This window comes from Stappia sp. TSB10P1A, assembly GCF_900185725.1.
Lineage (GTDB): Bacteria > Pseudomonadota > Alphaproteobacteria > Rhizobiales > Stappiaceae > Stappia.
Map to the genome: position 1 here is coordinate 112,524 of NZ_FYAU01000026.1, position 55,440 is coordinate 167,963.

Consider the following 55,440-nt stretch of genomic DNA (forward strand, 5'->3'; position numbering starts at 1 on the left):
CACAGCGGGCGGCGCAGTCCTCGCGCCCCGTCCCCTCCAGATCGTCAGGGCCGAGCGGCAGGCAGGCATAGCGCGTGGCGGCGGCGACCTGGGCGGCTGTGGCCGCCGAGCGGCTGCCGGCCAGCGCCAAGCGCGGCCCGGCGCGGACAGCGGGAGCCGCGAGCGCCCCGCCCCCTGCCTCGCCCCCTGCCCCGCCCCCTGCACGTCCCGCCACCGCCTCCGCAACGCCGCTTGCGCCGACCAGCAGCAGCGGCCGGCCGTGGGTCTCCAGCAGCGACAGGGCAAGGCCCAGCATCTCGATATCGGTGTCGTCGACCGCATCGACCAGCACCCGGCGGCCCGTGCCGTCCGCCATCGCCGCGAGACTGGCTGCCGCATCCGGCAGGTCGGGCCGCGCCAGCAGCGCGATGTCCCTGAGCCCTTGCGCGGCGAGATGCCGGCGCAGGTCCGCCTCCCCCATCGGCGTGACCGGATGCCGGCTCATCACCGGATGGCGGTCGATGCGATGCACTGCCCCGTCGGGGCCGGCCGCGAACAGCGTGCCGAACAGGCAGAAGCGCCGCAGGCTTGGCTGGCCGCCGAGGATGACGGTGAGCGCCGGCGACAGTTCCTCCTCCAGCACGGCGACCGCCGCGCCGATGCTGCCGACATGCGGAGCGGAATCGAAGGTGGAACAGACCTTGTAATGCACGAAGCGGGGCTGGCCCGCCCGCACCAGCGACGTCAAGGCGCGCAGGCGCGGCGCGACCTCAGAGGGCGCGCAGGCGCGAAAATCCGTGGCGATGCCGACGGCCGGGAACGCCCCCCGCCCGCGCGGCGTCTGCGGCAGGCAGGCAAGGCCCGGCCGCTCCAGGCACAGGCGCGCGGCGATGCCGGCCTCGGCAAGCGTTGCCAGCGTGTCGGAGGCGCCGGTGAAATCGTCGCCGATGAAGACATAGCCGCTCATCCCCGCCCCCCGAAAAACGCCAGGGCGCCGGCAAGCTCCGGCCGCGAGCTTGCGGCCTCTTCGAGATCCTCGTTCGCCGCCACCGCCTCCCATGCCTGGCGCAGGCTGGCGACGCCGGCCGCCGGACCCGAAGGATGGGCGAGAATGCCGCCGCCGGCCATGAACAGGAAGTCGCTCGACCCGGCGGCGCGCGCGGTGACCGGCAACGTGCCGGCCCACTGGCCGGAGGAAAAAGCCGGCATCACCGCGTCCGAGGTATCCGGCGCGTCGACCGCGAGCGGCTCAAGGCAGCGGCGCGCCGATGCCTCGACTTCCGATGGTGCGTCGGAGAACTTGCCGCCGATGCCGTGCACATGCATGTGGTCGACACCGGCAAGGCGATAGAGCGCCTGATAGGCGTCGAAGCCGATGCCGAGCAGCGGATGGCGGGAGACGGCGCCGAAGCCGTTGCGATGGCCATGCACAACGAGCGGCGTCGAGCGGCGCAGCGACTGCATCGCCGACAGGCCGCACCAGTTGAGGCTGGCCATGACGCAGGACCCGCCCTCGCGCTCCACCAGATCCGCATGGCGGCGCATGGCGTCGAGTTCGTCGGTGATGTTGAAGGCGACCATGACATCGCGGCCGGAGCGCTGGCGATAGGCCCGCACCCGCGCCATCACCGCGCGCACCCGTGCCTCCAGCGGCGCGTGGTCGGGATCGGCGCAGATCTCGTCGTCCTTGATGAAGTCGACGCCGGCCTCGCACAGATCCGCGACGAGGGCGGCGATCTCTTCGGCGCTGAGGCCGACATTCGGCTTGATGATGGTGCCGAACAGCGGCCGGCCAGCGACGCCGAGCGCGGCGCGGGTGCCGGCAACGCCGTGGCGCGGCAGGTCGAAGCGGGCGCGATAGGCCTGCGGCAGGGCGACGTCGACGAGGCGCAGCCCCGTGACCTCGCCGAGATCGTAGAGATTGCCCGCAACCGTCGCGGCAAGGGTCGGCAGGTTGGCGCTGATATTGGCGAGCGGATAGGCGATGCGCACCCGCGCCCGCCGCCAGGGGCCGGGCGTGCCCTGACGCTCCAGCCATGCGCTGGCAAGACTCGGGGCGCTCGCCGGCGCCAGTTCTTCCACGGCGAGAACCTCGGCACCGGCACGGGCGCGCAATTCGTCGCTCTCGCCGGCCACCCTCACGAAGGTGCCGCAGCTCTGCTCGCCGGCCATGATCGCCGCGATCCTGTGCGGATCGAGCGGCGTCTCGACCAGATAGGTCGCCTCGACGCTGCCGGGTTTGAGGGGGATCGCCCGCATGACGCGCCTCAGATCGACGAAAGGTCGGGGAAGGGACGGACCGGATCGCTGCCGTCCCAGCCTTCGGACGCCTTGCGGATCATGTCGAACATCCGCCCCTTCGGCCCCATCACCTCGGACAGCTCGATCACCGTGCCGGGATGGGCCTCGCGGTCGAAATAGGCAAAGCGGCCGTTGGCGCCGACCTTGCCGCTCATCTTGACGCGGAAGCCCTCGGCCTCCATGCGGGCAAGATCGGCATCGTAAGCTTGCGTCCAATAGGCGACATGCTGCAGCCCGCGATGGCCGGCGAGGCGGAAGTCGCGATACATCGACGGGGCGTCGTTGCGGGTCTGGATCAGCTCGACCTGCACCTCGCCGCTGTTGGCGAGCGCGACGGAATTGTGCACCTCGAAGGACTGGCCGTCATAGCGGTAGTCCTCGATCGGCACCTTGGGATTGTAGTACCACGGGCCGACGCCCATGACCCGGTGCCAGTGGTCCATCGCCGCCTCGATGTCGTCGACCACGTAGCCGAGCTGGCGGATTGCGCCGAGAAACCTGCTCATGACAAATCCTATTGCGAGAGAAGACGGGGCAGCCAGGTCGACACCGCCGGCACGGCCGAGACGACCAGCAGCGACAGGACCAGCGGCAGGAAGAAGGGCAGCACGCCGCGGATCACCGAGTGCACCGGCATCTTCGAGACGATGGAGACCATGTAGAGGCTCATGCCGATGGGCGGGGTCAGCAGGCCGATCATCAGGTTGAGCACGAAGACGATGCCGAGCTGCAGCGGATCGACGCCGGCCTGGTGCAGCGCCGGGGCAACGATCGGCGCGATGATCAGGATCGCCGCGATGGATTCCAGGAACATGCCGACGACGAGCAGCAGCACGTTGACCAGCAGCAGCAGCACCAGCGGATTGTCGGAGAGGCCGAGCAGCATCTGCCCGGCCATCGCCGGCACCTGGTCGAGGGTGAGCACCCAGGCGAAGACGGCCGCCGTCGAGACGATGAAGAGGATGCCGGCAGTCGCCTCCACCGTCTCGCGCAGGCTCTCCCACACCGCCCGGACGGTCAGCGTGCGATAGACCAGAAAGCCGATGGCGAGCGCATAGGCGACGGTGACGCCGGCAACCTCCGTCGGGCCGAAATAGCCGCTGAGCAGACCGCCGATCAGGATCACCGGGGCGGCCAGCGCCGGCAGCGAGATCACCGCCTTGCGGGCGACCGCGGAAAGCGACGGGCTGACCGTGTCGCGCGGCAGGTTGAAGATCCGCGCCATGACGGCGACCTGCAGCATCAGGAAGGCGGTGATCAGCAGCGCCGGGACGATGCCGGCGACGAGCAGTTGCACCGCCGAGACATTGGTGACGCTGGCATAGATGATCAGCGGGATGGAGGGCGGGAAGATCGGGCCGATGGTCGCCGCTGCGATGGTGATGCCGGCGGCGAAATCGCGCCGGTAGCCCTGGCCCGACATCTGGTCGATCTGGATCTTGCCGAGCGCGCCGATATCGGCGAGGGCGGCGCCCGAGACGCCGGAGAAGATCAGGCTGACCAGGATCGAGACCTGCGCCACCGCGCCGCGGATGCGCCCGACGACGAGGCGCACCAGATCGAAGATATGGGTGGTGACGCCCATCGCGTTGAGCAGGCTCGCCGCCAGGATGAACAGCGGCACGGCGAGCAGCGGCGTCGAATCGAGCGCATTGATGCCGCGCTGCGCCAGCACATGCAGCGGCAGGTCGAAGCCGACGATGGCGACCGCCGAGGCAAGGCCGAGGGCGACGGCGATCGGCGCGCCGAGCAGCAGCGCGGCGATGAAGACAAGGAGCAGCACGAGGCTCATGGCAGGGCCTGATCGGAACCGGGGGGCGTCTCGCCGCGAAGAAGGGCGACGAGGCGGGCAAGGGTGACCAGCGCCAGCAGCACCATGGCGACGATGGCGGGCGCGTAGAACAGCCAGTTGGGAATGCCGAGGGTCGGGGTGGCGAATTTCCACGCCCGCCCGAGGAAGCGGTAGAGCCCGTAGAGGAAGAACAGCGCGAAGGCGAGGACGCAGAGCTCGACCAGCAGACCGGTCCAGCGCCGGGCCGGCGCCGGCAGCGCCATCGGCACCAGCTCCACCGCCACATGCCGGCCCTGCAGGGCGAGCAGCGGCACGCAGAGGAAGACCAGCGCGACGCCGCAGAAGCGGGCGAGCTCGTCCGCCCAGGGCATGCCGAGATCAAGCAGGTTGCGGCCGAGCACCTGGCCGACGACCAGCACGCTCATCGCCACCAGCAGCAGTACGGCAAGGGTGCGGCAGGCGCCCGCCGCCCCCGCCAGCAGCCTGCCGCCCGGAGGTACCGGACCAGGGAGGACGGGATCAGTCGCGCCGGTCATCGCCGCACCCTTTTCATCCGTGTCCGGGAGATCAGGAGATCGCCCGGATCTTCTCGTAGAGGGCACCGTATTTGGCGCCGAAGCGCTCATTGACGAGCTTGCTGACCGAGGCGCGGAAGGCCTCGACATCGAGCCCGTCCTCGGGGCCGATCACCGTCATGCCGGCCTCGCGCAGCGCCTCAGTGTCCTTCTCCTCGTTGTCCTCGATCGCCTTGGTGGCGCGCTCGCGGATCTCCAGCGAAGCGGCGGCGACCGCCTCCTTCTGGGCCGGCGACAGGGCCTGCCAGGCGTCCTCGTTCATCACGACGACCTCGGCATTCGACATGTGGCCGGTCAGCATCAGATGCGACTGCACGTCGAAGAGCTTGACGTTGAGGATGACGTTGACCGGGTTTTCCTGCCCCGCGACGATGCCGGTGGCAAGCGCCGTCGGCACCTCCGACCAGTCGACCGGAACGGGGGCCGCGCCCATGCCCTCGACGGCGGCCTGGTAGATCGGGAAAGGCACGGCGCGGATCTTCTCGCCGGCAAGGTCCTCCGGCCGGTACACCGCCTTGTTGGCGGTGAGATTGCGGCGGCCGAAATAATGGGCGTAGATCACCCGGACATTGGCCGCCTGGATCAGGCCCTCATTGAGCTCGCGCATCACCGGCGAATTGATGTCCATCACCTTCATCAGGTGGTCGACGTCGCGGTAGAGATAGGGCGTGTCGAGCGCCGCGAAAGGCTCGTAGAGCGAACCGATGCCGCCGGCGGTGTTGTGCGAGAAGGCGATGGTGCCGAGCGACACCGCCTCGGCCAGCTCCTGCAGCTTGCCGAGCTGCGAGGACGGGTAGACCTGCACGGCGATGTCGCCGCCCGAATGCTTGGCCACCGCCTCGGCGAACCAGTCGGCCTGGGCGCCGGCGACGCTGGCCGGCTCGTTGTTGTGGCCGTAGCGCAGGGTCAGCGACTGGGCGCGGGCGAAGCCCGGCGCCAGGGCGAAGGCACCGGCCCCGAGACCGAGCGCCAGGGCGCCGCGCCGGCTGACGGAAAACAACTGTCTGGTCATTGCATCCTCCCATGATGGATTGAGGCGGCCGTCTCCTTCGGCCTCCATGAGGTATTTTGACGGGCAAGGCAGGAAATCTTGCCGGAAACCCGTTCCTCTTGACAAAAGGCTACGAAGCCATGAGCATCACGTCAAACATCAATTATTGAGGTTTTTTGAGGTGCCCTCAGGAGAGATCCAGCTCCCCGCCCAGATCCCCTCCATGGCCGACCTGGCCGCAGCGGCCGGGGTGTCGCTGGCGACCGTCGACCGGGTGCTGAACCGGCGCAAGGGCGTCAAGCAGCGCACCGTCGCCCGGGTGCTCGCGGCGGCGGTGGAGATCGGCTACATGAGCGCGGAGGAGCGCGAGAGGCTGGGCGGCCAGCGCCCGCCGAACGTCGCCTTCCTGCTGCCGATGGGCAGCAACCCCTATCTGCGCCTGCTCGGCGACAAGGTGCGCGGCGTCGCCGACACCCAGACGCGCGATGCCCCGCCGCTGCGCTGCTTCTTCATCGAGAGCTTCGATGCCGGCGCGCTGGCCGCGGCGCTGCGCCACCACGCCCGCTGGGCCGACGGCATCGCCTTCATGGCGATCGACCACCCCTTGGTGCGCGAGGCGGCGGAAGAGGTGAGCGCCGCCGGCACCCGGCTCGTCACCATCGTCTCCGACCTGCCGCACCCGGCGCGCGAGGCCTATGTCGGGCTCGACAACCAGGCGGCCGGCCGCACGGCAGCGCTGCTGCTCGGCCGGTTCTGCGGCGCCCGCGAAGGCAGCGTCGCGCTGGTCGCCGGCAGCCGCACCTACCGCGCCCATGCGGAGCGCGAGATGGGCTTTCTCGGCCTCTTGGAGGAAGCCTATCCGGGCCTTCGGGTCATCGGCATGCGCGAGGGCCATGACGACCGCAACCAGAACTACCACCATGCCCGCTCCTTGATCGACCAGAACCCGGACCTCGTCGGCATCTACAATGTCGGCGGCGCCTCGGACGGCATCGGCCGGGCGCTGGCCGAAAACGGCATGGGCGGGCGGATCGTCTTCATCGGCCACGGCCTGACCGCCGACACCCGCCGCCTCCTGATCGAGGGCACGATGGACGCGGTGATCAACTCCGACCCGGACCAGGTGATCGGCGAGACGCTGGCCCGTTTCGCCCGGCCGGCCGAGGGGGCCGGCCTGCGCCCGCCGCTGAAGATGGACCTGATCTTCCGCGAAAACATTCCGCCGCAATACCAGTAGGCCGGCACGCTCCCCGACCCATGCCGGAACCGAACGCCCGGGCCCGACGTTCCTCTCCTGTACGCCGCCAGTCCGGCCGAGGTGGATCCCCCACCCGGCCGGCGCGTCGCGGTTTTGGCGCGGAAAGGAGCCCGCAGATGGGTATCGAGGTGGGAGGCCTGCTCGGCCTCGTCATTCTGGTTCTGGATGTCTACGCGATCGTCAAGATCGTCGGTTCGGGTGCTTCGACGGGCGCCAAGGTGATCTGGGTCGTGCTGATCCTGCTGCTTCCGGTGCTCGGCTTCCTGCTGTGGCTGCTGGCGGGACCCTCGCGGCCAAGGGCGGCGTGAGACCTGCCTCCGGTTCCTGTCTGGATTCTACCCTTGCGGAATTTTCCGAGGGTGGATGGAACCAAGATCTCGCTCGTGCGTTTACCTGCCCGAAGCCGAAGAAGGAATATCCCCGCATGCTCAACTTCAGCGAGAAGGCCCTGCCAAAAGAGCCACCGCGCCCCAGCGATGGCGACGTGCACACGCGCATCACCAACCAGTTGCAGACCTATTACAACCAGATCCTCACCCAGCCCCTGCCCGACCGGTTCCAGGACCTGCTGCGGCGACTTGCGGACGAAGAGCCGTCCGCGACCGAAGGGGAGCGCGGGGAATGAGCGAGACGAAAGCCGAGCTTCGCGACGAGATGGTGGCCTGCATCCCCAGCCTGCGCGCCTTCGCGGCATCGCTGGTGGGCATGGGCGACCGCGCCGACGATCTGGTCCAGGAAGCCCTGGTGAAGGCCTGGGCCAATCTCGGCCGCTTCGAGCCGGGCACCAACATGAAGGCCTGGCTGTTCACCATCCTGCGCAACACGCTCTACTCGACGCATCGCAAGCGCAAGCGCGAGGTGCAGGACGTCGACGGCCGCTACTCCGCGATGCTGGCCTCCCAGCCGAACCAGACCGGCTATCTCGATCTGGACGACTTCTGCCGCGCCCTCGACCAACTGCCCGACGACCAGCGCGAGGCGCTGATCCTGATCGGCGCCTCCGGCTTCTCCTACGAGGAGGCGGCGGAGATTTGCGGCTGCGCCATCGGCACGGTAAAAAGTCGGGTCAACCGGGCGAGAAGCCGGCTCGCCGACATTCTGGGCGCGGATGCCGCCAGCGATTTCGGACCCGACCGCGCCGTCGCGGCCGTCCTTGCCACCTCTCCGGGTTCGGCGGTGAAGATCAGTGCCATGGAGTAAACTGCCCCCCAACAGCACCCGGCTCGACCGCCGCCTGTTCGCCCATATCGCGGCGGCGCTGATCCCGCTCGCCGCCCTCGCCTTCCTGCTGTCCTATTCCGACCTGCAGCGGCGCTCGGCGGAGGAACACCGGCGCTTTCTCGACTATGCCCGGCTGATCGGCCAGTCCAGCGCCAAGGTGATCGCCCGTGCGGAAGGCTATGCCAGCGCGCTGACCTCCCAGGACCTGCAGGTCCTGGGAGAGTGCCGTCGCGTGTTCTCCGCCATGCGCGAGGATCTGATCGAGGCGACGGAGCTTGCCGTCTTCCGCGCCGGCGCGCCGGTCTGCGCCGTCGGCCTCGCCGGGGACGGCCAGATCGTCGACCATCTGGCGGGTCCGGCCGCCGAGCAAGAGCCCGAGGCGAGGGTGATCACCATCTCGCGCCAGAACGAGGCCAGCCGCACCCGCATCGACATCGGCTTGCGCCCGCAGACCCTGCTGACGGCCCCGATCACCGCGACCGCCGCGACCAATATCGGCTTCGCCCTGGTCGACGGCACGGGCACCGTGCTCGCCTCCCATACCTATCAGGAACAGGACGCGGCGGATTTCCTGCAGGCCGCCGGCGAGACGCCGGCAGGCGGCGAGACCTTCGTCGAAACCGATCGGGGCTGGTATATCGGCTCGACCCCCCTGCCCGGCACCACCTACCGCGTCGTCACCGCCAGCCGGTCGCCGGAGCAGCGGCTGGCGCTGTGGCTCACCGTGCTGCGCGCCCTGCTGCCGCCGCTGGTGCTGCTGGCGGTGGTCTTCATCGTGCTGCGCTACGGCATCCAGCGTTTCCTGCTGCGCTATCTCAGCCATATCTACGCGACGTTCCGCCGATACGGCACCGGCGACACCCATGCCCGCGTCGGCATGCTCTCCGCCGCGCCGCCGGAGATCGACCTTTTGGGCGTCACCTTCGACATGATGGCCGACCGGATCGACCGGCGCACCCACGACACCGAGACGGCGCTCGCCGAACAGCGGCGGCTGAGCCTGGAACTGCACCACCGCATCAAGAACACCCTGCAGATGATCATCAGCCTGGTCAGCATGCAGCAGCGCGACGCCACCGGCCCGCGCGAGAAGGCGGCGCTGCGGGTGACGCTCGAGCGGATCCTCGCCATCTCCGCCGCCTACCGGGTCTCCTATGCCTCGAGCGAGGGAACCGACGTGGAAATGGAAGCCCTGGTCCGCGAGGTGGTGGAAGCGCTGCGAGGCCCGGCAATGCTGCCGCAGGGGCGGGTCCGCATCCGCGCCGGATCGGGCACGGACGGCGCGCTGATCGACCTCGACCGGGCGATTCCGCTGGCCTTCATCCTGGCCGAACTGCTGCCGCCCCGCTTCGATTCGCTGCTGCCCGGCGAAACGATCGCCGTCGAACTGAGCGCCCCCGACAGGATGGCCGTGACGATTTCCGGCGCCAGCCAGATCCACGACACGCTCGACGACAACGGCACCGGCTCGCCCCCCCCGCTGCGCGTGCGGCTGGTGCGCGCCTATCTCCACCAGCTCGGCGCCACCTGCGAGATCGACGGCGCCACCGCCCGGCTGGAGATCCCGCTGCGCTCGGGAACGGGGGCGGCCGTCCTGCCGCCGGAGGCCGCCGCCGCCGCGCCTCCCTGAAAAACCCGCCTCGTCCGAGAGCTCGACGTCCTGAAGACAGGCCTGCCGGCGACGGGTTCGGCGCAGGGGGTTCGGCGCAGCGGGCTTGGCGCAGTGGGCTTGGCACCTGGGCGTGGGAGGCAATCGACCCGAACAAAAAGGCGCCGCGGGGAACGTGCCCCGCGGCGCAGCAGGCGGTCAGGCGAGGGAGGAGAAGGCATGCCGCCCGCATGCAATCCGGTGCCGGTCGGACCGGTGCCGATCAGACCGGCGGCGGCCGGCGGCCGCTGATCAGGCCATAGACCAGAGAGATCACGAAGAGGATCAACGCGACCACGAAGATCAGTTGGGCGATGCCCATGGCTGTGCCGGCGATGCCGCCGAACCCGAACACCGCCGCGATCAACGCGACGACCAGAAAGGTCAGAGCCCATCCAAACATGTTTCATCTCCTTCAGTCACAGCCGGATCGGACGTCGAAAAGCGCCGGAAGCCGGGTAATCGTACCGCAGGCGATGGCAGGTCTTCGTCATTCACCGGGAACGACAAGGATGACCGCAGGCGATACATCGTTCAGTGTCGGGATACGAACGCACCAGCAGCGTTTTTGTTCGGCCGCACCCGTGTTTTTTTAAGATTTGCCTTTTTTCAACGATCGCCCGCCCTCTCTCGTGCGCATGTTTCCTCCTTGCTCACCCACGCCTTGCGCGCGGCCTTAGCTTACGCGCGCCTTACGCGCGCAGCGCGCGCGTGCCGTTTCACGGGGCGGTTTCATGGGTCGGTTTCATGGGTCGGTTTCATGGGGCCGACGCATCGGGGCCGGATCGACTGGGGCCGGATCGTTTTTCGGGAAAGGTCCGGAACCTTTTCCCCGCGCCGGGGTTGATCTGGCGTGACTGATCCGAACCCGCGGCCCTGATCGAAGCGGCAGGCGGGCGACGATCGCGGGACAATCCGAGCATCAGGAGATCAACGACATGATCCGCAAGCTTCTGACCACCACCGCCCTCGCCGCTGCCCTGGTTGCCGGCACCATGACCACCGGTGCCATGGCGCAGGACCAGCCGCTCAACGAGGACACCGGCATGACGCCGGCACCGGCGACCCCGGGCATGGACATGCCGGCGACCGGGTCTGACGCCACGGCCGCTCCCACCACCCCCATGGGCGACCGCAACATCCTGTCCGAGTTCGGCGCCACCAGCGCCGACGAGCTGATCGGCAGCACCGTCTACAGCAACCAGGACGAGGATCTCGGCAGCGTCTCCGACGTGGTGGTGTCCAGCACCGGTGAGGTCGACGCCATCGTGATCGATGTCGGCGGCTTCCTCGGCATCGGCGCCAAGCCGGTGGCCGTCGAGGTTTCCTCGATCGACATCCGCCGGGACGAGAACGGCGATCCGCGCATCTACACCAACTACACCCAGGAGACCCTGGAGGCCCTGCCGGAGTATTCGGCGGACGCCACGGACGGTGTCCGCGACGTCGCCCCGGCCCAGTAAGGCGTCGGCCACGGTTCGACCGAGGACGAAGCGAAAGGGAGGTGCCGGCGCGGCCGGCGCCTCCTTTCCTGTCGCGGCGCCCGCCGCCACCGGACGCTCCCCGAGGCCGGTTCCAGGCATCGGGTTTCAGGTTTCAGGTTTCAGCAAAGGAGAGGCACGATGCCGACCACCGCCACCACCGAAAACGGCAGCGCCGCCGCTGCCGCCGCCAGGGGCGCCCGGGCACAGGACGAGGCCGCCAACATCCAGGACAATATCGAGCGCCTGCGCGGCGACATTTCGGCCCTCGCCCAGTCGATCTCCCGCTACGGCTCCGAGAAGACCAGCGAATACAGCGAGCGTGCCAGCAAGGCCGGCAAGGATCTTGCCGATGCCTCGCAGCAGACGCTCGACAGCCTGACCGAGGAGTTGAACCGGCTGGAGCACTCGCTGGCCACGCATGTCCGCCGCAAGCCGCTGCAATCGCTGGGGATTGCCGCCGGCATCGGCTTTCTGGTCGCCCTGCTGTCGCGGCGCTGAGCGCGATGCTGCGCCTTGCCCCGCTCCTCGCCTCGCTGCTGACGCGCGACCTCGGCGCGGCGCTGCGCCGGCTTCGCCGCTCGGCACTGGTCTGGGCGCTGGCCGGCCTCTTCGCCCTTGCCGCCTATGCGGCGGGGCTGATCGCCGCCGGCCTGGCGCTTGCCACTGTGGTTGCTCCGGCGGCGGCGGCGCTTGCGGTCGGCCTGTCGCAACTGCTGCTCGCCGCGCTGGCGCTCAGTTGGCTCGCCCTCGTCAATGCGCGGGAGCGGCGGCGGCTGAGACACGACGACGGCCACCGGACGCTGGCGACGACGGCGGCGCTCGCCGCCGCCCTGCCCCTCCTCGGCTCGCGCAAGGGGCTGGCGCTGGCGGCGCTCGGCGGTCTGGCGCTGCTGCTCGCCGCAAGACGCGCGGCAGAGGGGCCCGGCCCCGACTGACGGGCACCTGCGACTGGGGGGGGGCCGGCCAAAGGGAGGGCGGCTAAAGGGCGGAGCCGAACGTCTCCGCTCCCTCGTCCTCGGTCAGTGCCATCACCTCGCGCAGCCGCGCCCTGGCGCGGTGGACGCGGCTCTTCAGCGTGCCGGTGGCGCAGCCGCAGATCTCCGCCGCCTCCTCGTAGGAGAAGCCGGAGGCGCCGACGAGAATGATCGCCTCGCGCTGGTCGCCCGGCAGCGCGTCGAGCGCGCGGCGCATCTCATGCATGGCGAGCGAGGCGTGCTGCGGCGGCGCCACCGCAAGCTGCGCGGCCAGCCGCTCGCCGCTGTCCGGAACCTCGCGCGAGGTCTTGCGCAGCCGGCTGTAGAAGCCGTTGCGCAGGATGCGGAACAGCCAGGCGCGCATGTTGGAGCCCGGCACGAAGCCGTCCCGGCCGGCCCAGGCCCCCAGCACCGCGTCCTGGACGAGATCGTCGGCAACATCGCTCCGCCCGCAGAGCGACACGGCGAAGGCGCGCAGGCCCGGCAGTTGCGCCAGCATCTCGCGCCGGAAGTCGGATCCGGATTCGGATCTGGAAGCAGGCGCGGCAGGAGACGCCGGCGCGCCCGGCTTTGCTTCGGGCTTTCCGGCGCCGGGCTTCATCACTCGGGGTTCTCCGAGGCCTTCGTCTCCGCCTCGTCGAGCCGGTCGAGCAGGTCGAGAAAGCGGTCGGGCGTGCCCTCGTCCTGGACGGAATCGTAGAAGTCCCGTAGCCGCTGCATGATCGGGTCGTGGCTCGCCGCCGCCTGTCCCGGCATGCCCGCCGGGATGCGCCCCGCGCCCGTTTTCTTCGCTTCCGTCATCGCGCCCATCCGGTTCAAAGCCCCGCCGCCAGTATAGGCCAAGCGGCGAAGCCAAAAAAAGGGACGCGGCAGGGAACTTTCTCCCGCCGATTGCGTTAGCCTTGCTGTTGAATGTCCGGACGGGCAGACAGGGAGTTCCACATGCCACTTTCCACCCGCATTGCGTCCCATCTCCCCTACTTGCGTCGATACGCAAGAGCGGTGACGGGATCGCAGCAATCGGGCGATGCCTATGTCGCCGCCACTCTGGAGACGCTGATCGCGGATGTCTCCTCCTTCCCGCAGACCAGCAGCGATCGCGTGTCCCTGTACAAGGTCTTCGCCGCGGTCTTCGGCTCCGTCCGGATGGACCTGCCGCCGAGCGACTCGCCCTTCGCCTGGGAGCGGCGGGCCAGCGCCAACCTTGCCGCGCTCCCCTCGTCGGAGCGCCAGGCCTTCCTGCTCACCTCCGTCGAGGGCTTCACGCCCGAGGAGACGGCGCAGATCCTCGACGTCGCCGTCGAGGACGTCGACCTGCTGCTGGCGGAGGCGGCGCGCAACATCTCCCGCCAGATCGCCACCGACATCCTGATCATCGAGGACGAACCGCTGATCGCCATGGATATCGAGCATATCGTGACGGAACTCGGCCACCGGGTCAGCGGCGTCGCCCGCACCCACAAGGAGGCGGTCGAGCTGTTCGCGCGGACAAGGCCGCGGATGATCCTCGCCGATATCCAGCTCGCCGACGGCAGCTCCGGCATCGATGCGGTCAACGACATCCTCAAGAGCGAGCCGATGCCGGCGATCTTCATCACCGCCTTCCCCGAGCGGCTGCTGACCGGCGAGCGGCCCGAGCCGGCCTTCCTGATCACCAAGCCGTTCAACCCCGACATGGTCCGCGCCCTGATCAGCCAGGCGCTGTTCTTCGATCAGACGGTCGAGGCTGCCGCCTGATTGGGCCTGTCGCCCTCCCCCCGCCCCGCGCCGCCTGCCTGCGGCGCGGGGTTTTCCGTGCGGGCGGCTGCCCGCGAGGCCGGAGGTGTTACGGCCGCTCCAGCCAGTCGTCGACCTCGCGCCGGGCGTGTTCCTCGGCCACCCCGTAGCGCTCCTGGATCTTGCCGACGAGCTGCTTCTGGTTGCCGGCGATGACGTCGAGGTCGTCGCCGGTGAGCTGTCCCCAGCGCGCCTGCACCTTGCCCTTGAATTGCTCCCAATTGCCTTCGATCTGGTTCCAGTTCATGAAACTCTCCTGTGTTTGCGCAAGACCGCGAGCCGATCTCGCCTGAGGTGAACCCGCGTTTCGGAAAAAGGTTCCGGGCAAGGCTCATGGGTGAGGCTCAGGGGCGAGGCTCAGGGCGCGGACGGAACCCGATCCCGCACCGCGCGTTACCTGCCCAGCGGTCCGTTGCCGGCGAGCGGCGCGGAGGCCGGGCCTTGCACGAGGACCGGCCCGGCGTGGCGCCGACGCCTGGCACGCGGGATGAACGCGCCTTGTCGGCACCGGACCTGGAAACGCTGCTTGCGAACGCCGCGCGCCTGGCGCTGGTCGTGATCGGCCTGCTCGCCCTGATCGCCGCGCTGGAATACGCCCGGATGATCCTGGCGCCGGTCTTCCTCGCCGTGGTGATCGGGCTGATGTTCGGCCCGCTCTCCGACAGGATCGAGCGGTTCGGCATCCCCACCTGGATCTCGGCGCTCGGCGTCGTCGCCCTGTTCCTGTCGCTGATCGCCATGACCGGAACCGCCTTCGCCGTGCCGCTGTCCGACTGGATGGACAAGCTGCCCGACATCTGGGCCAGGCTGCAGTCGCAGCTCACCACCTGGAAGGGGCTGGTCGCCTCCTTCGGCGGCATGCAGGAGGAGCTGCGCTCGGCGCTCGGCCAGAGCACCGGCATGAAGGTCGACGTCGACAGCACCTCGCCGGTGGAGAGCGCCGTCTATTTCGCCCCCGCCTTCATGGCCCAGGTGATCCTGTTCCTCGCCAGCATGTATTTCTTCATCGCCACCCGGAAGCAGTTTCGCGAAACCGTGCTGTGGCTCTGCCCGACGTCGGCGCTGCGCCAGAGCGCCCGCCGCATCTTCAACGATGTCGAGGCGCGGGTGTCGCGCTACCTCTTGTCGATCACGGCGGTGAACATCGGCCTCGGCATCAGCGTCTCGCTCGCCCTGTGGGCGATCGGCGTGCCCTCGCCGATGCTGTGGGGCCTGCTGGCCGGGGTGCTCAACTATGTCATCTATATCGGCCCGGCGGTGATGGCGCTGCTGCTGACCGGCGTCGGCCTTGCCACCTCCGACACCACCGCCGGCATCCTCGCCCCGCCGCTGGTCTTCCTGACGCTCAACCTGATCGAGGCGCAATTCGCCACGCCCGCCGTGCTCGGCCGCACGATGACGCTGAACCCTTTCGTGGTGCTGCTCGCCATCGCCCTGTGGATCTGGCTGTGGGGGCCGGTCGGCGGCTTCATCGCCGTGCCCTCGCTGCTCATTGTCGAGACGGTGCTGATCAACATCCTGCCGCTGCGCGAGCTGGAGGAGATGCCGCCGGGGACCTCCGCGCCTGGCTAGGGTCAGGACCCTAGAGGCCCAGCCGGTCGCGGATCCGGTAGACCAGCACCGAGGGCGCCAGGAACCAGGGATCGCCGGAATAGAGCGGCCGGGTCTGGAAGGCGAGCCCGTCGAAGGCCGTCGCGCCTTGTGCCAGTCCCGCCGCCTGCTGGCCGATCCGCATGCCGAGATAGCCGGCCATGCCGACGCCCGAGCCGCAATAGCCCATCGCGTAATGCAGCCCCTCGTCATTGCCCACATGCATCAGTTCGTCGAACGTATAGGCGACGAAGCCCATCCAGGAATGGGAGACGCGCACGGACGCCAGTTGCGGAAACAGGCGCACGAGTTCGGCATGCAGCTTCACCGCGCTGCGGCGCGGATCGGTCTCCGACAGCGACACCCGGCCGCCGAACAGGATGCGGCGGCGATCCGGCGAGGGGCGGTAGTAATAGACCAGCTTGCGGCTGTCGGAGAGGATGCGGTTCGTCGGCATCACCTCGTCGATCAGCCCGTCCGGCAGCTCTTCCGTCGCAATGACATAGGAGCCGATGGGAATGACCCGGCGCCGGTGAAAGGGGCTGAGCGGCCCGCTATAGCCGTTGGTCGCCAGCACCACGCGCTGCGCCCGCACCTCGCCGCGCGGCGTCATCAGGCGAAAGCCGCCGCTCGCCCGCTCCAGCCGCTCGACCGGACAGCGGGAGACGATGCGCGCGCCGGCCCGCCGGGCAACGCCGAGAAGCCCGGCGTGATAGCGGCCCGGATCGAGGCTGGCATGACGCGGCAGCACCATGCCGCCGTGATAGGCGCGGGTGCCGAGTTCGGCCGGCAGGTCTTCAGGCGAGACCGCATAGGCGCCGGTGTCGAGCACCGGATGCGGGCTCCGGCAGGCCTCCACCATCGCCTGATAGCGCCGCCGCGTATGGGCGCCGTGGAAGCGGCCGCAGACCGAGAAGGCGCAGTCGATGCCCTCGTCCGCGACAAAGCGGGCGACATGGTCGAGCGAGGCCTGGCCCTCCTTGAGGATGGCGACGGCGCGCTCGCGGCCATGGCGCCGCGTCAGGGTGCCGAAGTCCGGCTTCACCGAGGTCGAGATCTGCCCGCCATTGCGGGTGCTGCAACCCCAGCCCGCCGCCTCCGCATCGAGCACCAGGGTCGAGGCGCCGGCGCGGGCGGTGGCAAGTGCCGCATGCAGCCCGGTATAGCCGGCGCCGATCACCGCGATATCGACCTTTGCCGGCAAGGGCTCGGCCTCAGACGGGTCGGCCGGTGCAAGCGGCGCCCCATCCCACCAATAGGGCTGAGGGCGGAAATCGGGCGTGAAGAGATCGCTCATGCGCTGCCCTCCGCGTGATCCTCAAGGATCATGTCTGCTCCCTTTTCGCCGACCATGATCGCCGGCGCATTGGTGTTGCCGGAGGTGACCGTCGGGAAGATCGAGGCGTCCACCACCCGCAACCCGGCAAGGCCGTGGACGCGCAGGCGCGCGTCGACCACGTCGACCGACGGGTCCGGCCCCATGCGGCAAGTGCTCACCGGATGGAACACGGTGCCCGAGCGGGCGCGGATATCGGCGATGAGATCCTCTTCCGATTGCACATGCGGACCGGGGCGGATCTCCGCCTCGATCACCGAGGCGAAGGCGGGCGTTGCCGCCATCTCGCGCAGGAACCGCGCCCCCTCCAGCATTTCCTGCAAGTCGTGATTGGTCGAAAGGTAGTTGGGGTGGATCGCCGGCGGCGCGAACGGATCGGCCGAGCGCAGTTCCAGATGGCCGCGGCTGGTCGGGCGCGTCGGCTGGATGCCGAGCAGGAAGCCGGGGAACGGGTCCGGGCTCATCAAGGGCCGCTTGCCGGGCGGCGCCTTGGTGTAGCTGACCGGCGAGAAGAAGAGCTGCATGTTCGGCCGGGCAAGCTCCGGCCGGGTGCGGAAGAAGCCGCCGCCCTGGTTGACGCCGAGCGACAGCGGCCCGCGCCGCGCCAGCACGTAGCGCAAGCCGTGCCACAGCTTGCCGTGAAGCGGGCCGAGCTGCTGGTTCAGCGTCGGCACCTTCGAGCGGTAAAGATAGTCGAGGCCGAGATGGTCCTGCAGGTGGCGGCCGACACCGGGCAGGTCGTGCAGCACGGCAACGCCCCGTTCCGCCAGCAGCGCGCCCGGCCCGACGCCGGAGAGCTGCAGCAGATGCGGCGAGTTGACCGCCCCGGCGGCAAGGATCACCTCGCGCCCGGCCCGCGCCACATGAAGCCGGCCCTTGCGCCGATACTCGACGCCGACCGCCCGCCGCCCCTCGAACAGGATACGCGTTGCATGGGCACGGGTCTCGACGCGCAGGTTCGCCCGCCCGCGCGCCGGGTGCAGATAGGCGCGCGCCGCCGACATGCGAAAGCCGCCCTTCGCCGTGTTCTGGTAGAGCCCGACGCCCTCCTGGTCGGCGCCGTTGAAGTCGGGATTGCGCGCAAGGCCCGCCTGCTCGCCGGCCGCGAGATAGGTCTGGCAGAGCGGATGCAGGTCGCGCGCCATGGTCGCGACATGCAGCGGCCCCTCGCCGCCGCGCCAGGCATCGGCACCGGCATCGTTGGTCTCCGCCTTGCGGAAATAGGGCAGCACGTCGTCCCAGCCCCAGCCGGGATTGCCCATCGCCTTCCAGTCCTCGAAGTCCTGGTGCTGGCCGCGGATATAGACCATGGCGTTGATCGAGGAGGAGCCGCCGAGCACCTTGCCGCGCGGCCAGTAGGACGGCCGCCCGCCAAGGCCCGGGTCCGGCTCGGTCATGTACATCCAGTTGATGCGCCTGTCGTAGAAGGCCTTGCCGTAGCCGATCGGCACCCAGATCCAGAAGTTGAGGTCGCTGCCGCCGGCCTCCAGCAGCAGGACGCTGTGGCGCCCTCCGGCGCTCAGACGGTCGGCCAGCACGCAGCCGGCCGAGCCGGCACCCACGATGATGAAATCGACGTCGGACATGACGGCAGGACCCGCCTTCAGGTGGTGGACTTGTCCCTTTGCACGGCGATGGAAACCAGCGCCAGCAGCCCGGACCCGAGCATCAGGACGAAGGAGACCGCGTTCAGCACCGGCGTCGAGCCGACCTTCACCATGCGGTCATACATGGTGACCGTCAGCGGCGCTTCGGAGCCGACGAGGAACAGGGTGGTGTTGAAATTCTCGAAGGAGACGAGGAAGGCGACGATGCCGGCGGCGATCATCGCCGGGCGCAGGAAGGGCAGCGTCACCGTGGCCAGCACCCGCGCCCGGCTGGCGCCGAGATTGAGCGCCGCTTCCTCCATGGCGATGTCGAATTTCCGCAGCCGCGCGATGATCACCAGCGAGGTGATCGTGGTGATGAAGGAGAACTGGCCGAGCACGACAAGGGCGATGCCCGGCCGCAGGATGGAGAGCTCGATGCCGGTCGCCCGCTCGATGGAATTGGCGACCGTGCTCGCCAGCACCAGGATCGAGATGCCGAGGATGACGCCGGGAATGACCAGCGGCAGCACCATGACGATATAGAGCGCGTTCTTGCCCCTGAACGTGCCGCGCACGAACAGGAAGGCGTTGCAGGTGCCGACAAAGACCGAGAGCAGCGACACGAACGAGGCGATGACGAAGGAATAATACAGCCCGCGCAGCAGCCGGCGGTCGTGGAACATGCCGAGCTTCGGCTCGCTGTCGGAGAAGAACCAGTCCAGCGTGAAGCCCTGCCAGGGGAGCGCGGGAAACAGGGAATCGTTGAAGGCGAAGGTGCCGGCGGCGACCAGCGGCGCCGCCAGGAAGACGAAGAAGGCCGCGAGATACAGCCGGTAGCCGATCAGGAACAGGCCGGAGCGGGAGGTGTCGATCATCGTCTCAGCTCCGCGCCACGGTGCTGGCCAGGGTCTGGCCGGAGAGCTTCAACCCGATCCACACGACAAGCGAGGTGAAGGCGAGCAGCAGGAAGCCGAAGGCGGCGCCCGACTCCCAATTGTAGCGGGTGATGAACTGGTCGTAGATCTGCTCGGTGAACCAGCTCGAATTCTTGCCGCCGAGCAGGATCGGCGTCAGGTAGCTGCCGGCCGTCAACATGAAGGTGACGATGCAGCCCGAGACGATGCCCGGCATCGCGTAAGGAATGATGATCCGCCGCAGCACGGTGAAGCCGCTGCCGCCGAGATTGTAACCGGCCTCGATCATCGCATTGTCCATGCCGTCGAGGGTGGAGACCAGCGGCACGATCATGAACAGGATCACCGTATAGACGAGGCCCATCACCACGGTGGCGTCGGTGTAGAGAAACTCCACCGGCCCGCCGGCCAGCCCGCTCCATTGCAGCAGCGTCGAGACGACGCCGGTCTCGCGCAGCAGCAGGATCCAGCCGAAGGCACGGATCAGATCGCTGACCCACAGCGGAATGAGGATGATCAGGAACAGCGCGCCGCGGGTGCGGTGGCCGGCGATCTTGGCGATGTAATAGGCGACCGGAAAGCCGATCAGCAGCGCCAGCACGGTGACCAGCAGCGACATCGAGCCGGTGCGCATCAACGTGTTCCAGTAGATCGGCTCCTGGGCGAAGGCGATGTAGTTGCCCAGCCCGTATTCGTAGACGCGCGGCGCCACCTTCTCGCGCAGCGACAGGACGATCATGCCCATGTGCGGCAGCGCGATCAGCAGCACGATCCACAGGGTGAAGGGCGCGAACAGCAGGATCAGCGACAGGCGCCGGATGTCGCGGCCGCTGCTCATGCCGAGGCCCCGGCCGCGACTTCCGCGGCAAAGCAGCGGGTCTGGGCGCGCGGCCAGGTCAGCCGCACCGCCTCGCCGGGGCGCAGGTCCCCGGCCCCGCCGGTCAAGGTCACGTCCGCCTCGATCAGGCAGTCCCGCGGCCCGCGCACCAGCACCCGGCTGTTGGCGCCGTTGAACAGCAGGCTGTCGACCGCGCCCTCAAGCACATTGTCGCCCTCGGCCGGGACCGCCGATCCCGCCTGCGCCAGCCGCTCGGCATGGACGAATTCGGGCCGCACGAAGAGCTCCACCCGGCCATGGTCGGCGAGCGGCGCGCGGCCCGCCACCGTGCCGACCAGCACCAGCCCGTCGCCGGTCTCCACCTTGACCTCGTCGCCGGAGCGCGACAGCACGCGGGCGGACCAGCGGTTGCTGTCGCCGACGAAGCCGGCGACGAAGGCGGTGTCCGGGTTGTGGTAAAGCGCCTGCGGGGTGCCGATCTGGTCGAAGCGGCCATTGTTCATGATCGCCACATAGTCCGACATCACCAGCGCCTCGGACTGGTCGTGGGTGATGTAGATGAAGGTGGTGTTGAACTGGTGCTGCAGCAGCTTCAGCTCGATCTTCATCGCCTCGCGCAGCTTGAGATCGAGCGCGCCGAGCGGCTCGTCGAGCAGCAGCACGTCCGGGTCGAGCACCATGCAGCGGGCGATGGCGATGCGCTGCTTCTGGCCGCCGGAAAGCTGGTGGATCTCGCGGTTCGCCACGTCCGGCAGGGCGATGCGCTGGAGCACGTCCTTGACCTTGCGGTCGATCTCGGCCTTGCCCACCCGCTGGCAGCGCAGGCCATAGGCGATGTTCTCGTAGACATTCATCATCGGGAACAGCGCCAGGTGCTGGAACACCATCTTGACGTTGCGCCGGTTCGGCGGCGTCTTCAGCACCGACTTGCCCTTGATGCGGATGTCGCCGGCGGACGGTTCCTCGAAGCCGGCGATCATGCGCATCAACGTCGTCTTGCCGCAGCCCGACGGCCCGAGGATCGAGAAGAAGCAGCCCGAGGGGATCTCGAAGCTGACGTCGCGCACCGCGCGCACCGAGCCGTAGGACTTGGAGACGCCGAGACATTCCAGGTCGTTGATGGCGAGGTCATTGACGGCAGGGTCGTTGGTGGCGAGGTCGTGGATGGCTGTCATTGCGCGGGGCTCGCTCGCGGGGGCTCGGGCGGGCCACCCGCGAGGGGGCGGCACCACGGATCATCGGCAGGGTGGATCGGCGGGACCGGCCCGGCAAGGCGTTTCGGCGCGGCCGGCAGGATCCGGCGCGGCGGGCGCGCCGGATCGCGGTCGTCGGCCGGGCCCTCACGTCGGAGGGCGCCCCGTCAGTTGGACGTCGCCGCCTGGATCTTCTCCAGGGTCTTGCCTTCCATGTCCTCGACGCCGGGAGGAATGTTGGCGAAGAACTTGAGGTTGTCGATGTCGGCCGGCGTGAACGCCGCCTTCACCGCCGCCTGCTTGTCCGCCGGCAGCAGCTCCTGCGCCCCCTTGATCGAGGCGAGCGCGCCGGTGCTGGCCGACATCATCGTCACGATCTCCGGCTGCAGCACGAAGTTGATCCACTTGTAGGCGGCCTCGTCCGCCGCGCCCTTGCGCGGGATCGCGAACGTGTCGATCCAGGCGAGCGCGCCGGTCTCCGGCGGCACGAAGACGATGTTCTGGTTCTCGCTGTAGAGCTTGAAGGCGGTCGAGTCCCAGGTCTCCGAGGCGACGATCTCGCCCGACAGCATCATCGCCGAGAGGTCGTCGCCGCCCTTCCAATAGGCCTTGATGTTGTCCTTGCAGGTGATCAGCTTGTCGGCGACCTTGTCGAGCAGTTCCTGGTACTTGCCGAGATCCGCATAGGTCGCGAACGGGTCCTCGCCCATGGCGAAGGCGGTGCCGAGCAGGATGGTGCGGCGCAGCCGCATCGAGGTCCGGCCCTTGTATTGCGGGTCGCACAGGTCGGCCCAGCTCTTCAGGTCCGGCGCCTTGGTCTTGTCGACCATCAGGCCCGAAGTGCCCCACTGATGCGGCACCGCATAGACATTGCCGTCGATGGTGGTGTTGGCCTTGACGCCGTCGAGCAGCTTCGGCTCCATGTTCGACGTGTCGATCTTCGACAGATCAAGCGGCTTGTAGATGTCGTATTCCATCTGCACCGCATAGATGCGGTCATGGCTCGGCTGGGCGAGATCGAAGCCGGCGCCGCCCGTCGCCCGCAGCTTGGCGATCATTTCCTCATTGTTGGAGAAGGTCACCTCGACCTTGATGTCCGGATATTTCTCCTCGAACAGCCGGATCACCTCTTCCGGCGCGTAGGATCCCCAGGTCAGCAGGCGCAGCGTCTCGGCGCTGGCCACCCCCGAGACGAGGGTGGCGACCAGCGCCCCCGCCAGTGTTGCTTTCAAACGCATGTCCAGGACCTCCCGTTGAAACCGCGTGGTGCGGAGGCCGCCTCTGTTTTTCGGCCACCGGCAAAAAGCTTAGAGAGGTATTGGCCTGTGTCATATATCCATTATCGAGTTTTGGAGAGGTCCAATTTGCCGATCCGCCCCCGCCTCATCCGGCGCCCGGAAACCCCGACAGCGCCTCGGCCGCGCGGCGGATCTCCAGCGGCGTGGCGCTGCCGAAACCGAGCACCACCCCGCGCGCGGCGATCGGCGTCAGGCAGTAGCGGCCGATCGGCGCCATGACGACGCCGCGCGCGCCCGCGAAGGCCACCGCCCGCTCCTCGCTGGCGCCCGGCGGCAGCAGGCCGATGGTGTGGAAGCCGCCGGAGGTCGGCTGCACGTCGAGCCGGCCGGCAAACGGCGCGAAGGCTGTGACCAGCGCCGCGTGCCGCTCCTCGTAGACCTGCCGCATCGCCCGGATATGCGTGGCGAACAGCCCCTCCTCCATGAAGTCCGCGATGATCGCCTGCGGCGCCGTCGGCACGCCGCTGAGCCAGGAGACGCTCATCTGCGAGAAGGTCTCGACCAGCCCCTTCGGCGACAGGATGAAGCCGACGCGCAGCGAGGGAAACAGCGACTTGGAGAAGGTGCCGACATAGATCACCCGTTCCTGGGTGTCGATGCTCTTGAGCGGCGGCTGCGGCGGGTTGGAATAAGTGAACTCGCCGTCGTAATCGTCCTCCACGATCAGCGCGTCGCTGTCCTCCGCCGCCTGCAACAGCTCCAGCCGGCGGGCAAGGCTCATCACATGGCCGAGCGGCTGCTGATGCGAGGGCGTGACGAAGGCAAGGCGGAAATGCGGGGCGCGGTCGAGCCCGTCGGCGACCACCAGCCCCTGGTCGTCGATGGCGACCGGCACCAGATCCGCGCCATTGGCGACGAGGGCATTGCGCGCGCCGATGGCGCCGGGATTCTCGAACCACACCCGGTCGCCCGGATTGAGCAGCAGGCTGCTGATCAGCGAGAAGGCCTGCTGCGCGCCGCCAACCACGAAGATCTGCTCCGGATCGCATTTGATGCCGCGCAGCGCGTTGAGATGGGTGGCGATCGCCGCGCGCAGCCGCGGCAGGCCGAACGGGTCGCCATAGCCCATCACCTCCTGCCGCTCGGCGCGCCAGTGGCGGGCCGACAGCCGTGCCCAATGCGCCATCGGAAAGGCGTCGAGCGCCGGCAGCGCCGTGACGAAGGGCAGCATGCGATGCGGCAGGCGGCCGCGCGGGGCGAAATGCCGGGTGGCATGGCGGCTGGCATGGGACAGGCGCGGCTGGGCGACGACGCCGCGCTCGTCGCTGCCCGCCGGCCGGGCGACGCGCTGGCCCTGCAGCGCGGTCGCCACATAGGTGCCCGCCCCCACCCGCGCCTCCAGCAGGCCCTCGGCGATCAGCCGGTCGATGGCATTGCTCACCGTGGTGCGCGACAGGTCGAGTTCGGCGGCCAGCGTGCGGCTCGCCGGCAGCCGCTCCCCCGCCTTGACCCCGCCGGTGAGGATGATGTCGCGCAGCGCCATGTAGAGCTGGACGCTGATCCCGCGCCCGGCCGAGCGGTCGATGCGGATCGAGGAGAGCAGCGCTCCCGCCTGTGTCTTCATGCCCGCGTCCTCTTCCGCGACCCGATCCGCGAGCGCGTGCTCGCCAAATTGGACCGGCCAAATCCTCAAAATGGACCTTATCTCCAAGCCAATCGACAATAAAGTGCGAGGCGCAACAGACCGCCTGCCGGCCGCCCGTTCCCCGAGGACTTCCATGAAGATTGCCAGGATCGAGAGTTTCACCGACCGTTTCGTCTGCTTCGTGCGGGTGACGACGGACAGCGGCGCCAGCGGCTGGGGCCAGGTCGCCCCCTACAATGCCGACATCACCGCGCAGGTGCTGCACCGGCAGGTCGCCCCGCATGCGCTGGGAGCGGATGCGCTCGACATTGCCGGCCTTGTCGACATCATCCCCGAGCGCGAGCACAAGTTTCCCGGCTCCTATGTCTCGCGCGCCATCGGCGGGCTCGACACCGCGCTGTGGGACCTGCGCGGCAAGCTGGAGGGCAAGCCGGTCTGCGCGCTGATCGGCGGCACGCCGGGCCGCATCCGCACCTATGCCTCGTCGATGAAGCGCGACATCACCCCCGCCGACGAGGCCGAGCGGTTCCTGCGGCTGCGCGACCGTTTCGGCTTCGATGCCTTCAAGTTCCGCGTCGGCGCCGAGTGCGGCCGCGACATCGACGAATGGCCGGGCCGCACCGAGGAGATCGTGCCGACGATCCGCAAGGCGCTCGGCGACGGGGCGACGCTGCTGGTCGATGCCAATTCCGGCTTCTCGCCGGCGCGTGCCATCGAGGTCGGCCACATGCTTCAGGACAATGGCGTCGTCCACTACGAGGAGCCCTGCCCCTATTGGAACTACGAGCAGACCCGCCAGGTGCGCGAGGCGCTGGATCTCGATGTCACGGGCGGCGAACAGGACTGCTCGCTGGTCGACTGGCGGCGGATGATCGAGGGCCATGTGGTCGACGTCATCCAGCCGGACATCTGCTATCTCGGCGGGCTGCTGCGCACGCTGAAAGTGGCGGAGATCGCCGCCGTGAACGGCATCCCCTGCACGCCGCATGCGGCGAACCTTTCGCTCGTTACGCTGTTCACCATGCATATGCTGCGGGCGATCCCCAATGCCGGCCCCTATCTGGAATTCTCCATCGAGGGCGAGGACTATTATCCCTGGCAGGAGGGGCTGTTCGTCGCCTCGCCCTATACGATCACCGAGGGCCATGCGGAAGTGACCGACGCGCCCGGCTGGGGCGCGGACATCTCTCCCGAATGGCTGGCGAAAAGCAGCTATCAGGACAGCCGGCTGGAGACATGACGATGACCACAAGCGACCTTCTCGGCGAGGTGAAGCGTACCGGCACCCTGCCCGGCCTGCCGGACGGGCTCTATCTCGACGGCAGCTTTCAGGCCGCGCGCGCAGGCCGGCGGATGGAGAGCTTCGATCCGGGCACCGGCGAGGCCTTCGCCGAGTTCGCAAGGGGCGATGCGGCGGATGTCGAGGCGGCGGTGGCAAGCGCCGCCCACGCCTTCAAGAGCGTGTGGCGCGACACCGCCCCGGCCGCGCGCGGCCGCATCCTGGCGCGCGCCGCGCAGATGATCCTCGCCGAGGGCGAACGGCTCGCCATCGCCGAATGCCTCGACAGCGGCAAGCGGCTCAGCGAGGCCGAGGGCGATGTGCGCGGGGCCGCACGCGCCTTCGAATATTACGCCGGCGCCTGCGACAAGCTGGAGGGGCGCAGCTTCCCGCTCGGGCCCGACTATCTCGGCTATTCGCTGGCCGAGCCGGTCGGCGTCGCCGCCCATATCATCCCCTGGAACTATCCGCTGTCGACGGCCGCGCGCGGGTTCGCCCCCGCCCTTGCCGCCGGTTGCACGGTGGTCGCCAAGCCGGCGGAGCAGACGCCCTTCACCGCGCTGATGCTGGCCGATATCCTGACCCGCGCCGGCCTGCCCGCCGGCGTCTGCAACGTCGTCACCGGCACCGGCGCGGAGGCCGGGGCACCGCTGGTCGCCCACCCGCTGGTCGATCACATCACCTTCACCGGCTCGGTCGCGACCGGAAAGAACGTGATGAAATCGGCCGCCGATCACGTCACCCGGGTGGTGCTTGAACTCGGCGGCAAGTCGCCGGTGATCGTGCTGGACGACTGCGACCGCGAGCAGGCGCTGGACGGGGTGATGGGCGCGATCTTCGAGAATGCCGGGCAGATCTGTTCGGCCGGCTCGCGCCTCGTGATCCAGCGCGGCATCGCCGACGGCTTCCTTGCGGAACTCGTCGCGCGCACGCGCCGGCTGACGCTGGGCCACGGCTTACGCAACCCGGACATGGGGCCGGTCAACTCGGCCGAGCACCTTGCCAAGATCGCCGGTTTCCTCGACCGGGCACGGGCGCGCGGAGCCGAGATCCTGACCGGCGGCGGCACCGCCACCGATCCGCAGACCGGCAAGGGCTGGTTCTTCGAGCCGACCATCGTCGCGGACCGCCCCGCCGCCGACGAACTGGTGCAGGAGGAGATCTTCGGCCCGGTGCTGACCGTGCAACTGGCGGACGATGCCGACCACGCGCTGGAGCTCGCCAACGGCACGCCCTTCGGCCTCGTCGCCGGCATCTACACCCGCGACCACGGCACGGCGCATCGCCTGGCCCGCCGGCTCGACGCGGGCCAGGTCTATATCAACGAGTATTTCGCCGGCGGCATCGAGGTGCCGTTCGGCGGCACCAAGCTCTCCGGCTTCGGCCGCGAGAAGGGGCTGGAGGGCCTCCTCGGCTATTGCCGGACCAAGAGCGTCGCCGCGAGGCTGTGAGCCTTGCAGCTCAGACGCCGAGGAACGGGTAGGGTCCGTCGAAGCGGCCGACCGGGATCCAGTGGCTGAGCAGAACGCCGCCGCGCAGCTCGTGCAGCATCATCGCGCCCGGCTCCACCGTCAGGCTGTTGCCGGCATCGGCGCGCTGGTCCAGCGTCACCGCATGCGAAGTGCCGGGGCAGACCTGGCAGATGCGCCCGTCGACAAGACCGGCGATGGACCGGTGCAGGTGACCGCAGACGATGCGCACCTCACCGCGATAGCCGGCGATCGCGGCCCGCAACTCGCGCGCATTGTGCAGGTTGTTGGCGTCCATCGCGGCGATGCCCGAGGCGATCGGCGGATGGTGCAGGCCGAGCAGTACCGGCTTGTCGCCGAGGCTGGCGAGACGCGCCGACAGGCGGGCGAGGCTCTCCGCCGCCAGCGCCCCATGCGGCCGCCCCTCGACCAGCGTGTCGAGGCAGATCACCGCGAGATCGTCGAACTCGGCCTCCCAGTCGATGGGCCCGCCCGCCGGCATCCAGCCGCTGGCGGCAAGGCTCTCGCGCATCGGCTCGCGGGCATCGTGATTGCCCGGCACCGCGCGCCAGGGCAGGTGCAGCGGCGCCATGATCTCCTGGAAGCGGCGGTACTCCTCACCCGTGCCGTGCTCGGTCACGTCGCCGGTGACGATGACCATGTCGACCGGGCCGATGGCCGGCAGCCAGCGGTTGATGGTGGCGACCGTCTCGGCGAGCGCTGCGGCGGTGTCGACCTTCTCATAGGCGAGCTGGCCTTCCGGAACGATATGGATGTCTGAAATCTGGATGATCTTGGTCATGCGAAAAACAAGGCCCTGAGCTGGGAGTTACGAGCGGTCCTGGGGCAGGACGAGAAGGTCGCCGGCATCGATGCGCAGGCGCACGCTGTCGCCCGGACGCGGCGCCTGCCGGCCCGGATGGGTGGCGAACAGCGTCTCGCCCGTGACGCCGGCAAGGCCGATGCGGTAGTGGCCGCCGGAAAAGGCGACGGTCTCGACCGTGCCCGACAGCGGGCCCGCCTCGTCGAGATGCACGTCCTCGGCGCGCACGAAGACCTCGGCGTCGGAGGTGCCGGCCGCAAGCGGCAGGCGGCCGCCGGGCAGGATCAGGTGGCCGTCGGCGATGGTACCGGGGAGCGGCATCGCATTGCCGATGAAGCGGGCGACGAAGGACGAGACCGGCTCGCGGTAGAGCTCCTCCGGCCGGCCGACCTGCTGCATCACCCCCTGCGACATGACGGCGATGCGGTCGGCGATCGCCAGCGCCTCGGCCTGGTCATGGGTGACGAAGACGGCGGTGATGCGGAACTGCCGCAGCATGGCGGCAAGCTCGTCGCGCAGGCTGTCGCGCAGCGCCGCGTCCAGCGCCGACAGCGGCTCGTCGAGCAGCAGGATGCGCGGGCGCGGCGCCATGGCGCGGGCGAGCGCCACGCGCTGACGCTGGCCGCCGGACAGCGCGGTGACCGCCCGCTCGGCATAGTCGCCGAGCCGGCACAGGGCCAGCACCTCGTCGACGCGCTGCTCGCGCTCGGCCCTCGGCACCTTCCGCACCTTGAGGCCGTAGCCGATATTGGCCCGGACCGACATGTTGGGGAACAGGGCGTAGGACTGGAACACCATGCCGACATTGCGGCGCTCGACGGCAAGACGGGTCACGTCCTCGTCGTCGAAGCGCACTTGCGTGCCGGCGTCCGGCGTCTCCAGCCCGGCGATGATGCGCAGCAGCGTGGTCTTGCCGCAGCCCGAGGGGCCGAGCAGCGACAGGATCTCGCCCTCGCCGACGGTGAGGTCGGTCGGCAGCAGGGCGCGGGTGCCGTCGGGATAGGTCTTGCTGGCGTTGCGGATGGTCAGCGTCATCGGGAAATCCTCTGTGCCCTGTCGGTGGCCCACTGCATCGCCATCAGCAGCGGCACGATCATCACGAAGAAGACCAGCGTGTAGGCCGAGGCGATCTCCAGGCGCATCGAGGCGTAGCTGTCGGCAAGGCCCACGGGCAGCGTCTTCAGATAGGGGGTGTGCAGCATCCAGGTCAGGTTGAACTCGCCGATCGACAGCGTGACCACGGTCAGCGCGCCGGCGAGAATGCCCGGCATGGCATTGGGCACGACGATGGTGCGGAAGCGCGTCACCGTCGAAGCGCCCAGCGTCGCGGCGCTCTCCTCCAGCGATTTCAGGTCCATCGCCATCAGCACGGCCAGCACCGAGCGCACCATGAAGGGCAGCGTGTAGAGCACGTGGCCGACCAGGATGAAGGTCCAGGAGGTGCGGAAGCCGGTCATCGAGCCGTAGAGCTGCAAAAGCGCCAGCGCCAGGGCAAGGCCCGGCACCGCCAGCGGCAGCGAGATGAACTCCTCGAGGATGCGCGACAGGCGGCCGGGGTTCTTGGCCAGCGCATAGGCCGCCGGCACGCCGATCACCAGCGTCACGCCAAGGCAGGCGACCGCAAGGCCCATCGACAGCAGGATACTGTCGGCATAGAGCCGCCAGACCTCGCCGACCCAGCGCAGGGTGAAGCCCGAGGACAGGCCGCGGAAATAGTTGACGGTGAGACCGGCAAGGATCGACTGGATCGCCGGAACGATGAGGAAGGCCGCCGTCAGCAGGGTGACGGCAAGCTGCAGGAGGCGGGGAAGGGTCAGGCGCATCGCATCAGCCCCCCGCCGCGACGGTGGCACCGGCGAAACTGCGCGCCAGCAGCAACAGCACCCAGGTGGCAAGGCCGAGCAGCACGGACAGGGCCGCCGCCATGGCGATGTTCGCCGACAGGGTGAACTCGGTGTAGATCACCATCGGCAGCACGTCGATATCGGTCGCCAGCGTGAAGGCGGTGCCGAAGGCGCCCATGGCGGTGGCGAAGGCGATCGCCCCGGCGGCGACCAGCGAGGGCGCAAGACCCGGCAGGATCACGTCGAAGACGACACGGTAGGGCGAGGCGCCGAGCGTGCGCGCGGCTTCCTCCAGCGCCGGATCGAGCTTCTCCGTCGCCGCCATCACCGTCAGCAGCACGCGCGGGATCGAGAAGTAGAGATAGCCGAGGAACAGGCCGAGCAGCGAATAGGCGAAGACCACATGGCCCGGCAGCAGCGTGTTGAACAGGCCCTGGCGTCCGCCCAGCAGGATGATCAGGAAGCCGACCACCACACCGGGAAAGGCGAGCGGCAGCGTCAGCACCGACAGCAGCGCGCCGCGGCCGGGGAAGCGGTTGCGGGCGAGGAACAGCCCCGCCGTCGTCGAGATGGCGAGCGCCACGACGCTCACCGCCAGCGAGACGAGCACCGTCTGCAGCAGGGTCTGGAGATAGCGCGGCGTCTGCAGGATCTGCAGATAGATGCCCCAGCCCTCGGTCCCCTCGCTCGAGGCCATTACCAGCCGCACCAGGGGCAGGGCGAGAAAGGCGAGCGAGAAGACGGCGAGCGGCAGCAGGCACAGGCCGATGAAGGTCCGGTTGGCCATGGCGATCCTTCGTCATGTTCGTCGGGGGTGGTCCCGCGGGGCGTGGGCATTGTGGCGAAGGCGGGCGCGCGGCGAGGCGCGCCCGCCCCCGGAGGACGGCGGCGTTACTTGACTTCGTTCAGGTAACGCTCGCCGAACATGGCCTGCGCCTTTTCCATCTCGGCATAGTCGACCGCGACGGCCCGCTCGTAATCGGAGGCGGGCAGGAACTTCGCCGCGACCTCGGCCGGCAGCTCGACCGGACGGGCCGGCTGCAGATAGGCGTTGGTCCAGATCGCCTGACCTTCGTCGGAGAGGACGAAGTCGAGCACCTTCTTGCCCGTCTCCTCATGCGGCGCGCCGGCGACCAGGCCCATCACGTAAGGAACGCGGACCGAGCCCTCGCAGGGCAGGACGAACTCGAAATTGCCGTCCTCCTCGTATTTGCCGCGATAGGCGTTGAAGTCGTAGTCGAACAGGATCGGGATCTCGCCGGAGACGACGCGGGCGAAGGAGGTCTGCTTGGGGACCATCGGCGCGTTCTGCGCCAGCTCCTTGAAGAACTCGATCGCCGGATCGAAATTCGTCAGGTCGCCGCCGAAGGCAAGGTTCACGGCCACCGCGCCGGCATAGCCGACAAAGGCCGAGGACGGGTCGAGATAGCCGACCATACCGCGATATTCCGGCTTCTTCAGGTCGGCGAAGCACTGCGGCACCGGCGCGCCGGCCAGCGCGTCGACATTGACGAAAAGGCCGAGCGTGCCGTAGTGGACCGCGAACCAGCGCCCTTCCGGATCCTTCAGCCCGTCGGGGATCTCGTCGAAGCCGGCCGGCTTGTACGGCGTGACGACGCCCTCGTTGCCGGCCTTGATGCCGGTGGTGACGCCGAAATAGGCGACGTCGGCGACCGGGCTCGCCCGCTCCGCCAGCAACTGGCTGAGGGCCTGGCCCGAGTTCTTGTTGTCATGCGGCATCTTGACGCCGAGCTTCTCGTCGATCGCCTTCAGCATCGAGGCCCAGTCGGCCCATTGCGGCGGACAATTGTAGCAGACGGCGTCCTCGGCCTTTGCCGGCAAAATGGCGGCCATTGTCATTGCGGTTGCAACAAGCATATGTTTCACGGTGGTGACTCCTGCGGTTACGTAGCTCGGGTTACTGTCTCGGCGGCGGAGAAGTTGCCGCTTCTCCGCCGTCCATACTCTCCGGCGCCGGCGGCCCCAGACTGCCGCCCCGCCGGAAACTGAAAGTCCTGGCCGGATCCGGCCCCGCCGGCGGCGTCTCGCCGGCAAGCCGCGCCAGGACGGTTCGTGCCGCCCCCTCGCCCATCGCCCGCGGATCGGTCACCACGGTGGCAAGGTTAGGCTCCACCATCAGGCCGGTCGCGATGCCGTCGAAGCCGACGATCGACAGATCCTGCGGGATGCGCCTGCCAAGACCGCGGGCCGCCTGCATGGCCGCGAGCGCCAGATAGTCGTTCGAGGCGAAAATGCCGGTGATGTCGCGGTTGGCGGACAAGAGCGCGCGCAGCAGCTCCAGGAGCTGGCCCTCCTGCTCGGCGATCTCCAAGAGCACCGGCTGCGCCATGCCGAGCGCCGCGCAGGCCTCGGCGAAGCCCTCGAAGCGCTCGCGCGAGCGGTCCGAGCGGCCGAACTCCAGCGCCAGGAAACCGGTATGCCGGTGCCCGAGGGCGGCGAACTCGCCGGCGACCCTCGCCGCCGCCGCCCGGTTGTCGACCGACCAGGCGGGAAAGCCCCGGCAGGCCCGGTTGTAGACCAGCGCGCAGGGCACGCCCCGCGCCCGCACCTGCTCCAGCCCCTCGCTGTCCTCGACATTGCTGACCGTGACGATCAGCCCGTCGACCTGCTTGGCGAGCAGGGTGCGAATCGCCCGGCTCTCCAGCTCGGGATCGTAGTCGGAACAGGCGAGGATGAGCTGATAGCCGGCGCGGTTGGCCTCCGCCTGCGCCGCCTGCACCACATCGGCGAACACCGGATTGGCGAGCGAGGGCACGACGCAGCCGAGGGTGCGGGTGGTGCTGCTCTGCAGCGAGCGCCCGAGATCGCTGAATTCGAAGCCGAGTTCGGCGGCGGCGGCAAGCACCTTCCGGCGCGTCTTCTCGCTGGCCGGCCCCCGACCATTGAGGACGCGGCTGGCCGTCGCGACGCCGCAAGCGGCGCGCTCTGCCACATCCTTGATCGTCGGTGGTCGAATTTTCACCAGTCCCTCCCAAGCCGGCTACGGACAGTAGAATACCGCCGAAATCCGAAAATGGAAACGTTTCCATTTTCATTTACACCGGGTCGATGTCAGTTTGATGAAGGCAGCCCCTGCCCAAGGGAGAGGCAGAGCGGCACGCGGCAAGCGCCCGCGCGGCGATGGCGCCTGCCCGATCAAGGCCTTGGCGGATTTCCGGAGGGCGGATGCCGGAGCCCGCCTAGGATCAGGACCCTGGCCTGCGGCGCCAAAAAAATGGCGCCGTCCGGGGACGGCGCCATCATCCGGGTCTGTCGTCAGTGTCGTCCGGCGAAAGACGCCGAGCCTCAGCGGGTCAGAACCACCCCCTGGCCCGGCACCACGCGCAAGGCAACCTCGGTGCCGGCGGCGCGCCGATCGCCGCCGCGCCGGTGCACCTCGTCGACCAGCAGCGACCGCCCGCCCACCTCGACGAAGTAGCGGATCGTGTCGCCGAGGAACTCGCTGCCGGCAATCGTGCCGGCAAGCTCGCCGCCGCCGTCATCGGCGAATTCCAGTCCGCGCGGCCGCAGCACGAAGCTCGCCTCGCCCTCACCATGCGATCCCTGCAAGGGGATCGCCGAGCGCTCGTCGAGCACGAAGCGGCAGGCGCCGTCCCGCACGATCACCCGGCCGTCGAGGATGTTGGCGGTGCCGAGGAACCGGGCGACGAAGCTGTTGGCCGGCTGGTCATAGACATGGTCCGGCTCGCCGACCTGCTGCACCACGCCGTCCGACAGAACCGCGATCCGGTCGCAGATCGTGTTGGCTTCCTCCTGGTCGTGGGTGACGAAGATCGTGGTGATGCCGAGCCGCCGCTGCAGCGCCAGCAGGTCCTGGCGCATCTGGACGCGCAGGTTGGCGTCGAGATTGGACAGCGGCTCGTCGAGCAGCAGCACCTTCGGCTCGATCACCACGGTGCGGGCCAGCGCCACGCGCTGCTGCTGGCCGCCCGAAAGCTGGGACGGGTAGCGGTCGGCATAGGCGTCGAGCCCGACCAGTTCCAGCGCCTCGCGCACCCGGCGGCGGATCTCCTCCGCCGGGCGCCGCCGCTCCTCCAGCCCATAGGCAACGTTCTGGCGAACGGTCATGTGCGGCCACAGCGCATAGCTCTGGAACACCATGCCGACATCGCGCTTCCACGGCTGCAAGCCGATGACGTTGCGCTCGCCGAGCAGGATCTCGCCGCTGGGCCGTGGCCCGAAGCCGGCGATCGCCCGCAGCAGCGTCGACTTGCCGGAGCCGGAGGGGCCGAGGAAGGCGAAGAACTCGCCGGCGCCGATATCGAGGTCGATGCCCTTCAGCACCTTGGTGGTGCCGAAGGACAGGGTCAGGTTGCGGATGCGGATCGGCGTCGCCTCGCCCATCGCAAGGGGCTGACCGCTGGTTTCAATCGCTTGAAGCATGGCTGTGCTCCCTGTCAATGCGAGCCGGCGGACGCGGATTGCTCCCGTCGCGCCTTCTCAACGAGGTGTTGGGCGAAGTAGGTGGCAAGGCCGACGATCACGACCGTGATCACGCCGAGGGCCGCACCGGGACCGCGTCCCGCCGCCGACTGCATGAACAGGTAGAGGCCGTAGGCGAGCGGCGCGTCGCTTTCCCGCGCCACCAGCATGATCGTCGCCGACAGTTCGACGGCGGCGGTGGCGAAGCTGGTGACGAAGCCGGCGACGAGACCGGCCGCCATCAGCGGCAGCACGATCCTGCGCACCGTGCGCACCTTCGGGGCGCCGAGGTTTTCCGAGGCCTCCTCCAGCGACGGGCTCACCTGTTGCAGCGCCGCCGAACAGGAGCGCAGCGCGTATGGCAGCCGCCGTGTCGCCAGCGCGATGACGATGATGCCCCACCAGGTGGCGAGCGGCGCGCCGGTGAACGGCATGTCGACGCTGTAGAACAGGCGCAGATAGCCGATGCCGAGCACGACGCCGGGCACCGCCAGCGCCGCCATGGCGATATAGTCCAGCCACTTGCGCCCGATCAGCGTCGTGCGCGCGGCGAGATAGGCAATGGCGGTGCCGAGCAGCACGTCGATCAGCGCGGCGATGCCGGCATAGATCAGGGTGTTCTTGATGAAGGGCCAGGCCTTGTTGACCGCCACCACGTAATGCTCGGTGGTGAAGCCGTCCGGCAGCACCGAGAACGACCACACCGTGCCGAGCGACAGCAGCAGCAGGCCGATATGCGGCGCCAGCACGATGGCCAGCAGCGCCAGCACCACGAGATAGCAGCCCGCCGTCTCCAGCGCCCCGAGATCCCGCTTGGACAGGCCGCCACCGCCCTTCTGCGTGGTGGAATAGTCCTTGCCGCGCATCGCGCTGATCGACACCCACATGGCGAAGATCGAACAGACGATGAGGATCACCGAGATCACGTAGCCCATCGGATCGGAGATGCCGACCGAGGAGATGCGCAGATAAGCCTGCGGCGCCAGCATGGTGTTGACGTTGAGCAGCAGGGGCGTGCCGAGATCGTCGAACACCTTGACGAAGACCAGCGAGGCGCCGGCGATATAGCCGGGCATGGCCAGCGGCAGGACGATGCGGCGGAACAGCCGCATGCCGTGCGAGCCGAGCATCTGCGCGGATTCCTCCATCGACCGGTCGATGTTGCGCAGGCTCGCCGACAGATTGATCAGGATGAAGGGAAAGTAGTGGATCGACTGGACGAGGATCACCCCGTTCAGCCCCTCCATGAAGGGGATGGTGATGCCGAACCAGTCGCGCAGCAGCAGGTTGACGCTGCCATTGGCGCCGAACAGCAACTGCATCGCCACCGCGCCGATGAAGGGCGGCATGATCAGCGGCACGAAGCCGAGCGTCTGGATCAGCACCGCGCCGCGGAAGTTGAAGCGCGAGGTGATATAGGCGAGCGGCAGCGCGAAGACGGTGGCGAGCACCACCGACATCGCCGCCACGTAGAAGGAATTGTAGAAGGCTTCCCGGAACAGGGCGCTGCGGAAGAAGTCCATGAAATTGGCGAGCGTCAGCTCGCCGCTGCCCGGATCGGTGAAGGCGACATAGATCACCATCGCCACCGGCAGGATCAGGAAGGCGACAAGGAAGAGCAGGATACCGAGCGCCGCCGTCAGCGGCCCCCAGGATATGCGCTGCCCGAAACTTGCACGCGGAAGGGCGGTCGACAGCGCGGCCATGCGCGGTCCTCCTCATCAACGAGCGGATTTTGGGAACAAGTGACGTGAGGGCGGGCGCCCCGGAGCCCGGGCCGCCCGCCGACGCCGTCCGGCGTCACTTCATGGATTTCGCCTTGCCGGCAAGCTCCACCGCCTTCGCGTAATTCGCGACGATGCGGGAGTCCCATTCCTGCTCGACCTCGGCCTGGCGGCCGGTCGCCTTGTCGTCGGCGGTCTGGCGCTTGGTCGTGAAGATCGCGGCGAAGGCCGAATCGTTCGCCGTCTCCAGGTCGACCGGGGTCCAGGCGACCAGGGCGCGGGCCTCTTTGATCAGGTCCTTCGCCTCCTGCGACCCACCCTCGCCGACGGCCGCCTCGGCCTCGTGGATGGCCTTCACCGCCGCGGTCAGCTCCTTGTGGCGATAGGTGATCATGCTGTCGAACAGCGCGTTGACCGCGTTGTAATGCGCCTTCGACGCTTCACTGTCGAAGCTGACGCTGGCCTTGATCGTGTCGCCGACGAACGGGTTCGGGAAGCCCTCGGGGGCGTGCGCATAGGCTTCCGGATTGACCGGCAGGCGCATGATCTTCGGGTCGAGCAGCAGTTCCTGGCCCTTGGTCGACAGCAGGAAGTCGACGAACTTCCTGGCGTTCTCCTCATTCGGCGCCTTGGTGACGATGCCGACATTGGCCGGCACCAAAGCGGTCACGTCCGGATAGACGAAGTCGACCGGAAAGCCCGAGGAGCGCGAGGAGAAGCCGAAGAAGTCGATGACGACGCCGAAGCCGAAGGAGCCGGTGTTGACGCCGTCCGGCACGCCGAACGAGCGCTCGGTGATGGTGTAGGAGTTGCCGCTGATCCACTTGATCTGCTCCCAGCCCTTCTCCCAGCCCTCGCCCTGCAGGATCGTCTCGATCGTCAGATGCGTGGTGCCGGAGCGCGAGGGCGAGGAAATGCCGACATGGCCGAAATACTCGGCCTTGGTCAGGTCCGACCACTGCCGGGCCGGCTCCAGGCCATAGGACTGGGCATAGCGGGTGTTCCACATGATGCCGTAGCCCGACAGCGCGAAGCCGGTGTAGAAGCCGTCCGGATCGTTGATCGGATAGGCGCCGATCTTCTCCGGCAGTCCCTCGACCGCCGGGCTGTACTTCTCCAGCAGACCGTCGGCCTTCAGCACCTCGAAGGCATCCGGCGCCGAGGCCCAGAAGATGTCGGACGAGTTGTTCGACGTGGTTTCCTTGAGGAACTTGACGCCCGCGCTGGTGGCCTTGTTGACGACCTCGACGGTGACGCCCGGATGGGCCTGCTCGAAGGCGGTCTTGTAGACGTCGGTGACATCGGCCGGATAGGACGTGACGATGGTCAGCTTGTCGCTGGCGATCGCGAGCGTGGTCAGGGACACGGACGCGAACAGAGCGGCCGCCCCCGCGGCAGCTTTCAGGGCAAAAGAGCTCACTTGTATTCCTCCCAATGGTTCCGGCCTTGGCAGCCGGTGCCCTCTCCCCTGTCAAATGCCGTGCCAGATCGGAAAATCCGGCCGAGAAAATCATTCAATGAGTGATTTCAAAGGAATGCGGGATCGTCGCGCGAACGGCGACAGACGTGCCTGTGGCGGAACCGACTCACCCCGTCACGTCAAGGTGAGTCGAAATCGACTCACTCCGCGGCGCCTCGCTCGGGCAGCGCGATGCCGTGCCTCTCCATCCTGAGATAGAGCTTCTTGCGCGGGATGCCGAGCCGGCGCGCCGCCGCCGAGAGATTGCCGGACGCGGCCTCGATCGCCTCGCGGATCGCCGCTTCCTCGAACCTGTCGAGCCGCTCCGGCAGGCTCGCCCCCGCTCCCGCCTCTCCGTCCGCGCCCCCTTCCGCCGGCCGCGAGCCGAGGCCGAGCGCCAGCCGCTCCGCCCGGTTGCGCAGTTCGCGCACATTGCCGCGCCAGCGCTCGCCGATCAGTCCGGCCATCACCGCCGGCGCGATCGCCGGGCAGTCGCGCCGGCGCGCCGCAGCGGCCTCGCCGACGAAATGGCGGAACAGGATGGGGATGTCCTCCGCCCGCCGGCGCAGCGGCGGAATCCGGATCTCCGCCATGTTGAGCCGGTAGAACAGATCCTCGCGGAAGGAACCCGCATCCGCCGCCTCGCGCAGGTCGACCTTGGTCGCCGCCACCACCTTGACGTCGATCGGCACCGGCTCGTTGCTGCCGACCCTCTCGATCGCGCGCTCCTGCAGCGCCCGCAGCAATTGCGTCTGCAGGTGCAGCGGCATGCTCTCGATCTCGTCGAGAAACAGCGTGCCGCCGGAGGCATGCTCGAAGCGGCCGATGCGCCGCTTCACCGCGCCGGTGAAGGCGCCGGCCTCGTGGCCGAACAGCTCGCTGGCGATCAGGGTCTCGGGGAGCGCGCCGCAATTGATCGCGACGAAGGGGCCTTGCCCGCGCGGGCTGAAGCGGTGCAGGCAGCGCGCCACCAGCTCCTTGCCGGTGCCGGTCTCGCCATGGATCAGCGTGTCGACATCGGCCGCCGCCACCGCCAGCACCTCGTCGCGCAGCAAGGCCATCGCCCGCGAAATGCCGATCAGGATGCCGGAGATCTCGTGGCCCGCCGCCCGCTCGCCGCGCAGGCGCCGGTTGTCCAGCTCCAGCGCCCGCAGCCGCAGGGCATTGGCGGTCAGCGCGATGAGGTAGTCGGGGTCGGCCGGTTTTTCCAGAAAGTCGAAGGCGCCGGCGCGCATCGCCTCGACGGCGCGCGGCACGTCGCCATGGCCGGTCACCAGGATGACGGGGATCGCCGGATCGATGCCATGCACCCGCGCCATCAGCTCCAGCCCGTCCATCTCCGGCATCCGCAGATCGGAGATCACGACGCCGGCAAACCGGGCGTCGAGGCCGCAGAGCGCCGCCAGCGGCTCGCCATGCGCGCGCACCTGGTGGCCTTCCAGCACCAGGGTCTCGCGCATCGCCTCCAGCACGGCCGGATCGTCATCGACCAGAACGACCGTCCCGCCCTTCGTCCTAACCTCCGCCATGCGCTGCGCCTCGTACCTCCCGCCCCTCGTCCACCCGTTCCTCATCCACCCGGTGCAACTCGAGGATCGCCCGCGTGCCGCCGCCCTCGGCCGGAGCAAAGCGCAGGCTGCCGTCGAAATCGCGGACGATGTTGTAGGAGATCGACAGGCCGAGACCAAGCCCCCGGCCCGGCTCCTTGGTGGTGAAGAACGGATCGAACACCTTGCCGAGCACATCGTCCGGAATGCCGCAGCCATTGTCGGCGACCTCGATCACCACCCTCTCTCCGGCCGCGCGTACGCTGACCGCGACGCGCGGCGCCTTGCGCTCCTCGACCGCATCGACGGCATTGCCGATCAGGTTGATCAGCACCTGTTCCAGCCGGTTGGCGTCGGCGCGCACGGGTGCCCCGTCGCCCTCCCGCGGCAGATCGAGAGCGATGCGCGCGGCCTGCGGCTGCACACGGAACAGTTCCGCCGCGCGCAGGACGATCGGCACCGGATCGCAGCTTGCCGCCTCGCGGGTGTGGCGCCGAGCCAGCGTCTTCAGGTGGTTCGAGGTGTCGGCCAGCCGCAGCACCAGGCCGGACACCTGCTCCAGCTTCTCGCGCACCTTGCCGGTGTTGGACTGGTCGAGATAGCGCCGGGCGTTGTGCAGATAGGAGCGCATGGCGGCGAGCGGCTGGTTGAACTCATGGGCGATACCCGCCGACAACTGGCCGAGCGCGGCCATCTTGCCCGCCTGCACCAGCTCTTCCTGGGTCTGCAGCAGCTTGCCCTCCACCTGCCGGCGCTCGTCGATTTCGCGGGTCAGCCGCTCGTTGATCTCCCCGAGCTCCAGCCGCCGCCGCCGGGCGAGCTGGCTGCGCCCCTGCAAGGTGCGCAGCGCGTCGGCGAGCTGGCCCATCTCGTCCTGGCCGGTGACCTTGACCGGCGCGTCGAGTTCGCCGTCGGCGATGGCGCGCATGGATTTCAGCAGGCTGGACAGGCGCGGAATGAACTGCCGGCCGACCGTCAGCCAGCCGACCACCAGCGCCACCACCGCCAGCAACCCGCCGAGGGCGAGCAGCAGCACCGTGCCGCGCCCCAGCGCGTCGCGTGCCGCCGCCGCCACTTCCACCGAGCGGCGCCCCGCCGAGGCGACCGCGCCGCTGACCAGCCGCGACAGCCGGTCGAGCTTGTCGCCCGCCTCCTCGACGATCACCGCGCTCTCTCCGGCCAGCGCCGTCTCGCTGAACTTCAGCTCGAACAAGGCGCCGCGCGGCGCGCCGAGCCGGGCGATGTCGGACAGCGCCTGGCGCAGGGTCACGGTGCTCGCCGCCTGCGCCAGCAGACTCACCATGTCGCCGGTGCCGGCGACCGCCTCGCCGACATCCTGGCGCAGCAGCTCAATCACGTCGCGGTCCTGCGCCTGCGCAACGCGCAGCAGCTTGCCGATCAACAGGTTGACATGGGCATTGGCGCTCCACAGCGTCTCGGCGAAGCGCAGCTCCCGCTGCAGCAGCCCGGTCTGCGGCGCCGCACCGGCCATTGCCGGCCCCGCCGCCTCCAGTGCCTCCAGCGCCACGCGGATGTTGAAATCAGTGTCGACGATCAGCGGCTCGATCTCGCGCAAGGCCTCGTCATGCAGCCGGTTGAGCCGCACCACCAGCGCATCCACCTGCTGACGGATCGCAAGGTGGCGGGCGACATTGCCGTCGATGCGGGCGATGTCGGCGGCCAGCGCCTGCGGCAGGTCGGCACTGTCGCCGAAGCTCTCCGGCAGGTCGTCGCGCAGCGTCCGGCCGATGCGCTCCAGCAGTCCGGCGAGACTTGCGACCGCCCCCTCCAGCCGCTCCCGGCTGGCCTGCCGGGCCTCGTTGGACCGGGCGAAGACGAGGCGCGGCATGTCGGCGCGAATGCCGGTCGCCACCTCGGTGAAGCGGGAAATGTCCGCCTGCCGCCCGGTCTCGATGGCGACGAGGTCGCTCACCGTCTCGCCATAGCTGGAAAACACATAGACCGACAGGCCCGCCGTGCCGAGGCCGACCGTCGCGATGACCGCCAGCGCCGCGATCAGCCGGACGCCGATGAAGGAATGAAGCCGTTTCGACGCCCGGGGCGCATCGTCCTGCATGACCGCCTTCACCGTGCTTGCGGCGAGACTGCAGCGGCGAGGCGCCGCTGCGCCTGCTCGACCAACGCCCCGGCCTCGGCCAGCCGCTCGCGCGTCTCCCGGTGCCAGCTCTCCAGCAGCCGCTCGCGGAAGGCGCGGTTTTCCAGCCGCTCCGGCGCGGTCGGCGAGAACACCCGCACCAAGGCCGGGTCATGCGCCATGAAGGCGCGCACCGGCACGCCGGTCGCCCGGCGATAGGCCTGATCGAGCAGCGCCCGCGCCTCCCCCACCGCCTCCCCTGTCGTCTCTCCCGTCGCCTCTCCCGCATCCGCCAGCCCCGCCTCGACCTCGCGCCAGCGCCGCCAGAAGCGCCGGTGCTCGTCGAGCTGATAGGTCACCAACTGGTCGAACAGCGCCACCACCACGTCGCGCCGGGTCGAGGCGAGCAGATAGTCGAACCGCTCCTCGAACGGCGCCGCCTCCCGCGCCTCGGCAAGCGGGATCCGCGCCACCTGCGGGTCGGCCAGCAGCGCCTGGCCCTCCTCTCCTTGCAGGAAGGCGACGAAGCGGCGCGCGCCCTGGCCGTTGCGCGCGTTGGTCAACGCCGCAACCCCGGCCGGCAGCAGCACGTCGCCCGGCGCGGCGACAAAGGCGAGCGGCTCGCCATTGGTCGGCTGGGTGCGGGCAAGGAAGCCGACGCCGATGCCGACCGGGAAGCGGCCGTGGCCGAGCCCCTCCGGCACGCCGAAGGAGCGGGCCGTCACCGTGGCGAGATTGCCGGCAAGCTGCTGCAGATAGGCCCAGCCCTCGTCCCAGCCGAGCGATTGCAGCACCAGTTCGACGAACAGCAGCGTGGTGCCCGAGCGCGCCGGCGCCGACATCGCGATCAGGCCGGCATAATCCGGCGCCAGCAGCGATCCAAGGTCGGCCGGCGGCGGCAGCCCCTTGGCGCGCATCAGGTCCGGCCGCCACATGATGCCGATCCGCGAATAGGCGAAGGCATGCAGGCGCGGCGGCGACGGCCGCACCCCGGCCGCCGCTTCCGGGCCGGCCCGCGCCGGACGCTCCAGCAGCCCGGCATCGGCAAGCTCGGCGATGGCGATGGGCGAACTCGTCCACACCGCATCGGCCCGCGGCAGGCGCTCGCTCGTCACATGCTCGATCAGCGCATGGGTCGACTTGTGCAGGAAGCGCAGGTCCTCGCCGGGCCGGGTCCGGAGATAGGCGGCCGCGACCGCCTGGGCGAAGGGTTCGGGATAGGAGGTCAGAACGACGATGGGCGGGGCGGGGAGCATCGAGCCGGAGGAAGCGATGGTCTCCGCCGCGCCAGCGGGGGAGCCGGCCTGCTGCGCGGCAAGCGGCCGCGGCGCCAGCGCGAGCGCCAGCACCGCCAGCACTGCCAGCGCGCCCCGCAAGGGGATGACCATCCACGGGCGGCCGCCCCCTCCTCCCGGGGCGGACCGGACTGCACGACGCAAGGGTGTCATTGTCCTTCCTGTGTCCGGACCCGACCTGGATGCTCCTCCACACCCATGGGATCCGGTCACGGCGATCACGATCGCGGCCATTTGGTCACAAGCCGGCTAAGTCTTCAAGGCGCGCCGGCGGCCGGGAGATGGACCGCTTTCGGCGCCATGCCATTGCCCGCAACCTGGGGATTTCTGCCCAGGCTTGCCTTGGCGGCCCGTCCATGGCCCTATTCGAAAGGAGAAATGTCGGTTTTCGAACAAAATGACGAGACCGGCTGCGATCGACAGGAACACCGCCGCCGGACGACGGCGGGCGGCAGGCAGGCGGGCGATCCCGGATGGACGAGACCACCAAGAAGAAGACCCTGCGCCAGCAGCAGGTCCTGAGCCTTCTGGAGAAATCCGGCTATGCCTCGGTCGAGGAGCTGACCGCCCGCTTCGCCGTGACCTCGCAGACGATCCGCCGCGACATCGGCGACCTGGCCGCCGGCGGCCGGGTGCGGCGCTATCACGGCGGCGTCGCGCTGGCGAGCCCGATCGACGCCCAGACCTACCGGCAGCGCCGGGTCGAGCAGGCCAGCGTCAAGCGCCGCATCGCCCGCCGCGTCGCCGAACTCGTGCCGGACGGCGCCTCGGTGTTCCTCGACGCCGGCTCGACCTGCGAGGCGGTGGCCGAGGCGCTGTGCGAGCGGCGCGGCCTCAAACTCGTCACCTACAGCCTGCGCGCCGCCGTCACCCTCACCGACCGCACCGACTTCACCATCGCCGTGCCCGGCGGCTTCGTGAAGAATGTCGCCGGCAGCGTCATGGCCGAGGACGTCGCCGACTTCATCCGCCGCTTCCGCTTCGACGTGGCGATCATCGCCGTCAGCGGCATCGACGAGGACGGCGGCATGGGCGACGACGACCAGACCGAAGTGTCGATCGTCCGCGCCGCCACCGGCCAGGCCCGCTCGACCCTGCTTGCCAGCGATTCCAGCAAGTTCTACCGCACCGCCCTGGTGCATCTCGGCTCCGTCACCGAGGTTTCCGACCTCGTCACCGACGCCGCTCCGCAAGGGGCGCTGCAGCAGATTCTCGCCGCCTCCCCGGTCAGGCTGCACATTGCCTGAGCCGGATTTGCCGGCCGGCCGGTTCGGCGGCTAAAAAAACCGGCGCGTTTCATTTACACTGTTGTGAAGCCGACCGGTTTGCGCATTAAATGTCGGAAAAAGAAAAATGTTGCCTTTCAAACAGAGGAGAACCGAGATGCACCTGACAAAGAGGTCCGCCCTGGCCGCGCTTGCCGCCGTGATGCTGTCCGGCACGGCGATGGCCAACACGATCACGGTCTATACGGCCTATGAGGAGGACGAGGCCGCGGCGTTCCTTGAGGCGGCCAAGACGTCCCTGCCCGACATCAACGTCAACCTGCTGCGCCTGTCGACCGGCGACCTCGCCGCGCGCATCATCGCCGAGAAGGCCAATCCGCAGCATGACGTGCTGTGGGGCTTCGCCGTGACCTCGATGGTCAATCCGGAGATCCTGGAGGGCCTGGAAGCCTATCAGCCGGTCGGGCTCGACCAGGTGCCCGAGCGCTTCCGCGATGCGGACGGCAAGTGGTTCGCGGTCACCGGCTACATGGCGGCGCTCTGCGTCAACAACGAGCGGCTGCAGGCCAGGGGCATGACCATGCCGACCTCCTGGGCCGACCTCACCGACCCGTCCTTCAAGGGCGAGGTGGTGATGCCGAACCCGGCCAGTTCCGGCACCGGCTATATCCAGATCAACTCGCTGCTGCAGATGATGGGCGAGGAGAAGGGCTGGGAGTTCCTCGACAAGCTCGACCAGAACGTCGCCCAGTACATCAAGTCCGGTTCGCGGCCCTGCAACGCCGCCTCGGCCGGCGAATACACGGTCGGGGCCTCCTTCGCCCTGCGCGCCGTCAAGAACATCGAGGAAGGCTATCCGATCACGCTGGTGGTTCCCTCCGAAGGCGCCGGCAACGAGTTGGAGGCCAATGCCCTGGTCGCCGCCTCGAAGAACAAGGACGCGGCCAAGCGCTTCCTCGACTGGACCTTGAGCGCGGAGGCCGCCAACGTCTATTATGACTGGAAGGCCATCGTCACCGTGCCGGGCGGCAAGATGCCCGAGCGCTTCACCTCCGCCGGCCTGCCGGACGACGTGTCGCAGGTGCTGTTCCCGGTCGACTTCAAGGCCGCGGCCGACGACCGCAGCCGGATCATCCAGAAGTGGCAGGAAAAATACGAGCGTTGAGAAGGGCTTGAGCTCAGTCTCGCGGACGTGCCGGCGCCCCCGTCGACGGGAGGGTGCCGGCGCTCCCCGGTCTCGTGACGCGGTAGGGCGGGCCGTGCCGGCGTGCGGCCCGCCCCACCGCCAGACTGCTCGCCAGACTGTTCGCCAGTCTTCTCGCCAGTCCTGTTGAAAAATCGCGCCCGCAGGGAAGCCCCATGGACCTTTCGATCCACGATCTCGTCAAGCGCTTCGGCAAGCTCACCGCGCTCGACCATGTCTCGCTGGAGGTGGCCCAGGGCTCCTTCGTCTGCTTCCTCGGCCCCTCGGGCTGCGGCAAGACCACCTTGCTGCGCGTCATCGCCGGACTGGAGGAGGCCGACGGCGGCAGCATCCGGCTCGGCGGCTCGGATCTCTCGGCGATCCCGGCGCGCAACCGCAATTTCGGCGTCGTGTTCCAGTCCTATTCGCTGTTTCCCAACATGACCGCGGCCCGCAATGTCGGCTACGGGCTTGAGTGCCGGCGCTGGGACAAGGCGAGAATGCAGTCTCGAATCAAGGAGATGCTCGATCTGGTGCATCTCGCCGACCAGGCCGAGAAGCTGCCCTCGCAGATGTCCGGCGGCCAGCAGCAGCGCATCGCGCTGGCCCGCGCGCTGGCGCCCGACCCCTCCGCCCTGCTGCTCGACGAGCCGCTGTCGGCGCTCGACGCCAAGGTCCGCGAGGAGCTGCGCATCGAGATCCGCGCGGTGCAGAAGCGGCTCGGCATCACCACCATCATGGTCACCCACGACCAGGAAGAGGCCCTCGCCATGGCCGACCTGATCGTCGTCATGAGCAAGGGCCGCATCGAGCAAATCGGCACGCCGCAGCAGCTCTACCGCGAGCCGGCCACCGCCTTCGTCGCCGACTTCATCGGCCGGATGAACGTGCTGCCGCTCGATCCGGGCCCGCAGGACGGCTTCCGCTTCGCCGGCACACAGCTCGAGGTGCGCACCGCCGCCGGCGGAGCGGGCAAACCCGTGGCGGCGCTCGGCATCCGCCCGGAAGCGATCACGCTGAAAGGGCTGGACACAACCGGTCCGAACGTCCTGCCGGCAAGCGTGCGCACCGTCTCCTTCCTCGGCAACATCACCCGTGTCGAGGTCGAGCCCGACGCCCGGCCCGGCACCGGCATCCTGGTCGAACTGCATGGAATGGCGAGGGTTCCCGAGCCTGGCGAGCGGCTTAATATCGACATTTCTGCCGAGGATTTGAGGGTTCTGTCATGAGCGTGACGACCGCGAGCGGATCGCGGCCGGCCGCACACCTGCCCGGCCGGGCCAGCGACCGATCGATCACCCTGGCCCTGTCGATCCTCGCCGCGATCCCGATCCTGCTGTTCCTGCTGCTGCCGCTGACCGGCATCCTGCTGCGCGGATTCCAGACGCCGGCCGGCTTCGGCCTCGGCAATTTCATCCAGACCTTCGGCGCCGACCGCTTCTGGCGGCTGGTCGGCAACAGCATCTCGATGTCGCTGACGTCGACGCTGATCGCCGTCGGCCTTGCCTATTTCTACGCCTATGCCCTGCAGCGGGCGTCGATCCCGCTGAAACCCTTCCTGCGGATCGCGGTGCTGACGCCGCTGTTCGCCCCCTCGCTGGTGCAGGCGCAGGGACTTATCCTCCTGCTCGGCCGCAACGGCGCGCTCAACCGCTTCCTCGGCTTCGACATTGATATCTATGGCTTCTGGGGCACGACCATCGCCAATGCGCTCTACGCCTTTCCTTACGCCTATCTGATCCTGTCCGCGGCGCTGGCGGTGGCCGATGCCCGCATCTACGAGAGCGCCGAGACGCTGGGCGCGGGACCGGCGCGGATCTTCCGGGACGTGACGCTGCCGGCGACCCGCTTCGGCCTCGCCGCGGCGATCTTCGTGGTGTTCACCCTGGTGATGACCGACTTCGGCAACCCGATGGTGATCGGCGGGGATTTCAGCGTCCTTGCCACCGAGGTCTACAACCAGGTTATCGGCCAGGCGCAGTTCGGCCTCGGCGCGGTGATCGGCATCGTCCTGCTGGTGCCGGCGGTCCTCGCCAAGCTGATCGAGAAGCGGATTTCCGCCCGCCAGCACGCCCTTGTCACCGCCCAGTCGAAGCCGCTCGAGGTCAAGCCGTCGCGCGGCCGCGACATCGCCTTTTCCGTGTATGCCTATGTGATCGTTGCTCTCATCCTGAGCGTCCTGGCCATCGTCGTCCTCGCCAGCTTCGTCCGGCTGTGGCCCTACAACATGAGCTTTACCCTCAGGCACTACCAGTTCGACGTCCAGAACGGCACCGCGCCGCTGTGGAACAGCGTCGGCGTCTCGCTCGCCACCGCCATCCTCGGCGTCGCGATCACCGGCCTCACCGCCATCGTGGTGCATAAGTTCAGGAACCCGCTGACCGGACCGCTGTCGATGCTGGCGATTCTGCCCGCGGCGGTGCCCGGAATGGTGCTGGGATTGGGATATGTGCTGACCTTCAACGACCCGGCAAATCCGCTGAACATTCTCTATGGCAGCTTCGCGCTGATCGTCATTCTCAGCGTCTATTACAACCACGCCCATGCATTCCTGATCTCCTCGACCAGCCTGAAGCAGATCGGCCCGGTCTTCGACGAAGCCTCGACAACACTCGGCGGAAGTACGCTGACAACCTTGCGCAAGGTGACGCTTCCACTTCTGTGGCCGACCTTGCTCGGCGTCGGCGTCTTCTATTTCATGCGGACAATGGTCTCGCTGTCGGCGGTGATCTTCCTGGTGACGCCGTCGACGCAACTTGCCGCCGTCTCGGTTCTGCAACTCTCCGACCGCGGCGCGCTCAACCAGGCGGCGGCGTTTTCGGTCTGCATCATGGCGATCGTCGTCGCCTGCCTGTTGATCGTGCGCACCATCCTGTGGCTCGCCGGCGCCAAGAACGTGACGCTGATCCGCTAGGAAAAGATCAGCAAAAGCAAAAGGTTAGTTCGACTGCCCGGCGCCCTGGGAGGTACCCTTTCCGGCCTGCAGACAGCTCGCGGCGGCTTTTGGGCGGCTTGCAAAAATTGAGACGGATTTTGCAAAAACCCGTCTCAATTTCCGCCAATTTTGCGACGGCGTCGCCAAACGCGCCGCGCCGCCCTCTTCCGGACGCGCGGCGAGGGAACATTCCGGCCGGACGCCGGTTGGATCGGCTCCACCGTGGAGATCGATATGGCCGAAACCCTCTGGCTTCTCGTGGTCCTGGGCGGACCCGTCATCATCGCAGCGCTTCTGATCCGTGTGCTGCTTCGCCGGCGCAGACTGTCGCGGGGCGAACGCCGGGAGAGGGACCAGGCGACGCAGGAGCTCTACGAGAAGTCCGCGACCGAGGGCGACCGGACCCGTCCGCCGGAGCATTAGGTCGGAGACGCTCGCCGGGAGGCCCGACCCTGCCGGTTCAGCCCCCCCCCCGCCGCTACTCGGCCGCCTTGGAGGCAAGGTTCTCCGCCACCGCGTCGAGCGGATTGGTCGTCCCCTCCTTGCGCAGCGCCGACCAGGGCGCATGCAGCGCCCAGTAAAGGCCCTCCGGCCGGTATTCCAGCGTCACCCCGGCGGAGAAGGCAGCCGCCGCATGGCGCTCGATGATGATCGAGCCGAAGCCGCTCCGCTGCGGCGGCGCGACGGGCGGGCCGCCCTCCTCCCGCCATTCCAGCAGCACCGCCGGCTCATCCCGGCGGCTGCCGGCACAGGACCAGGAAATGTGGATGCACCCTTGCGGGCTCTGCAGCGCCCCGTATTTGATGGAATTGGTGGCAAGCTCGTGCAGCACCAGGCCGAGATTCTGAACCGCGCTGACGCCAAGGACGAAATCCTCGCCCGCGATCGCCCGTTGCTCAAGCGAGACGCCGACGGTCGACAGATGCTGGTCTATCAGTTCCCGCAGCGACACGCCATACCAGTTTTCCTGGGCCAGCAGCTCGACCGACTGGGCAAGTCCCTGCAGCCGGCTGTCGGCCGCCTCCTGGAACTCCTCCTTGGTGGCGGACTGGCGTGCGATCTGCCGCAGGATCGCCTGAACCAGGGTCAGCACGTTCTTGGTGCGGTGGACGAGTTCGCGCAGCAGCAGATGGACGCGGCTCTCGGCCTCGCTGCGGTCGAAGGAGGCGTTGCACAGCGCGATGGAGATCTGGTTGACCTCGATCACCCGGGTTTCCAGCGGCGCGACGACCTCGCCGCGCCCCATCCGCTCCGCCATCCGCGACAGGCCGGTGATCGACCGGCCGAGATGCCGGGCCACCAGATAGGCCATCAGCATGCTCAGCGCGATCAGGGCGATGCTGCCGAAGACCAGCAGCTTCCAGGTCACGACCGACGACTGCACGGCGGCAAGCGGCCCCGACAGGACGATCACCCAGGGAAAGGCGGTGAGCCGGGCATAGCCGCTCACCATCACCTCGCCGTCCTGCCGGAACTCAACCGCGTCGCTGAAGCGCCGGAAGCCGTCATGCGGATGGTGCGGGAAGGGCGTGGCGGAGGGCGGGCCATCCGTTCCGCTGGAGGCGATGACCAGTCCCTTCTGGTCGACCACGGTCACATTCCACCCGGCCGGGATCAGCTCCCGGGACAGCACGGCCTCAATCTGCTGTGTGCCCTGGGTCAGGATCAGGGCAGCGCCGACATGCCGCAACGTCTCGGGCAGCGGCAGGGTGACGTTGAACACCCATTCCTGGCCGGTCTTGCCGAAGAACATGTTGGAGACGGAGACCTGGCCGTTGGCGAGCGCTGCTTCCAGCGACAGCATGTCCGACATCGGGCCAAGCGGCGCGCCATAGGGCACCCGGGTGTTGAGGAGCTGCTGGCCGCTCTCGTCGACCAGCAGCAGATACAGGAAGTGCGAGGACAGAATGTGCTGGGTGCGGCTCTGGAAGCCCTCAAGGTCGCCCTGCTCGAGCTCGGGGAAGACGGCCAGCAGCCGCAGTGTCGAGGTCATGTCGTGCAGGTGGCGCTCGACGATGCGCCCGAGGGTGCGCGCGTCGGCCGCGGTCTTGGCGCGCAGCGCGTCGCGGTCGCTGGTCTCGATTTCGGTGAACAGGAACGCCGCGAATGCGATCAAGGGCATGGCGATCGCCGCCGCCAGAAACGTCAGATAGGACGTGATCGACGCCGTCGGAATTCGAAACGGCCATCCGGAAGACAGCTTGCGCAAACGATCCCAGTGCCTGCCGAGGCGCGCCTTGCAGCCCGCGCGATCGGCAGTCGGCACCCCTCTCTCTGGACGTTCACCCCCCAACCCCGCTGAAATGTACTACAGAATCCTCTTCTTTCCATAGGCTCGTTTTCCAGTCTGGCGAGCAAGGGAACATCGGCCCACACCCTGCGGTTCCAGGTCGTGAACACCCGACCCGCAGGAGCACGACATGGCGACACCGAACCGCAGGACCACCACCGAGGCAACCGCGCAGCGTCAGCGCGAAATCCAGGACGAGCCGGGCGGCGCAGCGCCTGAAGGGCGCGACGGGGCGATGCAGGCCGGCGCAAGGCGCTATCCCGAGCCGCCGCTGCCCGAACAGCACCAGCCCAAGCCCGGCGCCGAATGGGCGCTCGATCCGGTCCCCATGTGCGATGCCCCCTATTACGAGGGCTCGCGCAAGCTGCAGGACCGCGTGGCGATCATCACCGGCGGGGACTCCGGCATCGGCCGCTCCGTCGCCATTCTGTTCGCCCGGGAAGGCGCCGATGTGGTCATTTCGTATCTGACGGAGGACAGGGACGCGAAGGACACCGCCGCGATGGTGGAGAAGGAAGGCCGCCGCTGCCTGATGAGCCGGGGCGACATCCGCGACCCCGATTATTGCGCGCAACTGGTCGCAAAGACCGTCGACACGTTCGGCCGTCTCGACATCCTCGTCAACAACGCGGCGTTCCAGGTCCATGCCGAGGCGATCGAGGACCTGTCGACCCGGCATTTCGACGAGACGATCCAGACCAACCTGCACGGCATGTTCCACATGTGCCGCGAGGCGGTGCCGCACATGAAGACCGGCGCGGCGATCATCAACACCGGCTCGGTGGTCGGGCTGGAAGGCAAGGCGCAACTGCTCGACTACGCCATCACCAAGGGCGGCATCCACGCCTTCACCAAGTCGCTGGCCGCCCAGCTCCTGCCGCGCGGCATCCGGGTGAACGCGGTCGCCCCCGGCCCGGTGTGGACGCCGCTCAACCCGTCGGACCAGCCGGCGGACAGGATCGCCGAGTTCGGCGCCTCGGTGCCGATGAAGCGGCCGGCGCAGCCGGAGGAACTGGCCCCCGCCTATGTGTTCCTCGCCTCGCCGCACTGTTCCAGCTACATCACCGGGGAAGTGCTTCCGGTCGTCGGCGGCTGACGCAAGAGGGGGGGAGACCGGATATCGGGACTGGGGGGGCCTAAGGGGACCTGGGGGGAGACTGGGGGGGAGACTGGGGGGAGACCTGGGGGGAAGCCGGCGCCGAAGACGGATCCGTTCCCGCCCGGTTCCCACCCCGCTTCAGGTTCAGGCCGGTCAGTTGGCCGCCTGGTTGTGCGAGCCGCCGGGGCGGACGACGCCGCTGAGACCGATGCCGGTGATCGCCTGATCCTGGCGCACCGCATCGGCGAGCGAGACCACGCCGGTCAGCCGCTTGTCGGCGTTCAGCACGACGAGGCGGCGGACCTGGATGTCGCCCATATTCATGATGACGTCCTCGATCTCGTCGTCCTCGAAACAGTATTTCACGTCGCGGGACATGACGTCGCGCACGCGCCCGCCCCCGTCGAGACCGCGGGCGACGCCGCGCACGGCGATGTCGCGATCCGTCACCATTCCCACGAGCTGATCGTTTTCGCCGACCGGCAGGAAGCCGATGTCCTGGCTCGCCATCCGCCGGGCAACCTGTTCCAGCGTGTCCTCCGGGCTGGCGATTTCCACGTCGCTGGTCATGATCTCTGAAATCTTCATCTCGTTCTCCGGGGTTGTCGGTCCGTGACAGGGAGGGCCGCAGCCAGGCGGAGCACGGCTGCGCCAACCCATGAACCGCCGGCGCGTGCCGATTGTTCCGCAAGGCCGCTCCGCGGCCGCCGCGCGGCCATCGGTCCCGGGAGGACGGGAGAGAGGGGGGGCGAGCCGAGGGCGTGTGTGGCGGCGCTTCGGACGCCCTGTTCTGCGTGCGCCGCGCAGGAACAATCCGCCGCCCTGGCGGGTTTCTCCACTATCCGCGAACCAACGCGCAGCAACCAAGGAGGCAAGGATGCCGTATTATCCCAATGGCGACATGCGACGGGACGTCAGGTGGCGTGGGCCCTCCCGCCGCGACGACTGGGCCAGGGACAACTGGGCCAGGGAAGTCTGGGGAACCGACGAGCGGGATGACCGGGTGCCGTATCCGAGCATCGGCGCGCTCTATGGCCCCTCGCCGCTGATCGGCGAGGCGCTCTATCCGCATCCGCGCTATCGCGACTATGACGCCCGCGACTATGACGACTACCGGCGCGACGATCCCTGGCGCGGGGCCGGATACGGACACGGGCGCGGCCGGGACGACGACCCGCGCGAGCGGGGCGACCGGCGCGCCTTCCTGGAGCGGGCGACCGACGAGGTCGCCTCGTGGTTCGGCGACGAGGACGCCGAGCGGCGGCGCGAGATGGACAAGCATCGCGGCAAGGGCCCGCGCGGCTACAAGCGCTCGGATGCCCGGATCAGCGAGGACGTCCACGACCGGCTGAGCGATGATCCCTATCTCGACGCCACCAACATCGCCGTCGAGGTCAACGACCGCGAGGTGACGCTGAGCGGCCTCGTCGATCACCGCCACGACAAGCGCCGCGCCGAGGACTGCGCGGAATCGGTCTCCGGCGTGACCCATGTCCAGAACAACCTGCGCGTGCGCCCGCATCCGGTGCCGGCGCAGAGCGACGTGGCCTGACGGCACATGGCCTGACGGCAAGTGACATGACGGCAACGGCTGGCGGTCTCGGGCCGCCGGCCGCTCTCAGACGTCTCCTCCCCCAGCCTCTCCCCCCCCCTCCCCCCCCCCCCGCCTCTCCCCCAGCCTCTCCCCCAGCCTCTCCGACAATCTCCAGCCTCGCCAGCAGCGGCAGGTGATCGGAGGCGATCCGCGCCAGCGGCGTGCGCAGCACCTCCACGTCGAGACAGCGCAGCCGCCCGGACAGGAAGATATGGTCGAGCCGCAGCAGCGGCAGACGGGCGGGAAAGGTCGGCCCCGCCAGGCGGCCGTCCGGCCGGCGCGCGAGCTGCAGACGCGAGGCCAGCCGCGCGAAGGCCGGCGAGGAGGGGATCGAATTGAAATCCCCCATCACGATGAGGTCCCGCCCGGCGCAGGCGGCATTGCCCAGCCAGTCTTCGCCGAGAAGGGTCGCCACCTGCTGCCGCCGCTGGCGGCGCAGGACCCCGAGATGAGTGTTGAAGACGAACAGCGACCGCCCGCCGGCCTCGATCTCGCACCAGATCGCGCCGCGCGGCTCGCCGACCGACGGCAGCCCGCCGGTGCGGACGGTGCGCATCGGCAGCGCCGTCAGGATGGCGTCGCCGTATTTTTCCTCGGCGACATGCATCGCCGGATGGAACACCGAGGTCATCTCCAGCGCGGCGGCGATATGGTGGGCCTGATCGATGCCGCCGCTGCGGGAGCGGCCGACATCGAGCTCCTGCAGGGCGACAATGTCCGGGCGGGCCTCGGCGATCACCTCCGCCACCCGCCCCGGATCGAGGCGGCGGTCGCCGCCGACGCAGCCATGCACATTGTAGGAGAGGACGCGCAAGGGACGGGTCATGTCGATCACGATATCCCGAACCAGGTCTTCAGCACCCCGGCGACCCGCAGGGCGGCCGAGCGCCCGACCTCGCCGACCCGCTGCAACGGCCAGTAGCGCCGCTTCGGATCAAGGATGCCCGATCCCAGATGCAGCAGGCCCGCCCGCTTGCGCGGATCGGCGTAATAGGGCCGCAGGCCGCGCGGCTTGACGTTGAGTTCGTCGATCACGGCAACGACCGATCCGGTTCGCGCAACGATGCCCTCGACCACGTCCGGATCGGCATCCAGATGCTCCGCCAGCAGAGAGTTGCGAAGCCGTGCGATGGCGCGCCGGGCCTCCTCGCCGTGCGCCTCGACACCCACATCGCATTCGGTGTCGAACCCTCCCGACCGGTTGTTGAGATTGGACGAGCCCACCCGGGCGAAGCGATCGTCGACGATGATCAGCTTGGCGTGGATGAGGACTTCGCTATCCTTCCCCTCCCCGTCCGGCACCACGGCATAGCCGATGCGAAGCCGCTCGGTGCCGCCCGCCCTGAGCAACCGGCGGATCGCCAGAGTGCGCCCGTAGCCCATCGTCCATTGCTCGAGAATGCCGCGCGTGTCGCGCGTCACCAGAATGACCACTTCCGGACCATCGGGCTGGCGCAGGCGCGCGCACAGGTGACGGACGACGCGCGAGGAGGCGAGATATTGCGTCTCGATATAGATGCAGTCCCGCGCCGCATCGATGGCATCGCAGGTCAGTTGCACGGTATCGGTCCGCCGCGCCCGCTCGCCGTCGCCGGGCTCCGCCAGGGCGATGCCGACCTCGCAGTCCAGCAGATCCGGATCAAGATCCGCCGGCCAGACCGGCGCGCCGGCCGTGCCGGGCGCAACCTCAGTGCCGGTGGCGGAGCGCCACCTGCGGCAGGCCACCTCCGCGACCAGGCGGGCCGCCTCCCCCGCGACCGCGACCTGCATGTCGTGCAGCGGCCCATACGGCGTGCCGTCGGGCCGGCGGCGGGACGGGTGGGTCGCCAGATGCGCGCGCGTGTCCCAGCGCCCTCCCGTCAGGTCGATGCCGCCAACGAAGGCGATCTCGTCGTCGATGACCACCAGCTTCTGGTGATGGGAGGCGCGAAGGGGATGGGAGAAGTCGTAGACGAGGCCGATGCGGGGATGCTCGTGCCAGTCGGTTTCCTGCAACAGCGGGATCCGGCCGCTCGAATAGACCGGCCCCTCGCCCCAGACCAGGATACGGATCTCGATCCCGGGAACCGACTCCGCCAACGACCGCAGCAGGCTGCCGAGCGAGCCCGCCTCCTCGTCGCAGGGGCGCAGGCGGATCTCGGGATCGAAGTCCCAGCCGACGATCCAGATACAGCGACGAGCGGCCCGCAAGGCGGCGTCGAGCCGCCGGAAATAGGCCTCGCCATCGATCAGGAAGGCCAGCCGGCGCGCCTGCGCCCGGCGCCAGACATTGCGCCCCTCGGCAAGGATCGGCGCCGGCGCAGCGCGAAAGGCTTCCGTCCGCGCCAGGGGCTCCGGTTCGTCGTGCCGGCGGCCGGGGCCGCCTTCTCCTGCTCTCAAGGCTCCTCGCCGATCCTGTTGGCCTTGTGATCATGCCGCTGGTCGTTCTGCACCTGCTTGCTGTCCAGACCACGGGTCCTGGCGTGGCGCGACTTGTCGCGGTTCGACAGGACCATGTTGTCGCCGAGGCGATCCTTGTCGGTGAGCGTGCGGGCGCCGCTGCCGCTGCCTTTGCCCTGGGCACCGACGCCCATGTGCTTCCTGCTCGCGTTTGCCATCGGGTCTCTCCCCTTCTCTCCTGCGAACCGGTCGCGGCCGGTTCGCGCCACGCCGCCGCCAGCCCTTGTGATCAACCATCGGGAGGAAAAATGGTTCCGGCGCAGCCTCAGCGGACCTGTGCCGCGGCGCCCATTGCCGGCTGTTGCCGCCGGAGGCTGTCCCCTTCCGCCGCCTCAGCCGTGGCGCGAGAGGCCG

The 55,440-nt window shown here is 68.7% G+C and carries 53 protein-coding genes and 1 pseudogene (2 of these 54 running past the window's edge); 19 read left to right on the forward strand and 35 right to left on the reverse strand.

Annotation, left to right across the window (positions count from 1 at the left end; translation table 11 throughout):
• The 6 genes in view from TSB10P1A_RS11895 to TSB10P1A_RS11920 are tightly spaced (at most 31 nt apart) and all read right to left on the reverse strand, a layout consistent with a single transcriptional unit that may run on beyond the window.
• Nucleotides 1-946, reverse strand: partial view of a four-carbon acid sugar kinase family protein gene (locus TSB10P1A_RS11895; protein WP_186388142.1) — the 5' portion only. The gene continues 338 nt to the left of window position 1, outside the view; the window shows 946 of its 1,284 coding nt (coding positions 1-946); its start codon is at nt 944-946; its stop codon lies off the left edge, out of view.
• On the reverse strand, nt 943-2,238 hold the full coding sequence (locus TSB10P1A_RS11900) for a ribulose-bisphosphate carboxylase large subunit family protein (RefSeq protein ID WP_186388143.1): 1,296 nt from the start codon (nt 2,236-2,238) through the stop codon (nt 943-945). Before TSB10P1A_RS11900 ends, TSB10P1A_RS11895 begins: the two co-directional genes overlap by 4 nt.
• 8 nt (nt 2,239-2,246) lie before the next feature.
• Nucleotides 2,247-2,786 carry a VOC family protein gene (locus TSB10P1A_RS11905; RefSeq protein WP_186388144.1) on the reverse strand — a complete coding sequence of 180 codons (540 nt, stop codon included), beginning with the start codon at nt 2,784-2,786 and terminating at the stop codon, nt 2,247-2,249.
• Nucleotides 2,787-2,794: 8 nt separating this feature from the next.
• Nucleotides 2,795-4,072: a TRAP transporter large permease gene (locus TSB10P1A_RS11910; RefSeq protein WP_186388145.1), complete on the reverse strand. Its 1,278-nt coding sequence runs from the start codon at nt 4,070-4,072 to the stop codon at nt 2,795-2,797.
• A complete protein-coding gene (locus TSB10P1A_RS11915; protein ID WP_186388146.1) occupies nt 4,069-4,608 on the reverse strand; it encodes a TRAP transporter small permease in 540 nt (179 codons plus the stop codon). Before TSB10P1A_RS11915 ends, TSB10P1A_RS11910 begins: the two co-directional genes overlap by 4 nt.
• A gap of 31 nt (nt 4,609-4,639) precedes the next feature.
• Nucleotides 4,640-5,659 (reverse strand): TRAP transporter substrate-binding protein, encoded by a 1,020-nt coding sequence (locus TSB10P1A_RS11920; protein ID WP_186388147.1) that lies wholly within the window; start codon nt 5,657-5,659, stop codon nt 4,640-4,642.
• Nucleotides 5,660-5,861: 202 nt separating this feature from the next.
• Here TSB10P1A_RS11920 and TSB10P1A_RS11925 point away from each other — a divergent pair, with 202 nt between their 5' ends.
• The 5 genes from TSB10P1A_RS11925 to TSB10P1A_RS11945 all read left to right on the forward strand — a co-directional run bounded on the left by TSB10P1A_RS11925 (nt 5,862) and on the right by TSB10P1A_RS11945 (nt 9,747).
• A complete protein-coding gene (locus TSB10P1A_RS11925) occupies nt 5,862-6,875 on the forward strand; it encodes a LacI family DNA-binding transcriptional regulator (RefSeq protein WP_186388148.1) in 1,014 nt (337 codons plus the stop codon).
• A gap of 137 nt (nt 6,876-7,012) precedes the next feature.
• Nucleotides 7,013-7,204: a PLDc N-terminal domain-containing protein gene (locus TSB10P1A_RS11930; protein ID WP_186388149.1), complete on the forward strand. Its 192-nt coding sequence runs from the start codon at nt 7,013-7,015 to the stop codon at nt 7,202-7,204.
• A gap of 116 nt (nt 7,205-7,320) precedes the next feature.
• On the forward strand, nt 7,321-7,521 hold the full coding sequence (locus tag TSB10P1A_RS11935) for a NepR family anti-sigma factor (RefSeq protein ID WP_186388150.1): 201 nt from the start codon (nt 7,321-7,323) through the stop codon (nt 7,519-7,521).
• Complete coding sequence (locus tag TSB10P1A_RS11940) at nt 7,518-8,096, forward strand: sigma-70 family RNA polymerase sigma factor (RefSeq protein WP_186388151.1); 579 nt, start codon at nt 7,518-7,520, stop codon at nt 8,094-8,096. Before TSB10P1A_RS11935 ends, TSB10P1A_RS11940 begins: the two co-directional genes overlap by 4 nt.
• Nucleotides 8,083-9,747, forward strand: coding sequence for a sensor histidine kinase (locus tag TSB10P1A_RS11945; RefSeq protein ID WP_186388152.1), 1,665 nt, complete (start codon nt 8,083-8,085; stop codon nt 9,745-9,747). Before TSB10P1A_RS11940 ends, TSB10P1A_RS11945 begins: the two co-directional genes overlap by 14 nt.
• Nucleotides 9,748-9,988: 241 nt before the next feature.
• On the opposite strand, the gene TSB10P1A_RS11950 is transcribed toward TSB10P1A_RS11945, so the two are convergent.
• Complete coding sequence (locus TSB10P1A_RS11950; protein ID WP_186388153.1) at nt 9,989-10,168, reverse strand: DUF1328 domain-containing protein; 180 nt, start codon at nt 10,166-10,168, stop codon at nt 9,989-9,991.
• A 535-nt stretch (nt 10,169-10,703) separates the two neighbouring features.
• Here TSB10P1A_RS11950 and TSB10P1A_RS11955 point away from each other — a divergent pair.
• The 3 genes from TSB10P1A_RS11955 to TSB10P1A_RS11965 all read left to right on the forward strand — a co-directional run bounded on the left by TSB10P1A_RS11955 (nt 10,704) and on the right by TSB10P1A_RS11965 (nt 12,184).
• Nucleotides 10,704-11,228: a PRC-barrel domain-containing protein gene (locus TSB10P1A_RS11955; protein ID WP_186388154.1), complete on the forward strand. Its 525-nt coding sequence runs from the start codon at nt 10,704-10,706 to the stop codon at nt 11,226-11,228.
• 159 nt (nt 11,229-11,387) lie between these two features.
• A complete protein-coding gene (locus TSB10P1A_RS11960) occupies nt 11,388-11,747 on the forward strand; it encodes a YqjD family protein (protein WP_186388155.1) in 360 nt (119 codons plus the stop codon).
• A gap of 5 nt (nt 11,748-11,752) precedes the next feature.
• Nucleotides 11,753-12,184, forward strand: coding sequence for a hypothetical protein (locus tag TSB10P1A_RS11965; protein ID WP_186388156.1), 432 nt, complete (start codon nt 11,753-11,755; stop codon nt 12,182-12,184).
• A 43-nt stretch (nt 12,185-12,227) separates the two neighbouring features.
• Here the strand turns inward: TSB10P1A_RS11965 and TSB10P1A_RS11970 are convergent, their stop codons facing one another.
• Both TSB10P1A_RS11970 and TSB10P1A_RS11975 read right to left on the reverse strand, forming a co-directional pair.
• A complete protein-coding gene (locus tag TSB10P1A_RS11970) occupies nt 12,228-12,824 on the reverse strand; it encodes a sigma-70 family RNA polymerase sigma factor (RefSeq protein WP_186388479.1) in 597 nt (198 codons plus the stop codon).
• The gene (locus tag TSB10P1A_RS11975; protein WP_186388157.1) at nt 12,824-13,024 is read right to left on the reverse strand and encodes a NepR family anti-sigma factor; all 201 of its coding nucleotides are present in this window, start codon (nt 13,022-13,024) and stop codon (nt 12,824-12,826) included. The genes TSB10P1A_RS11970 and TSB10P1A_RS11975 overlap by 1 nt, the downstream gene beginning before the upstream one ends.
• A gap of 141 nt (nt 13,025-13,165) precedes the next feature.
• Here TSB10P1A_RS11975 and TSB10P1A_RS11980 point away from each other — a divergent pair, with 141 nt between their 5' ends.
• On the forward strand, nt 13,166-13,960 hold the full coding sequence (locus TSB10P1A_RS11980; protein ID WP_186388158.1) for a response regulator: 795 nt from the start codon (nt 13,166-13,168) through the stop codon (nt 13,958-13,960).
• An 88-nt stretch (nt 13,961-14,048) separates the two neighbouring features.
• Here the strand turns inward: TSB10P1A_RS11980 and TSB10P1A_RS11985 are convergent, their stop codons facing one another.
• Nucleotides 14,049-14,246, reverse strand: coding sequence for a CsbD family protein (locus TSB10P1A_RS11985; RefSeq protein ID WP_186388159.1), 198 nt, complete (start codon nt 14,244-14,246; stop codon nt 14,049-14,051).
• 251 nt (nt 14,247-14,497) lie between these two features.
• Between TSB10P1A_RS11985 and TSB10P1A_RS11990 the strand changes: the two genes are divergently transcribed.
• On the forward strand, nt 14,498-15,571 hold the full coding sequence (locus TSB10P1A_RS11990; protein ID WP_208987085.1) for an AI-2E family transporter: 1,074 nt from the start codon (nt 14,498-14,500) through the stop codon (nt 15,569-15,571).
• Nucleotides 15,572-15,581: 10 nt separating this feature from the next.
• Here TSB10P1A_RS11990 and TSB10P1A_RS11995 read toward each other — a convergent pair whose 3' ends face one another.
• The 7 genes from TSB10P1A_RS11995 to TSB10P1A_RS12025 form a co-directional block, all read right to left on the reverse strand.
• Nucleotides 15,582-16,886, reverse strand: a complete 1,305-nt coding sequence (locus TSB10P1A_RS11995; RefSeq protein WP_186388160.1) for an FAD-binding oxidoreductase — start codon at nt 16,884-16,886, stop codon at nt 15,582-15,584.
• Entirely contained in the window at nt 16,883-18,511 is a 1,629-nt protein-coding gene (locus tag TSB10P1A_RS12000) for a GMC family oxidoreductase (protein WP_186388161.1), read from the reverse strand. Before TSB10P1A_RS12000 ends, TSB10P1A_RS11995 begins: the two co-directional genes overlap by 4 nt.
• Before the next feature lie 17 nt (nt 18,512-18,528).
• Entirely contained in the window at nt 18,529-19,389 is an 861-nt protein-coding gene (locus TSB10P1A_RS12005) for an ABC transporter permease (protein WP_186388162.1), read from the reverse strand.
• Between the two features lie 4 nt (nt 19,390-19,393).
• Nucleotides 19,394-20,266, reverse strand: coding sequence for an ABC transporter permease (locus tag TSB10P1A_RS12010; RefSeq protein ID WP_186388163.1), 873 nt, complete (start codon nt 20,264-20,266; stop codon nt 19,394-19,396).
• On the reverse strand, nt 20,263-21,441 hold the full coding sequence (locus tag TSB10P1A_RS12015) for an ABC transporter ATP-binding protein (RefSeq protein WP_186388164.1): 1,179 nt from the start codon (nt 21,439-21,441) through the stop codon (nt 20,263-20,265). The genes TSB10P1A_RS12010 and TSB10P1A_RS12015 overlap by 4 nt, the downstream gene beginning before the upstream one ends.
• Before the next feature lie 185 nt (nt 21,442-21,626).
• Nucleotides 21,627-22,697 (reverse strand): extracellular solute-binding protein, encoded by a 1,071-nt coding sequence (locus tag TSB10P1A_RS12020; protein WP_186388165.1) that lies wholly within the window; start codon nt 22,695-22,697, stop codon nt 21,627-21,629.
• A 145-nt stretch (nt 22,698-22,842) separates the two neighbouring features.
• Nucleotides 22,843-24,321, reverse strand: coding sequence for a PLP-dependent aminotransferase family protein (locus TSB10P1A_RS12025; protein ID WP_186388166.1), 1,479 nt, complete (start codon nt 24,319-24,321; stop codon nt 22,843-22,845).
• Nucleotides 24,322-24,475: 154 nt separating this feature from the next.
• On the opposite strand from TSB10P1A_RS12025, the gene TSB10P1A_RS12030 reads away from it, so the two are divergent.
• Together TSB10P1A_RS12030 and TSB10P1A_RS12035 are read left to right on the forward strand one after the other, a co-directional pair.
• Entirely contained in the window at nt 24,476-25,582 is a 1,107-nt protein-coding gene (locus TSB10P1A_RS12030) for a mandelate racemase/muconate lactonizing enzyme family protein (protein ID WP_186388167.1), read from the forward strand.
• Nucleotides 25,583-25,584: 2 nt separating this feature from the next.
• Nucleotides 25,585-27,072, forward strand: coding sequence for an aldehyde dehydrogenase family protein (locus TSB10P1A_RS12035; protein ID WP_186388168.1), 1,488 nt, complete (start codon nt 25,585-25,587; stop codon nt 27,070-27,072).
• Nucleotides 27,073-27,082: 10 nt separating this feature from the next.
• Here TSB10P1A_RS12035 and TSB10P1A_RS12040 read toward each other — a convergent pair whose 3' ends face one another.
• From TSB10P1A_RS12040 to TSB10P1A_RS23885, 12 genes are all read right to left on the reverse strand, one after another.
• Nucleotides 27,083-27,892 (reverse strand): phosphodiesterase, encoded by an 810-nt coding sequence (locus TSB10P1A_RS12040; protein ID WP_186388169.1) that lies wholly within the window; start codon nt 27,890-27,892, stop codon nt 27,083-27,085.
• 27 nt (nt 27,893-27,919) lie between these two features.
• Nucleotides 27,920-28,948 carry an ABC transporter ATP-binding protein gene (locus TSB10P1A_RS12045; protein WP_186388170.1) on the reverse strand — a complete coding sequence of 343 codons (1,029 nt, stop codon included), beginning with the start codon at nt 28,946-28,948 and terminating at the stop codon, nt 27,920-27,922.
• Entirely contained in the window at nt 28,945-29,736 is a 792-nt protein-coding gene (locus TSB10P1A_RS12050; RefSeq protein ID WP_186388171.1) for an ABC transporter permease, read from the reverse strand. Before TSB10P1A_RS12050 ends, TSB10P1A_RS12045 begins: the two co-directional genes overlap by 4 nt.
• A gap of 4 nt (nt 29,737-29,740) precedes the next feature.
• Complete coding sequence (locus TSB10P1A_RS12055; RefSeq protein WP_186388172.1) at nt 29,741-30,544, reverse strand: ABC transporter permease; 804 nt, start codon at nt 30,542-30,544, stop codon at nt 29,741-29,743.
• 104 nt (nt 30,545-30,648) lie between these two features.
• Nucleotides 30,649-31,611 carry an ABC transporter substrate-binding protein gene (locus TSB10P1A_RS12060; protein ID WP_186388173.1) on the reverse strand — a complete coding sequence of 321 codons (963 nt, stop codon included), beginning with the start codon at nt 31,609-31,611 and terminating at the stop codon, nt 30,649-30,651.
• A 64-nt stretch (nt 31,612-31,675) separates the two neighbouring features.
• Nucleotides 31,676-32,740 (reverse strand): LacI family DNA-binding transcriptional regulator, encoded by a 1,065-nt coding sequence (locus TSB10P1A_RS12065; RefSeq protein ID WP_186388174.1) that lies wholly within the window; start codon nt 32,738-32,740, stop codon nt 31,676-31,678.
• Between the two features lie 323 nt (nt 32,741-33,063).
• On the reverse strand, nt 33,064-34,161 hold the full coding sequence (locus TSB10P1A_RS12070; RefSeq protein ID WP_208987086.1) for an ABC transporter ATP-binding protein: 1,098 nt from the start codon (nt 34,159-34,161) through the stop codon (nt 33,064-33,066).
• 14 nt (nt 34,162-34,175) lie between these two features.
• Nucleotides 34,176-35,906 carry an iron ABC transporter permease gene (locus TSB10P1A_RS12075; RefSeq protein ID WP_186388175.1) on the reverse strand — a complete coding sequence of 577 codons (1,731 nt, stop codon included), beginning with the start codon at nt 35,904-35,906 and terminating at the stop codon, nt 34,176-34,178.
• A gap of 94 nt (nt 35,907-36,000) precedes the next feature.
• Nucleotides 36,001-37,344, reverse strand: coding sequence for an ABC transporter substrate-binding protein (locus tag TSB10P1A_RS12080; protein ID WP_186388176.1), 1,344 nt, complete (start codon nt 37,342-37,344; stop codon nt 36,001-36,003).
• A gap of 200 nt (nt 37,345-37,544) precedes the next feature.
• Nucleotides 37,545-38,912: a sigma-54 dependent transcriptional regulator gene (locus TSB10P1A_RS12085; protein WP_186388177.1), complete on the reverse strand. Its 1,368-nt coding sequence runs from the start codon at nt 38,910-38,912 to the stop codon at nt 37,545-37,547.
• On the reverse strand, nt 38,899-41,007 hold the full coding sequence (locus TSB10P1A_RS12090) for an ATP-binding protein (RefSeq protein ID WP_186388178.1): 2,109 nt from the start codon (nt 41,005-41,007) through the stop codon (nt 38,899-38,901). Before TSB10P1A_RS12090 ends, TSB10P1A_RS12085 begins: the two co-directional genes overlap by 14 nt.
• Before the next feature lie 8 nt (nt 41,008-41,015).
• Nucleotides 41,016-42,413, reverse strand: a complete 1,398-nt coding sequence (locus TSB10P1A_RS23885; protein ID WP_186388179.1) for an ABC transporter substrate-binding protein — start codon at nt 42,411-42,413, stop codon at nt 41,016-41,018.
• 380 nt (nt 42,414-42,793) lie between these two features.
• On the opposite strand from TSB10P1A_RS23885, the gene TSB10P1A_RS12100 reads away from it, so the two are divergent.
• From TSB10P1A_RS12100 to TSB10P1A_RS12120, 5 genes are all read left to right on the forward strand, one after another.
• Entirely contained in the window at nt 42,794-43,567 is a 774-nt protein-coding gene (locus tag TSB10P1A_RS12100; protein ID WP_186388180.1) for a DeoR/GlpR family DNA-binding transcription regulator, read from the forward strand.
• 136 nt (nt 43,568-43,703) lie between these two features.
• A complete protein-coding gene (locus tag TSB10P1A_RS12105) occupies nt 43,704-44,711 on the forward strand; it encodes an ABC transporter substrate-binding protein (protein ID WP_186388181.1) in 1,008 nt (335 codons plus the stop codon).
• Between the two features lie 194 nt (nt 44,712-44,905).
• Nucleotides 44,906-45,958, forward strand: a complete 1,053-nt coding sequence (locus TSB10P1A_RS12110; RefSeq protein WP_186388182.1) for a putative 2-aminoethylphosphonate ABC transporter ATP-binding protein — start codon at nt 44,906-44,908, stop codon at nt 45,956-45,958.
• Nucleotides 45,955-47,643, forward strand: coding sequence for an ABC transporter permease subunit (locus TSB10P1A_RS12115; RefSeq protein WP_186388183.1), 1,689 nt, complete (start codon nt 45,955-45,957; stop codon nt 47,641-47,643). The genes TSB10P1A_RS12110 and TSB10P1A_RS12115 overlap by 4 nt, the downstream gene beginning before the upstream one ends.
• A 255-nt stretch (nt 47,644-47,898) precedes the next feature.
• Complete coding sequence (locus TSB10P1A_RS12120; RefSeq protein ID WP_186388184.1) at nt 47,899-48,087, forward strand: hypothetical protein; 189 nt, start codon at nt 47,899-47,901, stop codon at nt 48,085-48,087.
• Between the two features lie 55 nt (nt 48,088-48,142).
• Here TSB10P1A_RS12120 and TSB10P1A_RS12125 read toward each other — a convergent pair whose 3' ends face one another.
• Nucleotides 48,143-49,786 (reverse strand): sensor histidine kinase, encoded by a 1,644-nt coding sequence (locus TSB10P1A_RS12125; protein WP_186388185.1) that lies wholly within the window; start codon nt 49,784-49,786, stop codon nt 48,143-48,145.
• Nucleotides 49,787-50,084: 298 nt separating this feature from the next.
• On the opposite strand from TSB10P1A_RS12125, the gene TSB10P1A_RS12130 reads away from it, so the two are divergent.
• On the forward strand, nt 50,085-51,050 hold the full coding sequence (locus TSB10P1A_RS12130; RefSeq protein ID WP_186388186.1) for an SDR family oxidoreductase: 966 nt from the start codon (nt 50,085-50,087) through the stop codon (nt 51,048-51,050).
• A 156-nt stretch (nt 51,051-51,206) separates the two neighbouring features.
• Here TSB10P1A_RS12130 and TSB10P1A_RS12135 read toward each other — a convergent pair whose 3' ends face one another.
• Nucleotides 51,207-51,641: a CBS domain-containing protein gene (locus tag TSB10P1A_RS12135; protein ID WP_186388187.1), complete on the reverse strand. Its 435-nt coding sequence runs from the start codon at nt 51,639-51,641 to the stop codon at nt 51,207-51,209.
• A 289-nt stretch (nt 51,642-51,930) separates the two neighbouring features.
• Between TSB10P1A_RS12135 and TSB10P1A_RS12140 the strand changes: the two genes are divergently transcribed.
• Nucleotides 51,931-52,605: a BON domain-containing protein gene (locus TSB10P1A_RS12140; protein ID WP_244293090.1), complete on the forward strand. Its 675-nt coding sequence runs from the start codon at nt 51,931-51,933 to the stop codon at nt 52,603-52,605.
• A 235-nt stretch (nt 52,606-52,840) separates the two neighbouring features.
• Here the strand turns inward: TSB10P1A_RS12140 and TSB10P1A_RS12145 are convergent.
• The 4 genes and pseudogenes from TSB10P1A_RS12145 to TSB10P1A_RS12160 form a co-directional block, all read right to left on the reverse strand.
• A pseudogene (locus TSB10P1A_RS12145) lies at nt 52,841-53,473 on the reverse strand (endonuclease/exonuclease/phosphatase family protein); the annotation flags it as partial.
• Nucleotides 53,474-53,478: 5 nt separating this feature from the next.
• Entirely contained in the window at nt 53,479-55,026 is a 1,548-nt protein-coding gene (locus TSB10P1A_RS12150; RefSeq protein ID WP_186388188.1) for a phospholipase D-like domain-containing protein, read from the reverse strand.
• On the reverse strand, nt 55,023-55,244 hold the full coding sequence (locus tag TSB10P1A_RS12155; RefSeq protein ID WP_186388189.1) for a hypothetical protein: 222 nt from the start codon (nt 55,242-55,244) through the stop codon (nt 55,023-55,025). The genes TSB10P1A_RS12150 and TSB10P1A_RS12155 overlap by 4 nt, the downstream gene beginning before the upstream one ends.
• Nucleotides 55,245-55,418: 174 nt before the next feature.
• Nucleotides 55,419-55,440, reverse strand: the 3' portion of a protein-coding gene (locus tag TSB10P1A_RS12160) for a sigma-70 family RNA polymerase sigma factor (RefSeq protein ID WP_244293091.1). 557 nt of this gene lie beyond the right edge of the window; only the last 22 of its 579 coding nucleotides appear in the window; the start codon falls outside the window, past its right edge; it ends in the stop codon at nt 55,419-55,421.

Coding starts and splice junctions, on each gene's coding strand:
- TSB10P1A_RS11995 (WP_186388160.1), bottom strand. CDS start 16,886: ATGAGCGATCTCTTCACGCCCGATTTCCGCCCTCAGCCCTATTGGTGG.
- TSB10P1A_RS12100 (WP_186388180.1), top strand. CDS start 42,794: ATGGACGAGACCACCAAGAAGAAGACCCTGCGCCAGCAGCAGGTCCTG.
- TSB10P1A_RS23885 (WP_186388179.1), bottom strand. CDS start 42,413: ATGGTCATCCCCTTGCGGGGCGCGCTGGCAGTGCTGGCGGTGCTGGCG.
- TSB10P1A_RS12085 (WP_186388177.1), bottom strand. CDS start 38,912: ATGGCGGAGGTTAGGACGAAGGGCGGGACGGTCGTTCTGGTCGATGAC.
- TSB10P1A_RS12040 (WP_186388169.1), bottom strand. CDS start 27,892: ATGACCAAGATCATCCAGATTTCAGACATCCATATCGTTCCGGAAGGC.
- TSB10P1A_RS12090 (WP_186388178.1), bottom strand. CDS start 41,007: ATGCAGGACGATGCGCCCCGGGCGTCGAAACGGCTTCATTCCTTCATC.
- TSB10P1A_RS12050 (WP_186388171.1), bottom strand. CDS start 29,736: ATGCGCCTGACCCTTCCCCGCCTCCTGCAGCTTGCCGTCACCCTGCTG.
- TSB10P1A_RS12010 (WP_186388163.1), bottom strand. CDS start 20,266: ATGAGCAGCGGCCGCGACATCCGGCGCCTGTCGCTGATCCTGCTGTTC.
- TSB10P1A_RS11940 (WP_186388151.1), top strand. CDS start 7,518: ATGAGCGAGACGAAAGCCGAGCTTCGCGACGAGATGGTGGCCTGCATC.
- TSB10P1A_RS12135 (WP_186388187.1), bottom strand. CDS start 51,641: ATGAAGATTTCAGAGATCATGACCAGCGACGTGGAAATCGCCAGCCCG.
- TSB10P1A_RS12105 (WP_186388181.1), top strand. CDS start 43,704: ATGCACCTGACAAAGAGGTCCGCCCTGGCCGCGCTTGCCGCCGTGATG.
- TSB10P1A_RS12120 (WP_186388184.1), top strand. CDS start 47,899: ATGGCCGAAACCCTCTGGCTTCTCGTGGTCCTGGGCGGACCCGTCATC.
- TSB10P1A_RS12060 (WP_186388173.1), bottom strand. CDS start 31,611: ATGGCCGCCATTTTGCCGGCAAAGGCCGAGGACGCCGTCTGCTACAAT.
- TSB10P1A_RS12115 (WP_186388183.1), top strand. CDS start 45,955: ATGAGCGTGACGACCGCGAGCGGATCGCGGCCGGCCGCACACCTGCCC.
- TSB10P1A_RS12035 (WP_186388168.1), top strand. CDS start 25,585: ATGACCACAAGCGACCTTCTCGGCGAGGTGAAGCGTACCGGCACCCTG.
- TSB10P1A_RS11975 (WP_186388157.1), bottom strand. CDS start 13,024: ATGACGGAAGCGAAGAAAACGGGCGCGGGGCGCATCCCGGCGGGCATG.
- TSB10P1A_RS11920 (WP_186388147.1), bottom strand. CDS start 5,659: ATGACCAGACAGTTGTTTTCCGTCAGCCGGCGCGGCGCCCTGGCGCTC.
- TSB10P1A_RS11930 (WP_186388149.1), top strand. CDS start 7,013: ATGGGTATCGAGGTGGGAGGCCTGCTCGGCCTCGTCATTCTGGTTCTG.
- TSB10P1A_RS12000 (WP_186388161.1), bottom strand. CDS start 18,511: ATGTCCGACGTCGATTTCATCATCGTGGGTGCCGGCTCGGCCGGCTGC.
- TSB10P1A_RS12020 (WP_186388165.1), bottom strand. CDS start 22,697: ATGCGTTTGAAAGCAACACTGGCGGGGGCGCTGGTCGCCACCCTCGTC.
- TSB10P1A_RS11960 (WP_186388155.1), top strand. CDS start 11,388: ATGCCGACCACCGCCACCACCGAAAACGGCAGCGCCGCCGCTGCCGCC.
- TSB10P1A_RS11980 (WP_186388158.1), top strand. CDS start 13,166: ATGCCACTTTCCACCCGCATTGCGTCCCATCTCCCCTACTTGCGTCGA.
- TSB10P1A_RS12045 (WP_186388170.1), bottom strand. CDS start 28,948: ATGACGCTGACCATCCGCAACGCCAGCAAGACCTATCCCGACGGCACC.
- TSB10P1A_RS11935 (WP_186388150.1), top strand. CDS start 7,321: ATGCTCAACTTCAGCGAGAAGGCCCTGCCAAAAGAGCCACCGCGCCCC.
- TSB10P1A_RS12025 (WP_186388166.1), bottom strand. CDS start 24,321: ATGAAGACACAGGCGGGAGCGCTGCTCTCCTCGATCCGCATCGACCGC.
- TSB10P1A_RS11905 (WP_186388144.1), bottom strand. CDS start 2,786: ATGAGCAGGTTTCTCGGCGCAATCCGCCAGCTCGGCTACGTGGTCGAC.
- TSB10P1A_RS11965 (WP_186388156.1), top strand. CDS start 11,753: ATGCTGCGCCTTGCCCCGCTCCTCGCCTCGCTGCTGACGCGCGACCTC.
- TSB10P1A_RS11955 (WP_186388154.1), top strand. CDS start 10,704: ATGATCCGCAAGCTTCTGACCACCACCGCCCTCGCCGCTGCCCTGGTT.
- TSB10P1A_RS11910 (WP_186388145.1), bottom strand. CDS start 4,072: ATGAGCCTCGTGCTGCTCCTTGTCTTCATCGCCGCGCTGCTGCTCGGC.
- TSB10P1A_RS11950 (WP_186388153.1), bottom strand. CDS start 10,168: ATGTTTGGATGGGCTCTGACCTTTCTGGTCGTCGCGTTGATCGCGGCG.
- TSB10P1A_RS12070 (WP_208987086.1), bottom strand. CDS start 34,161: ATGCTTCAAGCGATTGAAACCAGCGGTCAGCCCCTTGCGATGGGCGAG.
- TSB10P1A_RS12055 (WP_186388172.1), bottom strand. CDS start 30,544: ATGGCCAACCGGACCTTCATCGGCCTGTGCCTGCTGCCGCTCGCCGTC.
- TSB10P1A_RS12140 (WP_244293090.1), top strand. CDS start 51,931: ATGCCGTATTATCCCAATGGCGACATGCGACGGGACGTCAGGTGGCGT.
- TSB10P1A_RS11915 (WP_186388146.1), bottom strand. CDS start 4,608: ATGACCGGCGCGACTGATCCCGTCCTCCCTGGTCCGGTACCTCCGGGC.
- TSB10P1A_RS11985 (WP_186388159.1), bottom strand. CDS start 14,246: ATGAACTGGAACCAGATCGAAGGCAATTGGGAGCAATTCAAGGGCAAG.
- TSB10P1A_RS12030 (WP_186388167.1), top strand. CDS start 24,476: ATGAAGATTGCCAGGATCGAGAGTTTCACCGACCGTTTCGTCTGCTTC.
- TSB10P1A_RS12130 (WP_186388186.1), top strand. CDS start 50,085: ATGGCGACACCGAACCGCAGGACCACCACCGAGGCAACCGCGCAGCGT.
- TSB10P1A_RS11970 (WP_186388479.1), bottom strand. CDS start 12,824: ATGAAGCCCGGCGCCGGAAAGCCCGAAGCAAAGCCGGGCGCGCCGGCG.
- TSB10P1A_RS11900 (WP_186388143.1), bottom strand. CDS start 2,238: ATGCGGGCGATCCCCCTCAAACCCGGCAGCGTCGAGGCGACCTATCTG.
- TSB10P1A_RS12005 (WP_186388162.1), bottom strand. CDS start 19,389: ATGATCGACACCTCCCGCTCCGGCCTGTTCCTGATCGGCTACCGGCTG.
- TSB10P1A_RS12155 (WP_186388189.1), bottom strand. CDS start 55,244: ATGGCAAACGCGAGCAGGAAGCACATGGGCGTCGGTGCCCAGGGCAAA.
- TSB10P1A_RS12125 (WP_186388185.1), bottom strand. CDS start 49,786: ATGCCCTTGATCGCATTCGCGGCGTTCCTGTTCACCGAAATCGAGACC.
- TSB10P1A_RS11925 (WP_186388148.1), top strand. CDS start 5,862: ATGGCCGACCTGGCCGCAGCGGCCGGGGTGTCGCTGGCGACCGTCGAC.
- TSB10P1A_RS12075 (WP_186388175.1), bottom strand. CDS start 35,906: ATGGCCGCGCTGTCGACCGCCCTTCCGCGTGCAAGTTTCGGGCAGCGC.
- TSB10P1A_RS12110 (WP_186388182.1), top strand. CDS start 44,906: ATGGACCTTTCGATCCACGATCTCGTCAAGCGCTTCGGCAAGCTCACC.
- TSB10P1A_RS12015 (WP_186388164.1), bottom strand. CDS start 21,441: ATGACAGCCATCCACGACCTCGCCACCAACGACCCTGCCGTCAATGAC.